This is a genomic window from Streptomyces sp. NPDC001415 (genome assembly GCF_053597395.1).
This window is the reverse complement of record NZ_JBSFIE010000024.1, coordinates 56,567-112,064: the sequence shown is the minus strand read 5'-3', so window position 1 is coordinate 112,064 and position 55,498 is coordinate 56,567. Positions and strand designations below refer to the sequence as shown.

Annotated in this window: 53 protein-coding genes (2 of these 53 cut by a window edge); 24 read left to right on the top strand and 29 right to left on the bottom strand. The window is 69.6% G+C overall.

Features of this window, described 5'->3' with window-relative positions:
* From ACWC2B_RS27300 to ACWC2B_RS27270, 7 genes are all read left to right on the top strand, one after another.
* Nucleotides 1–615, top strand: the end of a protein-coding gene (locus ACWC2B_RS27300) for a sensor histidine kinase (RefSeq protein ID WP_450721039.1). Its footprint begins 666 nt before the window's first position; the window shows 615 of its 1,281 coding nt (coding positions 667–1,281); its start codon lies beyond the left edge, outside the window; it ends in the stop codon at nt 613–615.
* Between the two features lie 11 nt (nt 616–626).
* Complete coding sequence (locus ACWC2B_RS27295) at nt 627–1,433, top strand: response regulator transcription factor (RefSeq protein ID WP_450721037.1); 807 nt, start codon at nt 627–629, stop codon at nt 1,431–1,433.
* Nucleotides 1,434–1,504: 71 nt separating this feature from the next.
* Nucleotides 1,505–1,819 (top strand): hypothetical protein, encoded by a 315-nt coding sequence (locus ACWC2B_RS27290; RefSeq protein WP_450721035.1) that lies wholly within the window; start codon nt 1,505–1,507, stop codon nt 1,817–1,819.
* Between the two features lie 8 nt (nt 1,820–1,827).
* Nucleotides 1,828–2,451 carry a pilus assembly protein TadG-related protein gene (locus tag ACWC2B_RS27285; RefSeq protein WP_450721033.1) on the top strand — a complete coding sequence of 208 codons (624 nt, stop codon included), beginning with the start codon at nt 1,828–1,830 and terminating at the stop codon, nt 2,449–2,451.
* Nucleotides 2,452–2,481: 30 nt separating this feature from the next.
* Nucleotides 2,482–3,081 carry a hypothetical protein gene (locus ACWC2B_RS27280; RefSeq protein WP_450721031.1) on the top strand — a complete coding sequence of 200 codons (600 nt, stop codon included), beginning with the start codon at nt 2,482–2,484 and terminating at the stop codon, nt 3,079–3,081.
* Between the two features lie 15 nt (nt 3,082–3,096).
* Nucleotides 3,097–3,717, top strand: a complete 621-nt coding sequence (locus ACWC2B_RS27275) for an OmpA family protein (RefSeq protein WP_450721029.1) — start codon at nt 3,097–3,099, stop codon at nt 3,715–3,717.
* A gap of 101 nt (nt 3,718–3,818) precedes the next feature.
* Complete coding sequence (locus ACWC2B_RS27270; protein WP_450721027.1) at nt 3,819–4,052, top strand: hypothetical protein; 234 nt, start codon at nt 3,819–3,821, stop codon at nt 4,050–4,052.
* A gap of 51 nt (nt 4,053–4,103) precedes the next feature.
* Here ACWC2B_RS27270 and ACWC2B_RS27265 read toward each other — a convergent pair whose 3' ends face one another.
* A complete protein-coding gene (locus tag ACWC2B_RS27265) occupies nt 4,104–4,295 on the bottom strand; it encodes a hypothetical protein (protein ID WP_438291989.1) in 192 nt (63 codons plus the stop codon).
* An 11-nt stretch (nt 4,296–4,306) separates the two neighbouring features.
* Nucleotides 4,307–5,158, bottom strand: a complete 852-nt coding sequence (locus ACWC2B_RS27260; protein WP_450721024.1) for a helix-turn-helix domain-containing protein — start codon at nt 5,156–5,158, stop codon at nt 4,307–4,309.
* Between the two features lie 235 nt (nt 5,159–5,393).
* Here ACWC2B_RS27260 and ACWC2B_RS27255 point away from each other — a divergent pair, with 235 nt between their 5' ends.
* A complete protein-coding gene (locus tag ACWC2B_RS27255) occupies nt 5,394–5,873 on the top strand; it encodes an ATP-binding protein (protein WP_450721022.1) in 480 nt (159 codons plus the stop codon).
* A gap of 174 nt (nt 5,874–6,047) precedes the next feature.
* Here the strand turns inward: ACWC2B_RS27255 and ACWC2B_RS27250 are convergent, their stop codons facing one another.
* The 7 genes from ACWC2B_RS27250 to ACWC2B_RS27220 form a co-directional block, all read right to left on the bottom strand.
* Nucleotides 6,048–7,478, bottom strand: coding sequence for a DUF6177 family protein (locus ACWC2B_RS27250; protein ID WP_450721020.1), 1,431 nt, complete (start codon nt 7,476–7,478; stop codon nt 6,048–6,050).
* Between the two features lie 43 nt (nt 7,479–7,521).
* Nucleotides 7,522–8,163: a hypothetical protein gene (locus ACWC2B_RS27245; protein WP_450721018.1), complete on the bottom strand. Its 642-nt coding sequence runs from the start codon at nt 8,161–8,163 to the stop codon at nt 7,522–7,524.
* 37 nt (nt 8,164–8,200) lie between these two features.
* Nucleotides 8,201–9,220, bottom strand: a complete 1,020-nt coding sequence (locus ACWC2B_RS27240) for a hypothetical protein (protein ID WP_450721016.1) — start codon at nt 9,218–9,220, stop codon at nt 8,201–8,203.
* Nucleotides 9,217–11,505 (bottom strand): hypothetical protein, encoded by a 2,289-nt coding sequence (locus ACWC2B_RS27235; protein WP_450721014.1) that lies wholly within the window; start codon nt 11,503–11,505, stop codon nt 9,217–9,219. Before ACWC2B_RS27235 ends, ACWC2B_RS27240 begins: the two co-directional genes overlap by 4 nt.
* Nucleotides 11,502–11,909 carry a DUF6507 family protein gene (locus ACWC2B_RS27230; RefSeq protein ID WP_450721012.1) on the bottom strand — a complete coding sequence of 136 codons (408 nt, stop codon included), beginning with the start codon at nt 11,907–11,909 and terminating at the stop codon, nt 11,502–11,504. The genes ACWC2B_RS27235 and ACWC2B_RS27230 overlap by 4 nt, the downstream gene beginning before the upstream one ends.
* Before the next feature lie 278 nt (nt 11,910–12,187).
* A complete protein-coding gene (locus tag ACWC2B_RS27225) occupies nt 12,188–12,802 on the bottom strand; it encodes a Uma2 family endonuclease (protein WP_450721010.1) in 615 nt (204 codons plus the stop codon).
* Nucleotides 12,803–12,948: 146 nt separating this feature from the next.
* Nucleotides 12,949–13,140 carry a hypothetical protein gene (locus tag ACWC2B_RS27220; protein WP_450721054.1) on the bottom strand — a complete coding sequence of 64 codons (192 nt, stop codon included), beginning with the start codon at nt 13,138–13,140 and terminating at the stop codon, nt 12,949–12,951.
* Nucleotides 13,141–13,556: 416 nt separating this feature from the next.
* Here ACWC2B_RS27220 and ACWC2B_RS27215 point away from each other — a divergent pair, with 416 nt between their 5' ends.
* Nucleotides 13,557–14,423: a hypothetical protein gene (locus ACWC2B_RS27215; protein ID WP_450721008.1), complete on the top strand. Its 867-nt coding sequence runs from the start codon at nt 13,557–13,559 to the stop codon at nt 14,421–14,423.
* On the opposite strand, the gene ACWC2B_RS27210 is transcribed toward ACWC2B_RS27215, so the two are convergent.
* Entirely contained in the window at nt 14,413–14,787 is a 375-nt protein-coding gene (locus ACWC2B_RS27210) for a DUF192 domain-containing protein (protein ID WP_450721006.1), read from the bottom strand. The genes ACWC2B_RS27215 and ACWC2B_RS27210 overlap by 11 nt on opposite strands.
* Before the next feature lie 46 nt (nt 14,788–14,833).
* Here ACWC2B_RS27210 and ACWC2B_RS27205 point away from each other — a divergent pair, with 46 nt between their 5' ends.
* On the top strand, nt 14,834–15,637 hold the full coding sequence (locus ACWC2B_RS27205) for a class I SAM-dependent methyltransferase (protein ID WP_450721004.1): 804 nt from the start codon (nt 14,834–14,836) through the stop codon (nt 15,635–15,637).
* A gap of 11 nt (nt 15,638–15,648) precedes the next feature.
* A complete protein-coding gene (locus ACWC2B_RS27200; protein ID WP_450721002.1) occupies nt 15,649–17,196 on the top strand; it encodes a DUF2079 domain-containing protein in 1,548 nt (515 codons plus the stop codon).
* 366 nt (nt 17,197–17,562) lie between these two features.
* Here ACWC2B_RS27200 and mgrA read toward each other — a convergent pair whose 3' ends face one another.
* Nucleotides 17,563–18,600: an L-glyceraldehyde 3-phosphate reductase gene (mgrA, locus tag ACWC2B_RS27195; protein WP_450721000.1), complete on the bottom strand. Its 1,038-nt coding sequence runs from the start codon at nt 18,598–18,600 to the stop codon at nt 17,563–17,565.
* A gap of 136 nt (nt 18,601–18,736) precedes the next feature.
* Here mgrA and ACWC2B_RS27190 point away from each other — a divergent pair, with 136 nt between their 5' ends.
* From ACWC2B_RS27190 to ACWC2B_RS27175, 4 genes are all read left to right on the top strand, one after another.
* The gene (locus ACWC2B_RS27190) at nt 18,737–19,498 is read left to right on the top strand and encodes an isoprenyl transferase (RefSeq protein WP_114037243.1); all 762 of its coding nucleotides are present in this window, start codon (nt 18,737–18,739) and stop codon (nt 19,496–19,498) included.
* Between the two features lie 589 nt (nt 19,499–20,087).
* A complete protein-coding gene (locus ACWC2B_RS27185) occupies nt 20,088–21,410 on the top strand; it encodes a PhoH family protein (protein ID WP_450720998.1) in 1,323 nt (440 codons plus the stop codon).
* Nucleotides 21,411–21,795: 385 nt separating this feature from the next.
* Nucleotides 21,796–22,497 carry an aggregation-promoting factor C-terminal-like domain-containing protein gene (locus tag ACWC2B_RS27180; protein WP_450720996.1) on the top strand — a complete coding sequence of 234 codons (702 nt, stop codon included), beginning with the start codon at nt 21,796–21,798 and terminating at the stop codon, nt 22,495–22,497.
* 161 nt (nt 22,498–22,658) lie between these two features.
* Nucleotides 22,659–24,059, top strand: coding sequence for an AI-2E family transporter (locus tag ACWC2B_RS27175; protein ID WP_450720994.1), 1,401 nt, complete (start codon nt 22,659–22,661; stop codon nt 24,057–24,059).
* A gap of 71 nt (nt 24,060–24,130) precedes the next feature.
* Here the strand turns inward: ACWC2B_RS27175 and ACWC2B_RS27170 are convergent, their stop codons facing one another.
* Nucleotides 24,131–24,673 (bottom strand): alkyl hydroperoxide reductase, encoded by a 543-nt coding sequence (locus ACWC2B_RS27170; protein WP_386003735.1) that lies wholly within the window; start codon nt 24,671–24,673, stop codon nt 24,131–24,133.
* Between the two features lie 3 nt (nt 24,674–24,676).
* Nucleotides 24,677–25,231: a peroxiredoxin gene (locus ACWC2B_RS27165; protein WP_053726283.1), complete on the bottom strand. Its 555-nt coding sequence runs from the start codon at nt 25,229–25,231 to the stop codon at nt 24,677–24,679.
* Nucleotides 25,232–25,396: 165 nt separating this feature from the next.
* On the opposite strand from ACWC2B_RS27165, the gene ACWC2B_RS27160 reads away from it, so the two are divergent.
* A complete protein-coding gene (locus ACWC2B_RS27160) occupies nt 25,397–26,335 on the top strand; it encodes a hydrogen peroxide-inducible genes activator (RefSeq protein ID WP_450720991.1) in 939 nt (312 codons plus the stop codon).
* A 48-nt stretch (nt 26,336–26,383) separates the two neighbouring features.
* Here ACWC2B_RS27160 and ACWC2B_RS27155 read toward each other — a convergent pair whose 3' ends face one another.
* From ACWC2B_RS27155 to ACWC2B_RS27140, 4 genes are all read right to left on the bottom strand, one after another.
* The gene (locus ACWC2B_RS27155; protein WP_450720989.1) at nt 26,384–28,714 is read right to left on the bottom strand and encodes an ABC transporter permease; all 2,331 of its coding nucleotides are present in this window, start codon (nt 28,712–28,714) and stop codon (nt 26,384–26,386) included.
* On the bottom strand, nt 28,711–29,403 hold the full coding sequence (locus tag ACWC2B_RS27150) for an ABC transporter ATP-binding protein (RefSeq protein ID WP_450720987.1): 693 nt from the start codon (nt 29,401–29,403) through the stop codon (nt 28,711–28,713). Before ACWC2B_RS27150 ends, ACWC2B_RS27155 begins: the two co-directional genes overlap by 4 nt.
* Entirely contained in the window at nt 29,400–29,924 is a 525-nt protein-coding gene (locus ACWC2B_RS27145) for a PadR family transcriptional regulator (RefSeq protein ID WP_450720985.1), read from the bottom strand. The genes ACWC2B_RS27150 and ACWC2B_RS27145 overlap by 4 nt, the downstream gene beginning before the upstream one ends.
* A 67-nt stretch (nt 29,925–29,991) precedes the next feature.
* Nucleotides 29,992–32,373 carry an FtsX-like permease family protein gene (locus tag ACWC2B_RS27140; protein ID WP_450720983.1) on the bottom strand — a complete coding sequence of 794 codons (2,382 nt, stop codon included), beginning with the start codon at nt 32,371–32,373 and terminating at the stop codon, nt 29,992–29,994.
* A 270-nt stretch (nt 32,374–32,643) separates the two neighbouring features.
* Between ACWC2B_RS27140 and ACWC2B_RS27135 the strand changes: the two genes are divergently transcribed.
* Nucleotides 32,644–34,923 (top strand): transglycosylase domain-containing protein, encoded by a 2,280-nt coding sequence (locus ACWC2B_RS27135; protein ID WP_450720981.1) that lies wholly within the window; start codon nt 32,644–32,646, stop codon nt 34,921–34,923.
* Nucleotides 34,924–34,981: 58 nt separating this feature from the next.
* Here the strand turns inward: ACWC2B_RS27135 and ACWC2B_RS27130 are convergent, their stop codons facing one another.
* The 4 genes from ACWC2B_RS27130 to ACWC2B_RS27115 form a co-directional block, all read right to left on the bottom strand.
* Nucleotides 34,982–36,436, bottom strand: a complete 1,455-nt coding sequence (locus ACWC2B_RS27130) for a catalase (RefSeq protein WP_450720979.1) — start codon at nt 36,434–36,436, stop codon at nt 34,982–34,984.
* Between the two features lie 106 nt (nt 36,437–36,542).
* Nucleotides 36,543–38,579, bottom strand: a complete 2,037-nt coding sequence (locus ACWC2B_RS27125) for a SpoIIE family protein phosphatase (RefSeq protein WP_450720977.1) — start codon at nt 38,577–38,579, stop codon at nt 36,543–36,545.
* Nucleotides 38,580–38,872: 293 nt separating this feature from the next.
* Entirely contained in the window at nt 38,873–39,556 is a 684-nt protein-coding gene (gene fomD / locus ACWC2B_RS27120) for a cytidylyl-2-hydroxypropylphosphonate hydrolase (protein WP_450720975.1), read from the bottom strand.
* A gap of 68 nt (nt 39,557–39,624) precedes the next feature.
* A complete protein-coding gene (locus ACWC2B_RS27115; protein ID WP_450720973.1) occupies nt 39,625–41,016 on the bottom strand; it encodes a class II fumarate hydratase in 1,392 nt (463 codons plus the stop codon).
* A 107-nt stretch (nt 41,017–41,123) separates the two neighbouring features.
* Between ACWC2B_RS27115 and ACWC2B_RS27110 the strand changes: the two genes are divergently transcribed.
* Nucleotides 41,124–42,647, top strand: coding sequence for a ricin-type beta-trefoil lectin domain protein (locus tag ACWC2B_RS27110; protein WP_450720971.1), 1,524 nt, complete (start codon nt 41,124–41,126; stop codon nt 42,645–42,647).
* A 21-nt stretch (nt 42,648–42,668) separates the two neighbouring features.
* Here ACWC2B_RS27110 and ACWC2B_RS27105 read toward each other — a convergent pair whose 3' ends face one another.
* Nucleotides 42,669–42,980 (bottom strand): hypothetical protein, encoded by a 312-nt coding sequence (locus ACWC2B_RS27105; protein ID WP_450720969.1) that lies wholly within the window; start codon nt 42,978–42,980, stop codon nt 42,669–42,671.
* Between the two features lie 137 nt (nt 42,981–43,117).
* Entirely contained in the window at nt 43,118–44,812 is a 1,695-nt protein-coding gene (locus tag ACWC2B_RS27100; RefSeq protein WP_450720967.1) for a fumarate hydratase, read from the bottom strand.
* A gap of 166 nt (nt 44,813–44,978) precedes the next feature.
* On the opposite strand from ACWC2B_RS27100, the gene ACWC2B_RS27095 reads away from it, so the two are divergent.
* Complete coding sequence (locus ACWC2B_RS27095) at nt 44,979–45,677, top strand: DUF1707 SHOCT-like domain-containing protein (protein ID WP_450720965.1); 699 nt, start codon at nt 44,979–44,981, stop codon at nt 45,675–45,677.
* 151 nt (nt 45,678–45,828) lie between these two features.
* Nucleotides 45,829–46,182: a WhiB family transcriptional regulator gene (locus tag ACWC2B_RS27090; RefSeq protein ID WP_450720963.1), complete on the top strand. Its 354-nt coding sequence runs from the start codon at nt 45,829–45,831 to the stop codon at nt 46,180–46,182.
* Between the two features lie 108 nt (nt 46,183–46,290).
* On the opposite strand, the gene glpX is transcribed toward ACWC2B_RS27090, so the two are convergent.
* Entirely contained in the window at nt 46,291–47,322 is a 1,032-nt protein-coding gene (gene glpX, locus ACWC2B_RS27085) for a class II fructose-bisphosphatase (protein WP_450720961.1), read from the bottom strand.
* Between the two features lie 167 nt (nt 47,323–47,489).
* Here glpX and ACWC2B_RS27080 point away from each other — a divergent pair, with 167 nt between their 5' ends.
* Nucleotides 47,490–48,014 carry a DUF4245 domain-containing protein gene (locus tag ACWC2B_RS27080; RefSeq protein WP_450720959.1) on the top strand — a complete coding sequence of 175 codons (525 nt, stop codon included), beginning with the start codon at nt 47,490–47,492 and terminating at the stop codon, nt 48,012–48,014.
* 100 nt (nt 48,015–48,114) lie between these two features.
* On the opposite strand, the gene ACWC2B_RS27075 is transcribed toward ACWC2B_RS27080, so the two are convergent.
* The 4 genes from ACWC2B_RS27075 to ACWC2B_RS27060 form a co-directional block, all read right to left on the bottom strand.
* Nucleotides 48,115–48,705, bottom strand: a complete 591-nt coding sequence (locus tag ACWC2B_RS27075; protein WP_450720958.1) for a malonic semialdehyde reductase — start codon at nt 48,703–48,705, stop codon at nt 48,115–48,117.
* A 373-nt stretch (nt 48,706–49,078) separates the two neighbouring features.
* The gene (locus ACWC2B_RS27070) at nt 49,079–49,306 is read right to left on the bottom strand and encodes an exodeoxyribonuclease VII small subunit (protein ID WP_450720956.1); all 228 of its coding nucleotides are present in this window, start codon (nt 49,304–49,306) and stop codon (nt 49,079–49,081) included.
* Between the two features lie 10 nt (nt 49,307–49,316).
* Nucleotides 49,317–50,531 carry an exodeoxyribonuclease VII large subunit gene (gene xseA, locus ACWC2B_RS27065; RefSeq protein WP_450720954.1) on the bottom strand — a complete coding sequence of 405 codons (1,215 nt, stop codon included), beginning with the start codon at nt 50,529–50,531 and terminating at the stop codon, nt 49,317–49,319.
* A 9-nt stretch (nt 50,532–50,540) separates the two neighbouring features.
* Complete coding sequence (locus ACWC2B_RS27060; protein WP_450720952.1) at nt 50,541–51,944, bottom strand: APC family permease; 1,404 nt, start codon at nt 51,942–51,944, stop codon at nt 50,541–50,543.
* Between the two features lie 84 nt (nt 51,945–52,028).
* Between ACWC2B_RS27060 and ACWC2B_RS27055 the strand changes: the two genes are divergently transcribed.
* Together ACWC2B_RS27055 and ppgK are read left to right on the top strand one after the other, a co-directional pair.
* On the top strand, nt 52,029–53,018 hold the full coding sequence (locus ACWC2B_RS27055; RefSeq protein ID WP_344378043.1) for a 4-hydroxy-3-methylbut-2-enyl diphosphate reductase: 990 nt from the start codon (nt 52,029–52,031) through the stop codon (nt 53,016–53,018).
* A 130-nt stretch (nt 53,019–53,148) separates the two neighbouring features.
* Nucleotides 53,149–53,955 carry a polyphosphate--glucose phosphotransferase gene (gene ppgK, locus ACWC2B_RS27050; protein WP_450721051.1) on the top strand — a complete coding sequence of 269 codons (807 nt, stop codon included), beginning with the start codon at nt 53,149–53,151 and terminating at the stop codon, nt 53,953–53,955.
* Nucleotides 53,956–54,083: 128 nt separating this feature from the next.
* On the opposite strand, the gene ACWC2B_RS27045 is transcribed toward ppgK, so the two are convergent.
* The gene (locus tag ACWC2B_RS27045) at nt 54,084–54,674 is read right to left on the bottom strand and encodes a DUF6542 domain-containing protein (protein WP_450720950.1); all 591 of its coding nucleotides are present in this window, start codon (nt 54,672–54,674) and stop codon (nt 54,084–54,086) included.
* Nucleotides 54,675–54,882: 208 nt separating this feature from the next.
* On the opposite strand from ACWC2B_RS27045, the gene ychF reads away from it, so the two are divergent.
* Nucleotides 54,883–55,498: the 5' portion of a redox-regulated ATPase YchF gene (gene ychF, locus ACWC2B_RS27040; RefSeq protein WP_450720948.1), read on the top strand. 473 nt of this gene lie beyond the right edge of the window; 616 of the gene's 1,089 nt are visible here — the first part of the coding sequence; it begins with the start codon at nt 54,883–54,885; the stop codon falls past the right edge of the window.

The following is a 55,498-nucleotide window of genomic DNA, read 5'->3' as shown; positions in this document are numbered from 1 at the left end:
GCCCTGGCGGCCGACGGCCTCGCCGCGTCGGCGGACCGCGTGGGCCCCGTCACGGTCCGCGACCAGGCCGAACTGGTCGCAAGAGCCGCGCGCAGAGCGGCAGCGGAATCCCGGGAGCTCCTGGCGGACCTGAGGCGGACGCCGGGGGAGCGGACGTCGGGGGAGGTGGACGTGCTGCGTGAACTGTCCTTGTCCGTACGGGACTTCACGAGGCGAACGGGCACGGGAGCGCAGTGGAGGGTGCTGGGCGAAGACCCGGCATCGACCTTCCCGGCGGGGGTGGCCCGCCAACTGGTCACGATCGCGAACGAGGCGATGGACAACGCGCACCGGCACGCCGGCCCGGCCCGTATCGAGGTGGAGGCGGGCGTCGAGGGCGCGCTGTTCCGCCTCAGCATCCACGACAACGGCCGGGGCCTGCCCCCCGGCACCACCCTCGACGACCTGAAACGCACGGGCCACTTCGGCCTGGTGGGCATGGTGGAACGGGCGGCGGCGATCGGGGCGCGGATCAGGGTGGGCAGGGGAACGGCACGGTCGGGCACGGAGGTACGCGTGGAACTCCCGCTGCACGTAGGCGGGTTGTCCGGAAAAGAGACGTCGGGAACTCCTTGAGAGGGGGCGCCATGCCGAACGGAATCACCTACGGGGGCGGAGTGCATGACGTAAGTGACGTGCATGACGTGCGCGCCCCGGCATGTCCACGGCAGCCATTGCGGCCGCTGACGGTCGTCATCGCGGACGACAATCCGGTGGTACGGGCGGGCCTGACCGCGCTGCTGCACGGCCGCCACGACATCGAGGTGGCGGCGGAGGCCGCCGACGGCCGAGAGGCGTACGAAGCGGCGGTGCGCCACCGCCCGGACGTGATCCTGCTGGACGTCCGCATGCCGGGCGTGGACGGCATAGCGGTGTTGCCGTATCTGGTGGGCTTGGCCCCGGTGATGATGCTGACGTACAGCCGCGAGAGCGAGATCGTGCGGGAGGCGCTGAGGCTCGGAGCGGGTGGCTACCTGGTCCACGGCGAGTTCACGGCGGACGAACTGACTTCGGCGGTGCGGGGGATGAGGGAGGGCAGGGCCGCCTTCACCGCCACGGCGGCGAACGCACTCCTCGCCCACGTACGCGCACAACCGGACCCTCAGCCTGCCATTTCCACGCCACCTCTTTCGCAACTGCAACCGGTTGTGGCACAGTCTTCAACTGCACAGCGAGCAGTGTCCATGCGCAACAGGGAAGATTTCAGGCTGAGTTCGCGGGAGGCCGAGGTGATGGAGTTGATCGCGGCGGGCATGAGCAACCAGCAAATCGCGGCCACGTGCTTCATCAGCGAGAAGACGGTCAAGAACCACATCAACCGCATCTTCGCCAAGCTGCACGCCACAACCCGCAGCGAGGCGATCGCCCGCTGGCTGGGGGTGTCCGGTGGGTAAGCCCCGCACTTGGGCCCGGATTTGGGCCCCAGGACCCTCGGCGGCCTCCGGAACCCCGCCTTACGTTCCCGATGACGTACGACGTGACGCCGCAACCGGAGGAGAGCCGCGAGATGCCGCAGGACACGCTGCTGAAGACCGCCGTCGCTGCGCAGGTGCGGGTGAGCGGCTGGAGGGACACGGCGATCACCCGGATCCGACGCCGGTACGCGGGGGCGGGCTCCGGGCGGGGCCGGTACGGGGACCGGGGGCAGACTTCGTTCGAGTATCTGGGGATCATTTTGGTGGTGGTGGCGATCATCGGCGGGATTATGGCGACCGGGATCGGGAGCGAGATCACCACCAAGATCAAGGAGCAGATCAACAAGATCAAGGCCGGCGGCTGACTTCACGGTTGCGCGGAGACCGAGGGCAGGCTTTCCCCATCTATGTGGTGATGGTGGCGGGCCTGCTCTTTCTTGCGTTCGCGTTCTTTGCGGTCGGCCAGGCGTCAGCGACGCGCAATGGGGCCCAGGGTGCGGCCGATTCGGCGGCTCTCGCAGCGGCACAGCGAGTGCGCGAGGAATTGGGCCCGAAGGTGCTTACGGCGCTCACGACACCCGGCGGTCTCGACGACATCTTCAACGGCATTGTCATCGCTGATGCGCACAACGAGGCCGCGACCTTCGCGTCGAAGAACCACGCCGATCTGACGGGGTTCGACTCGCGCGCCGGTGGTGTCGGCCGGTTCAAGTTCACCGCGGATGTCAAAACGCAGTACACGGTGGGGACATCGGTGATCCCAGGCACCGAGGACGAGCACGGAACCGCGAGTGCCACGGCGATGATCGAGCTGCGGTGCACGCTTCCGTCCGGCGGCGACGGCGGCAGCAGCCCGTCGCCGACACCGACCTCGACTTCTGCTCCTACGCCGACTCCTACGCCGCCTCCCGTCACGATCACGTGCGACGGCAAGGACATGCCCGTCGAGCCGTTGCCCGATTTGGAGAAGATCTTCAGCGTGAAACTGGTCGACTGACAGCAAGCGACGAGCAGAGGAATGGCACCGATGAGTGTTCGGCATACGTTGAGGCCCCGGAACGGGGCTGTGGCGGCGGCGATGGTGGTCGCCATGGCGTTCGCCGTCGCCGGATGCGGCGACGGGGGCAAGGACGGCAAGACGAACGCGGGCAGCTCATCGCAGTCGAAGTCCTCGTCTTCCGGCAAGGGCCAGCAGACGGACACGTCGGCTGCTTCACCGGACCCCACGGTCAAACTCGCGGAGGCCACGGGTGAGGGCGGCGTGGTCCTCACCATCAACAGCGTGAAGCGCGACTCGGGTGGATTCCTCACCGTCGCGGGACAGGTGAAGAACACCGGCGCCGACGACTTCGTCGCCACTTCGCCGTGGGCGGGCACGGAGCGGGATGTGCTCGCGAGCGGTGACTCGGTTGCCGGTGCGACGCTGGTCGACAAGGGGGGGAAGAAGCGGTACTACGTTCTGCGCGATACAGGTGGGAAATGCCTCTGCACGATGGGGATTTCCAGCATCAAGGCGGGCCAGACCGTGCCGGTCTTCGCCCAGTTCCCCGCCCCCCCGAACGGCACGAAAGACGTCGAATTCCAACTACCAACGTTCCCCACCATGACCGTCCCCGTCTCCGGCTGAGGTGGTGATCACGCCATGACCAGAACCCGGCACGCGGCCGTAGCGATCGCCGCCGCGCTAGTCCTGACCGCCGGCGCCACCACCGCGTACGCCGACGGCACCCCGAGCAGCCCCCCACTGCCCGGCACCGAGGCGACGTCCGACCCGTCGATGAAGGTCGACGGGACCTCGCCGAACCTGAAGCTCCCCGAGGGCGGCACGCTCGCGGCGCCGAAGGTGCTCGACATCAAGTCGATCGTCGAGGACCAGGGCGGCGAGGAGCGGCGCTCGGACACCAACACCTCCGTGACCTTCGCCCTCCAGGCCGAGGTCCTGTTCGCGATGGACAGCGCGGCCCTGTCGTCCGAAGCCAACGACCGTATCCAGGGCATCGCCGCCGAGGTCAAGAAGCAGAAGGCGACCAGCGTCAGGGTCTTCGGCTTCACGGACAACCTCGGCACGCACGAGCACGGAGTGGTCCTCTCCAAGCAGCGCGCGGACGCCGTCCAGAAGGCCCTCTCCCTGTCGCTCGGCCCCGACGTGACCTTCGAGATCCGGGGTTACGCCGAGGACTACCCGATCTCGGACAACTCGACGGAGGACGGCCGCAAGAAGAATCGTCGGGTGGAGGTCAGTTTCACTCGTAGTAGCGGCTAGGGAAAATGGGCCGGGCCCAGTGCATGGTTATCCTGGCCGCTGCGCGGGGTGTGTGCGGGACGGTGACGCCACTCCGAATTGTTCTTGGGAGAGGTGATGGCGTGGCCAAGCCGGTACGCGCGGCTATCGGAAATGTGTGGATCAAGTGCCTGTTCTGTCAGGGCGATGAGTTTCGAGAACGTGAGGTGAAACTCAACAGCTCAGGCATGGAGTTCATGAACTTCGGCTGGGCGAACGAGTCGGCGAACGGGCTGATCTGCTGGAATTGCGGCTATGTGCACTTGTTCGTGAATAAAGGTCTCAAACTGTACAAACCGAAGAAGACCGAGGGGTGACGAAGCTCCCCTCGCAGGTGGTTGGCGACCGGGGCCTTTCCCGCGTCCCGCTCAGAGCAGATGGTCCGCCTTGCCGGCCTTGATGTCGCGGATGAGGTTGCGCAGGGCGTCGCGGGTGTCGGTGAGGTAGCGGTCCTCCTGTCCGGCGATGGCGATGTACGCGTTGCCGTCATCGTCGACGCCGAGGCGGAAGCAGTTGTTGCCCTCGCCGCAGTACGGCTCTTCCCACTCGATGCGGTTCATGTCGTCCCCTCCTAAAGCTGGCTCGCCACGCGCTGGATGAAGTCGACGGATTCCGTCGCGGGCAGCGCTGCCGCCTCCATCCAGTCCAAGTGGGCCCGGTACTTGGTCAACTGCGCCTCGGCGTGCATGAATTCCGGCCCGTGTGCCGAATCCAGTTGGACGGTGTCGAGCTGAGGGACCACGCCCTCGGCGTACAGCAGGGCGTGCCCGGCGCCGGGGAAGGCGCCGCGTTCCACTGGGATGACCCGCAGCTCGACGTGGTCGTGCTCGGACGCGGCGCAGAGATGGTGGAGCTGTTCGCGGGTCACCTTGCGGCCCCCGAACTGCATGCGCAGCGCCGCCTCGTGGATGTATCCGACGTAGTCGAGCGGAGGATCCTTCTCGAAGACCCGCTGACGCTCGATGCGATGGGTGACTCGCAGCTCCACTTCGAGGCGGGGCAGGGGCGGGATCACCGCGCCGAACACGGCCCGTGCGTACTCCTCGGTGTGCAGGAGGCCTGGGAGGTGGACGGTCTGTGCCGTACGGAGGCGTACGGCGTGCCACTCCAGCTCGGCGATGTCGAGGAGACCCGAGGGCAGCGTGCCGCGATATCGCTCCCACCAGCCGCGCTCCCGTTGTGCCGCGATTTTGGCCAGCGCCTCTGCGTAGCCGACGTCTGCGCACTCGTAGTTGCTCGCGAGCATGCGTACACGTTCGGGGGTGATGGGCCGGATTCCCGACTCCATGTTGGAAACCTTGGTCCGGTCGAGACCGAGCAGCCCGGCCGCGTACTCGGTGGTGGCGCCGGCCGCGGTCCGCATCTTGCGCAACTCGGCGCCGAGTCGCTTCTGGCGTTCGGTAGGGGCGGGGCGCGTCGGCATGCGGGTCAGTCTGCCGTCGTCCGCGTGTGTCGGTCCACTGGTGGGGGCAATTGCCACTGAAGTGGTGGCACGTGTGCCGAAGTTGGCCCTACAGTTGGTAACGAACCAACTACGCAAGCGAGTTGGAAGTGCATCGCGCGAGCCTGCCCGCGTGCTCCTCCCCTGGGAGGGGTGGGCCCGTGCCAGGGAGACAAGCCACTGCTCGCTGCCCCCCACCAGCACACGGGAGCCAGAGATGCTCACCACCCGCACCACTGCGGCCTGCCCGGCCGCCCACCCGGCACCGATCGTCTGCCCACCACCCCCGGAGGGGCTGTCACTCAGCCTCACCCTGCCCGGTGAACCGCACTGCGCGGGCATCGCGCGCAGCGCGGTCCGCTCGGCCCTGCACGCTCACGCGCTCGATCCGTTCGCGCCCGAAGTGGTGCTCGCGGCGTCCGAACTGGTCGCCGTGGCCGCGTACTTGAACCCCTCCCAGGACCTCTACCTCTCCCTCCGGCATCGCGACAGCGCACTGCGCCTGATCGTGTACGACGCCCATGCCCGGCACGCCCATCCCCGGCTCGCCACTGCCTGTGACGCCCGACGCCGGGGCGGGCTACGGCTGCTCGCCGCGGTTGTACGGGATTGCGGCGGCGATTGGGGATTCGGCGAATCCCGCGAACCGGGCGGCGGCACCCGGAGTTGGGCGGTGCTTCCGTGCCTCGTGAACTGAGGCTGATCGGAGCAGGGCGCAACCGGTCCGGCGCTGAGGCGGCCGATCCGGGGGCTGCACTCGGCTGATGCCGGGCGCGGCGAGTGCTGTGGCCGGCTCGGATAAGGGCGCCCGTGAAGCTCACGCTGCTCGCGCCTTCCCGGCATGCAGGATGCGCCGCCGCGGCGCTCCCGCTCAGGCCGACCTGCGGCCAGTGCCCAAGTAGGCCGTGACCTGGTGCAATCGCTGCCAGGCTGAGGTATTGGTGCCGTCGCCGAAGGTGAAGTGCAGGGCTGGGCGGGCGGTTGGGCCGAGTTGCGCGGGGGCCAGTTCGGCGAGAGCGCGGCGGGTACGCACGAGGCCGAGCTCCGCCACCGCGTCGGGGCCGAGGGTGAACGAGAGTGGGATGGACGGCGGCTCATGGTGCGCCGGAGCTGTGAGGTCGGCCCGGGCCGGACGCAGTTCGGTGACCATCGTGGCGAGGTCGTGCCGGTCCGCGAGGGTCTCCGCCAGCTTCGGCAGCGCCTCCAGGGGCGGGCGTTGGCCAGCGGCGTGGCCGACTGCCAGGGTGATGTGTTCCTCGATGCCGGCGTGGGTGTGAGCGATGCGGGTGGTGGCGATGGCCGGGCATTCGGGAGCGCCGACCGCGACGAGCCAGGTGGGGCTGGAACTCCGGGCCCTGTCGCGGGCTAGATCCGTCAACTGGCCTCGTGACCAGGGCAAGTTGACGGGCTCGGCCGTGGACCAGCCAGCGGGTGCGGCGCCGGTGAGCATCTGCCAGGCGCACTCCAGGGCCCCGCCGAGGACGAGGTGGTCGGTGGCGGGGTGGATGGTGCGCAGCGACAGCACCAGCTGCCGTTCGCTCTCGCCGCCCACTCGGGGGCGCTTGAAGGGCAAGGCGATGCGCGGTCGTCCATCGAGTTCGGCGACGGGGGTGAAGTGCCGGTCGCTCCAGATGAGTTCGGATCCGGTGAGGCCGTCGTAGTAGCCACGTTCGGGGTCCTGCACGACCCAGCGGCCGGGCATGTGGTCTAGGAGGGTACGCAGAGGGAAGGTGAGTCGGGTGCTCGGCGGGGTGATGAGGTGGAGTTCGCGGCCGGTGCCGGTGGTGAAGCGGATGACGTCGGCCAGCCACGGGGTGGCGGCGGCGATGGGGCGGTCGTGGATGACGATGGCAGCCTTGTCGGTAAGTACGTCGATGCCCGTCGGCCCGAGTACTGCTTCGGCTGCTTGACCGGTGTCGGGAACGGCGACGACGTCGGTGTGGGCGGCCTCGCGAGGCCAAGTGGTGCCGCCGAGCACCGCGACCAGCCGCCCTGCCACCGAGCCTGCCAGCCGCCGAGCCTCCGTGACCGCGCTCGTACCACGCACCTCGGTCCACCACACCGGAGCGGTGGCATCCAGGCCAGCCATCTGACCGAGCAACCGGGCGGCCTCGCCGGGGACTTGGATGAATCGGGGCGCTTCGATGGAGACGATGGGCTGTCCGCGGGCACGGCACAGTTGCGCGACCGCGCCGTTGGCCGCCCCGTTCACCCTCAGGTCCGGACCGCCCGCGTGCAGCGCGGCGAGCAGCGTCTTGGTGTCCGGCATGGCCGGGGTGAGGGCGATGACGTCGTGGGTCATGTACTGCTTTCTGAAGTACGGGGCAGAGAGCCAGATGCCTTGATCAGAGGCGATCTGTCAGATCGATACCGAGGCCGTCCTCCTGCGCCTCGGAGGTGAAGATGCCGAACTCGACGGCGTGGCCGAAGTAAGTGGGCTCCCCTACCTCAGGTGAAACGCCGAGGAGAACGGTGATTTCGCGCAGCGCATCCGCGAGGCGCGGTGCGTTCTGCGAAAACACCTCTGGCTGCGGGCGCCCTGAGAAATCGAGCGGGCTCCAGATGTCGTGATGCACTGCGAGGTTCACCGCCACACCGAAGAGATTCGGCGAAACCGATAGCTCGATGAGCCACTCCCTACGGCCCTTCCCCGGAGCGTCGAACCACGTTCCTGCCCCACCGATATGGAGATCACCGACTTCTGCATCGGGAAATGCGACGGGTCTGCTTCCAAGCACCTTCCCAGGAAGGTCTGGATCATCTAGAGGTCGGTGTGTGAAGAGCATGCTCCGTACGCCTGAAGGCCCCGCATCGAGCACGTACCAGGCGTACTCCAGCTTCACTGGATCCATTAGGTCGAACCGCTTGAGAACATTGGTGACGCCCGCCGCAACAGTGAGGGCGGATTCCAAGCCGGACGGAACAGTCTCTCCGAGGTCCCAGTACCAAGAACCGCACTCCTTCGGCGCGCGGGGCAATGTAGACATAGCGTTTCCTGACTTGGAAGGGCCAGACACGCGAGCCTCAGTACCGGCCCGACAGCTCTTCCAGCGCGTCCAGAGACGCGAGCTCCCGGGCAGCCCCGGTGATGAGGCCGATCTCCGGCCGCGGCGGTCGCCGGGCCAGCCAGTCCATTGCGGCGAGCGGGGCCAGGCCTTGGCTGTGGGCTTCCCTCAGGGCCAACAGCCATCCGGCCCCCGCTTGGAAGGCGATGTCACCGACGGCGACTCGCGGCGCGAAACCGGCCGCATCATCCGCGACGGAAGCCCAGAGGTATCCCACCACGTCTCCGGCGTGCTCGACGGTGAGGTAGCGCACCGGGTGATCCGTGGTGCACTCGTACTCGTCCTCGGACTTCGGGAGCATAGAGCGCAACCGCCGGTACTGGTCCGGGACTTCAAACGTCCCCCAGGCATCGTCGTAGGCAGGCCCTTCGATCCTGACGTCCTCGAATCCGTCCTGGGTCGGCTTCGCGAAGTAGTTCTCGTCGCCGGGGTCGGGCGCGCTGCCCAGCAGAGCCGAGATGCTCTCCAGGGCCCCAGCAAGACGGGGCGCGTTCAGAGCGTGTACCTCGGGCTGTTCCCGGTCCCGGGTGTCGATGGTCAACCACGCGTCGGAATAGGTCTCGAGTGTCACCATCAGAGAGCGTCGTGCCCAGAGGGTCACCTGGATGGTGAACAGCTTCTCTGCTCGGTACTTGCCGTCCCGCTCCAGCCAGTATCCGGGGCACTCGACTCTGATGGTGACGACGCAGTCCTCCTCGACCGACTCCGCCTGGTCCATGGCCCTCGCGAATGCGGTTCCGGGGGCCAGTGGCTCCGGCTCCAGGTTCATACCGGCGGCGTCGATCAGTACGTCCCGCACGTCGCCCGCGGATCGAACGGAGACACCCACCTTGCCGACCGGGGTCGCCAAATCCCGCTCGGCCAGAATGTTCCAGATTTCGAGGGCGACTTCCGCAGCCCGGGCGGCAGGCCGGACCCCGCCGGAGGCTGGCGCGACCTCCCAAGTCCAATCGCCCACAGGCATTGACGAGTTGATCACAGTATGTCCTTGGGGTCGAGTTTGCTTCCGGGCGGGACGACGAGGTTTCCGTCCTTGAGGCGTATGACGAACGTGATTTTTAGGTTCTCCGGGTGGTCTACGTCACGACGGACAGCCATGAGTTCATCATAGGAACCGTTGGCCATCCATTCGGCGCGCGTTCCCCGGCCGCCGTCCACAAGCAGCACACGGTAGTCCGCTTCGGCGATCGCCAACTGGTTCAGGTACTTCGGCCGGGTGATCTCACCAACCTGGTCAGCAGGGTCGTTGAGGTGCTTCATCTGATAGGCGTAAACCTTGCCGGACTCGTCCGCGATACGGACGTCCACATCGGCACCGGGCGGGTGCTTGAGCTCGAAGTCTATGGAATGCGCGGGCACACCGCTTTTCGCCAAGTCGTCGGCGAAGATGAGTTGATCAGCGCCCGGCTGGAACATCTGCTTCCTGCCTGCCCCGAGCGATTTCACTACCGTGGCGAATTCGTCGCTCTGATTGAACTGGCCCGAAGCGATGATGTCGGCGACCCTCTGTCCATCAGCTTCCGTGGTGAGCCGGTCGATCACCTTCTCAAGAAGCTTGGGATTCGGCCGCACTTTTCCGGGGATGCCCTTGACGGCATCCCGCAGCCGTTGCTCCGTCTCTCCTCCACGGACCATCGGCTGCCCTTCGCCCCCGGGCGAAGCCGCACCATGTCCACCAGAGGTGTCGCCGCCCCCGGTCCCGCCATCGCCGGGACCGTGCGGTGTGTGCGGGCCATCGTCGGCCGCGCCCCCGCTGCCACCATGGTCCGGACCGTGATGACTCGCGGAACCTTCCCCATGCTCGGTATACCCAGTCGGGTGGTCGCTCTCTCGCCCGCCGTGGCCGTTCGCCGCGGGACCGGTGTCCTTGCCACTCCCCCCATGCGTTTCGTGGCTACCCCGTGGCGGCAGCCCCTCGCCCGCACGGCCAGCTACCCCATGCGCATGGCCTCCCGCACCCACCCCCGCGAGTTCCCGCTCACCACGCCCCGCCCCCGTCGCGAGGTCTCCCTCGTGCCCGCGCGGTGCCGGTGCCAGGTTGGGCGTGCCGTCCGCGTTGATCGGGATGAGCTTGCCGTCCTTGCCCACTCGGTATCGGTGGTCCAGGTCCAAGATGCCGTCGGGGAACTTCGACTTCGGTATCTGGAAGTGGTCGGTCACGTTGGCCAGCACCTGGGAGACCTTGGGCAGGTCGGACAGGGCCTTGACCGCCTTGAGGCTGCCGGAGATCGGGTCGAGCACGTCGCCGATCTTCGACAGAGTGCCTGCCGCCTTTGCGATGGAACCGCCCTTGCCCAGCTTCGATACGCCCGCGAGCGGACCGGACCCCAGGGTGATCAGGTTGAAGAACACCACCGCGTGCGCGCGGGCAGGATCCTTCTTCCACATGTCGTAGGCGACGAACTGCTTGCCGAACTCCTTCGCATACGCCTCGCTGTCACGCTGCCATTTGGAGACGTGCTCGCCCTCACCGATCAGATCCATGCCGTACGCGTAACCGCCGACGAACGTACGGCGCAGCCCGTCCCAGGCCTGGTCGCGAGCGGATTGGCCGTGATACCCGAGCAGCGTGCCGATGCCGTCGATCCCGCCCCAGATGCTGTCCTTGGCCAGACCGTCCCAGGCCCAGCTCTTGGTGCCATGCGCCCACCAGTCCAGGCTCCAGCGCTCGTACGTCCGCTCGTCCGGGTTGCCCCAGGGCAGGGTCCCGATGTCCTTGAGCATGGCGGCGCTCTCGCCGTACATGCCCTTCGCGTGCGTGCCGTCGTCCACGATCCACGTGGGCCGGCATATCGCGGGGGCGATCGCCTCGATCTTGTTCGCGGCACGGCGCTCCGCATCCTGGAACGCCACCCGCGCCTCGTTCACGCCGTCCCACAGGGCCTTGTCGCGGTCGACCTTCTTCTGGTCTTTCGTCCAGCCGTCATCCCCCTGGACCTCGTGGACGAAAGCGAACGCGTCCAGCTTCAGCTGCTTGAGCCGGTCCGCGTGCGGCTTGGCCTCGGCGGCGAAGATGTCCAGCGCGTCGGCGAGGGACTCGATGTGCGTGGCGAACGTGTCGGCGGTGTCCATCACCGGCCGCGTCGAGGAGAACAGCTGCTCGGCTTCCGGGGCCTTGTAGTAGCCGGCCGTCGCCTGGAAACGCGAGTGCACGTCCTGCCCGTTGTTACGGATGCCTGTCGCATACGTGCGCAACTGCGAGACCGCCGTCGCCAGCTTGTCGAAGTCGCCGGTGTACTGCGGGATCCCACCCGGCTCGATCATCCCGCCTGCTTCCCGCCCTTGCCGCCGGGCTCCTTGCCCACCGCGGCCAGTTCTTCCGGAGTGGGTGCCTTGGCCGCCTCGCGCTGCGCCTGGGCCGCCATCTCCACATCGCCGCCGATGTACTCGGTCGTGGCCTTGACCGTGCCGTCCATCGTCTTCTTCGTACGGGCCGCCATGAACCGGATGCTGCTCTGCGTGTCGGAGGCAAAATCTGCCATCGCGACTCCCACCGGCCCCGGCGGCGCCTCACCGCAGTACGGACCGCTGATCGTGCCCACGAAGCGCCCGGCGTCCACCATGCTGTCGCCGTAGCCCTTGATGTCCTTGCTCAGGTCATCCGCCGCAAGCCCAACGAGCGACAGTATGGACGCCACCCCGCTCGGCGTTATGTCCCACCCCGTCATCAACCAGCCCCCGCAACCCTGTAGCCCCGTAGTCGGTATGCATCCTCACACGCACCACTGACACACACCGGTGTCCATGACTATCAAGGGGGTCGTTGCACATGCAATGCGATTCAGGCCGATCCTTGGCTTGTCCAGGAGCGGGGGCGCCACTCGCGCTGGTTCGCCTGGCCGATGTGGGCGACCCCAAGTCGGCGCCCTGGAAAGCAACTTGAAAGCGCGGATGCTGTCGCGGCTGCGATCTGTAACCCAACCTGTGGTGCAGCGCTGGTCAAGTCTCAGGAAGGCTCAGTCTTATCCGGGGTGGCCGCCAGCTCGGCCGTGTCCAGATCGAAGTCGAAGGGTGCCGGGATGTGCAGCGGGCGGCCGACCGGAACGGTTGTCCGTGAGCGGTACCCGTTGGGGGAGGGATCCCAGAAGCAGGTGATCTCGGCGGCCTGCATGTCGAGCACCAGGTAGACCGGAACCAGCTGACCGTAAACGGCGACCTTTTCCTCCCAGTCCGCGTCCCGGGTGGACAGTGACGTGAACTCGGCTACCAGCGAGAGTGCGCCTCCGTCGGCATGCCGTCCCTCGGCTTCGAAAGCAGCCTCGTCCGCGACGTGCAGATCCGGTCCGTAGCCGCGCGCCGCAGAGGGGAAGGTGAAGAGGAACGGGGCGACGTCTACGTCGTGCCCTTCGGGGGCGTGGGGCTCAAGCTGCTGGCGGAGCCGCTTCATGGGCATCTTGTAGCGGAGCTTGGACCACGGCGACACGACGATCTTCCCCCGGATGAGCTCGGCCTTGTAGCCGTCTGGCGTGTTCAGTTCCTCGACAGCCCGCAGCAACTCTTCGAAGGCGATGGTCTGGGCTGAATTCGCGTCTGTGTCTATGGCTGTCGGGCGGTCGATCATGATGCTCACCGCGGTCCTCCATACGACTACGGGGTGTGGTCCAGCCTCAACCGTAGCGCTGAGCGGCGGCACTGACTCCCGGATGGATCACCTTCACCCTGCCTGATGTAACACAGAGTGACGAGCTGCGCGTGTGAGCGTCCGGCTCACAGCAGGCGGTCCGCCTTGCCCGCCTTGATGTTGCGGATGAAGCTCCGTAGCGCCTCGCGGCTGTCGGTGAGGTGCCGGACCTCCTGGCCGACGACCGCGATGTACGCGTTGCCGTCACCGTCGACGCCGAGGCGGAAGCAGTCGGCTCCCTCGCCGCACAGGGGCTCGTCCCAGTGGATCTCCGGCATGTCCACCCCCGCCTCGCGGTAGCCCGTGACGCCCGGCGGCGGGGCGGGCTTCGCGGGCGCGGTACAACCCATCCTCGTCGAGGCCAACGACAACCAGCCGCTGAACTCGACCGATGTCTACAGCGGCCTCTTCGCGCCGGGCGCCACGGCAACGGCACGGGTGCCGGCGGTCCCCCCGCACCCGGTGGCCCCGAGCCGCGGCGGGGCGCACACGACCAGGCGCTGAGTCCATCAACTCCCGTACGGGTCCAAGGTGTTGGGGCTTCGGCCCGTACGGCATCGCCCCGCCCGACACCGGGTACCCGCCCCGGTGAGGGCGGGCCCGGCTACCGCGCGGCGGCATGGCGGCATGACCGGCGGAATCCCCGCGTCCGCGACCCGGGCAATCCACAGGAGTCGTTGTTACCGTGCTGGGTATGAAGCCAACGCTGGTACGGCGCCGTGCGGCGACGGCTGGGGTGTGTCTCTTCGCCCTCGCGGCCGCGGCGGCATGCGGGCCCACCGGTACGAGTGGCAAGGGTGCGGAGGGCTCGGTCCGGGAGACGTCGGCCGCGTCCGGCGCGAGCGCGAGCACCCAGGCCAACAGAGGCGCCCCGACCAACAGCGCCACCCCCGCCAACAGCGATGCCCCGGGCGCGTCTGGCGCCGGCGGCACCCCCGCTGTTCCCAGCCCGAGCGGCAGCGCCCCGCAGGTCAAGGCCGCCGACGTGCTCACCAGTGATCAGCTCGCCGCGGCCGCGCTCGCGACCGGGGACGTCGAGGGCTTCGCGGCCGAGTCCCTGGAGGGCGGCACCCCGACCGGCAGTTCCCGTACGGCCAAGGCCGAGTGCATGCCCTTCGTGTCCGTCATCAACGGCACCCCCGAGCCCGCCCCCTCCGCGACCGTCTACCGGCGCCTCGTCGAAACCGCCGAGGACGGGCAGGCCGACCAGACTGTTGTCACCGAGGTGCTCGGTTCGCATCCGACCGGAGCCTCCGACGTGCTCGCTCGGCTGCGTACCGCCATCGATGCCTGTTCCGACGGCTTCCAGACCAAGGGCGGCGACCTGGAGCCCTCCGTTTTCACCGAGGTCAAGGAGCTGCCCGCGCCCGAGGCGGGGGACGAGGCCGTCGCGTACGAGTTGATCGGGGTCGCGCAGGGTGACCCCGTGCCCATGGTTTTTCAGGTGGTGCGGAGTGGGACCACTGTTGTCACCTATTACGCGGTTGATGTCAGCGGGGGCGACACGCCGCAGATTCCCGACCGGCTCGCCGTTGCGCAGGCGGCCAAGCTCAAGTCCTGAGATCCTGCCCGGTCGCGATGACCACCCGCGCGCCCGGCCGCAGGCCCCACGCCGCCATCGCGCCGGCCTCCGCCTCCAGTACGTACCGGGCGCGCGGCCGGATCGCGCCGAGGCGGCCCGGCTTCATCGTGCGTACCGCGATCACACGCAGATGGCGGTCCAGATGGGCCACGTCGATCGCGAAGCGCATCCGGAAGGTGTGCACGCTGCTCGCCGGGGTGAGGAGCAGCGCGCCCTCGATGCCGTCCCGGCCGAGCAGGCCCCGCGTACGGGCCCGGTAGGACGCCGCGATCTCCAGCGGAACCCCCGCCCCGGCGCCGTCGAGCACGCTCAACTCGCCCGTTCCGTCCCTCCATCGGCCCATGGATAAACGGTAGTGGCTCACGGGGCCGCCGCGTAGGGTCCGCAACATGGGCCGAAACATCAGGAACCACAACAACCGCCCCTTCGAGGAACTGATCGACGAGGCCGCGTCCGTCTCCGTCGACGGCTGGGACTTCTCCTGGCTGGACGGCCGAGCCACCGAGGAGCGGCCGTCCTGGGGGTACGCCCGCTCGATGGCCGGGCGGATGGCCAAGGCGACCGCCGCCCTCGACATCCAGACCGGCGGCGGTGAGGTCCTCGCCGCCGTGCCCCAGCTGCCGCCGCTCGTCGTCGCGACGGAGGGCTGGCCCCCGAACGTCGCCCGCGCCACCGGCCTGCTCCACCCGCGCGGAGTGGCGGTCGTCGCCGACGAGGACAAGCCCCCGCTGCCGTTCGCCGACGGCGCCTTCGACCTGGTGGTCAGCCGGCACCCCGTCACCACCTGGTGGTCCGAGATCTCCCGCGTGCTGTCGCCCGGCGGCACGTACTTCTCCCAACAGGTGGGCCCGGCCAGCGTGTTCGAGCTCGTCGAGTACTTCCTGGGGCCGCAGCCGCCGGAGGTGCGCGGCGGCCGCGATCCCGGCAAGGCGCGCAAGGAAGCGGAGAACGCGGGCCTTGAGGTCGTCGATCTGCGCCTGGAGAAGCTGCGTACCGAATTCAACGACATCGGCGCCGTCGTCTACTTCCTGCGCAAGGTGATCTGGATGGTGCCCGGCTTCACCGTCGAGGAGTACCGCGACCAGCTGAAGGCCCTCGACGAGCAGATCCGCACCGAAGGCCCCTTCGTCGCGCACACGACACGCTTCCTGATCGAGGCCCGGAAACCGCTGAGGCCCGGCCGCTCTGCCTAGCATCCGGATGCATGGGGACAATTGCTGACCAAAGGGTAGGGCGGAGTGCGCAGCCGCCGATCACGCCCGCACCCACCGACTCCCGCATCCCTCGCGTACGCCTCGGCCGGCCCGCCCTCCTGTGGTGGGGGTGGGCCGCCGCGCTCTTCCTCCTGTACGCGACCGTCTCGGGCCGCCGCCAGGCGCTGGTCCGCACCACCGGGTACGACCTCGGCATCTTCGAGCAGGCCGTCCGCGCGTACGCCCACCTCCACGCGCCCGTCGCCCCCCTGCGCGGCGACGGCTTCAACCTCCTGGGCGACCACTTCCACCCGGTGCTCGCCGTCCTCGCGCCCCTGTACCGCCTCTTCCCCTCCCCGTACACCCTGCTCGTCGCGCAGGCCGCGCTGCTCGCGCTCGCCGTGGTGCCGCTCGCCCGGCAGGCCGCGCGGGTGCTCGGCCGCCGCGCCGCCCACGTCATCGCCTTCGGGTACGGCCTGAGCTGGGGCATCGCATCGGCGGTCGGCTTCGACTTCCACGAGGTGTGCTTCGCGGTCCCGCTCGTCTCCTACGCCCTCGAAGCGCTGGCCCGCCGACGGTGGCGGCGCGCGCTCGCCTGGGCGGTGCCGCTGCTCCTCGTCAAGGAGGACCTGGGGCTCACCCTGGCCGCGATCGGGGCGTACGTCGCCTGGCGGGGCCCGCGCCGGCTCGGCATCGCGGCCGCCGCGACCGGCCTGGTGGGCAGCGCGCTCGAATTCAAGGTCCTGATGCCGTTCTTCAACCCGGCCGGCACCTACGCGCACGCCGCGAACCTCGCGCCCGCCCACCACTCGCTGCTCACCACGCTCGCCCTCGCGCCGCTCGACGCCGTACGCCCGGAAGTGAAGGCGACCACCCTCGTCCTCGTCTTCGCGCCGGCCGCGCTCATCGCCCTGCGATCGCCGCTGGCCCTGATCGCGCTGCCCACGCTGGGCTGGCGGATGCTGTCCACCAACGTCTTCCACTGGGGGACCGCCTTCCACTACACGGCCGTCCTGATGCCGGTCGTCTTCGCGGCCCTGACCGACGTGCTCCGCCCGTACGCCGCCGACGGCAATCCGCTCGCCCGCCGCCACGTACGCGCGTCCCTCGTGACAACACTGGCGGTGACGCTCGTCCTCATCCCCTCCTTCCCCCTCGCCCAGATCGCCCACCGCTCCACCTGGCGCACCACCCCGCACATCGCGGCGGTACGCGACCTGCTGCGCCGCATCCCCGACGGCGCGACCGTCGCGGCCTCCAACCGCCTTGTCCCGCAACTGACTTCACGCACCACGGCCGTCCTCTTCCCGACCTACCCGGCGCACGGGAAGCTGTACGAGACGGACGGCCCCGTCCCGCGCCCCAACGCGCAATGGATCGCCTACGACCGGGTCCCGCCGGAGTCCTGGCCCTACCCGCCCGGTCCCTGGCCCTACCCGGCCCCCCGCCAGGAGCAGGAGTACGCCCTCGCGCTGGCGAAGTACGGATATGTACGGGTGGCCGAGGCGGACGGCGTCTCGCTGCTGCGCCGCGCCCAGACGCCGTCGCGTACGCACTGACACCGGACGGTCACCCCGCGCGGCCGGACTTGACCCAGTGGGGTGAAGCACACCGGGACCGAATTCTGGGCCGCGAAATCCGTCGTCGAGCGGCGTTCCGACCCGGCCGCGACCCTCTGACCTGCACGGTCAAGCCCGGATGCGGAGTCGGGGTCACCCCTGCGGGGGACCGCGATTGTGTACTGGGGCGATTTCGGAGCGTAGTTCCGGAGCGCCGTGGCACCCAGCATCACTTACGAAGGGTTATGGTGGAAACCCCCCCTCGGGCCGGTCCGTATCCCCCCCACGGACCGGCCCGTTTTTTCTTTCCCGGAGCCGGGTCAGGTTCGCACCGCGCGGGACCGGCCGTCCCCGCCCCCATCCGCCTCAGCCGCGGCGGGCCCAGATGTTGGTGCCCTCGGTGTCCACGGCGAAGGCGTCGATCTCCTTCAACTCCGCGTCGGTGAGCGCCGGTCCGGCAAGCGCCGCCACGTTCTCCTCAAGCTGCCGCACGCTGGACGCGCCGATCAGCGCCGACGTCATCCGCGGATCGCGCAGCACCCAGGTCAGCGCCAACTGTGCCAGCGACTGGCCGCGCCGGGACGCGATGTCGTTCAGCCCGTTGAGGCGGCGTACGACCTCCTCGCTCAGCAGGTTCGGGTCCAGGGACTTGCCCTGGGTGGCCCGCGAGCCCTCCGGGATGCCCTTCAGGTACTTGTTGGTGAGCAGACCCTGGGCGAGCGGCACGAAGGAGATGCAGCCCATGCCGGCCGACTCCAGGGTGTCGAGCAGCCCGTCCTCCTCCGTCCAGCGGTTGATCATCGAGTACGACGGCTGGTGGATCAGGGCCGGGACACCCATCTCCTTGAGCAGGCGCGCGGCCTCGGCGGTCTGCTCGCTGTTGTAGGAGGAGACACCCACGTACAGCGCCTTGCCCTGCCGCACGGCGGACGCCAGCGCGCCCATCGTCTCCTCCAGCGGGGTCTCCGGGTCGAAGCGGTGCGAGTAGAAGATGTCGACGTAGTCGAGGCCCATGCGGCTGAGCGAGGCGTCGAGCGAGGACAGCAGGTACTTGCGCGAACCCCACTCGCCGTACGGCCCGGGGTGCATCAGATAGCCGGCCTTGGTGGAGATGACCAGCTCGTCCCGGTACGGGGCGAAGTCCTGGCCGAAAATCTTGCCGAAGTTCAGCTCGGCCGAGCCGGCCGGAGGGCCGTAGTTGTTGGCCAGGTCGAAGTGGGTGACACCCAGGTCGAAGGCGCGGCGCAGGATCGCGCGCTGCGAATCCAGGGAGCGGTCGTCACCGAAGTTGTGCCACAGGCCGAGCGAGACGGCGGGGAGCTTGAGGCCGCTGCGGCCGGTCCGCCGGTACTCCATGGAGTCGTAGCGGTCCGGGGCTGCGAGGAAGCGGAGCGATTCAGTCACGTTTCCCTGCTTATCACGGACTTGTGACAGACCGAGTTGGGCCGCCGTCGCCCGTCCGCAGTACTGTGCTTTCCCTGGGGCGGCCGGTGTGCGGGGCGGCGGCGGGCCCCCGGAAGGCAACGAGAGGGTGGAATCGGTGAGTTTGCGCGACCTGGTGTACAGGCTCTATGCGCGCCGGGTGGAAGGCCGCCTCGACCACGACCAGGTGCCCAAGCACATCGGCGTCATCCTGGACGGCAACCGGCGCTGGGCCAAGGCCTCGGCCCGCAGCCCCGAGCAGGGCCACCAGGCCGGCGCCAGCAAGATCCAGGAGCTGCTCGGCTGGTGTGCCGAGACGGATGTCGAGGTCGTCACTCTCTGGCTGCTCTCCACCGACAACCTGGACCGCCCCGAGGACCAGTTGATCCCGCTGCTCGGCATCATCGAGGACGCGGTGCGGGACTTGGCGGCGGACGGGCGCTGGCGCGTGCACCACGTCGGCAACGCGGATCTGCTGCCCGGGCACACGCAGGCCGTGCTCAAGGAGGCCGAGCAGGCCACGCACGACATCGACGGGATACTCGTCAACGTCGCCGTGGGCTACGGCGGCCGCCAGGAGATCGCGGACGCGGTCCGCTCGCTCCTCCTGGAACACGCGGCGAAGGGCACGTCCTTCGAGGAACTCGCCGAGATCGTCGACGTCGAGCACATCTCGGAGCACCTGTACACGCGGGGCCAGCCCGACCCCGACCTCGTCATCCGCACCAGCGGCGAGCAGCGCCTGTCGGGCTTCATGCTCTGGCAGTCCGCGCACTCCGAGTACTACTTCTGCGAAGTGTTCTGGCCGGCCTTCCGCAAGGTCGACTTCCTGCGAGCGCTGCGGGACTACGCGGCGCGGCACCGGAGGTACGGCACCTGAGGGGTGGGTCCCGTTTAACCCCCCTCTTCTGTCCTCAAACGCCGGACGGGCTTGGTTCTGCTCCCGTCCGGCATTTCGCTGCCCGCCCCCTCCGCCTGCGGCGAGCGTCCTCAAACGCCGGACCGGCTACCTGTGCCGTCGATCGGCTGCGGGCCGTCGCTGGCCGGTCGCGCAGTTCCCCGCGCCCCCAACTACTCCGGGTACAGGCACCTCCAGCCTGTCCGGCGGGCGCGAACGGGGTCTGGGGCGGAGCCCCAGGAGATGCGCCTTTCACCATCACCCCCGGCGGGTTTCGGGAAGGGGCGGGGTGGGGGGGAGAACTCCCGGCATATGACGGGGCATGGCTTCGCGTGTTCGAGGGCATAACCCCCCCAGGTCGACGTCCGGTCCACGGACGCCGTATCTCAGTGAGCGGCCCCAGTGCCACTCGCCCGGGAGGCCCTTTGCACCAGGACGACCGCGCACCGCGCGCGGGCGACGTGGAGGGCCGGAGCTCGGCCCGCGCAGCGCGGTCGAAGCCCGGTCCCAGTTTCCGCGACGCCGTCGCACCCCGATCTCATGCGCCTCTTAAGAGGGGGTACGTCCTTCCGTGGTGACCAGCACAAAGCGCCGCATGCCCGACCGGCGCACCTACGTCCTCGACACCAGCGTCCTGCTGGCCGACCCCAAATCGATGACCCGGTTCGAGGAGCACGAAGTGGTGCTCCCCATCGTCGTGGTCACGGAGCTGGAGGCCAAGAGGCACCATCCCGAGCTCGGTTACTTCGCCCGGCAGGCGCTGCGCCTGCTCGACGACTTCCGGGTCCGGTACGGACGTCTCGACGCCCCCATCCCGTTGGGGGAGCTCGGCGGCACCCTCCGTGTCGAGCTGAACCATTCCGATCCCGGCGTACTGCCCGCCGGCTACAGGTTGGGGGACAACGACTCCCGGATCCTCGCCGTCGCCCGCAATCTCCAGGCGGAGGGATACGACGTCACCGTCGTGTCGAAGGACCTGCCGCTGCGGATCAAGGCGTCGTCGGTCGGTCTGCTCGCCGAGGAGTACCGCGCCGAGCTGGCCATCACCGACTCCGGCTGGACCGGAATGTCCGAACTGCCGCTGAGCGGCGAGCAGGTGGACCTGCTCTTCGAGGAGGAGACGCTCTACGTTCCCGAGGCCGCCGAGCTCCCCGTCCACACCGGGCTCGTGCTGCTCTCCGAGCGCGGCAAGGCGCTCGGGCGGGTCTCGCCGGACGGCAACGTCAAGCTGGTCCGGGGCGACAGGGAGGCGTTCGGTATCCACGGCCGCAGCGCCGAGCAGCGGATCGCGCTCGACCTGCTGCTCGACCCCGAGATCGGGATCATCTCGATGGGCGGCCGGGCCGGTACGGGCAAGTCGGCGCTCGCGCTGTGCGCGGGCCTCGAAGCCGTCCTGGAGCGCAGGCAGCACAAGAAGGTGATGGTCTTCCGGCCGCTGTACGCGGTGGGCGGGCAGGAACTCGGGTATCTGCCGGGGTCCGAGGCCGAGAAGATGGGTCCCTGGGCCCAGGCCGTCTTCGACACGCTGTCCGCGGTGACGAGCCGTGAGGTCATCGAGGAGGTCACCTCGCGCGGGATGCTCGAAGTCCTGCCGCTCACCCACATCCGCGGGCGCTCGCTGCACGACGCGTTCGTGATCGTGGACGAGGCGCAGTCACTGGAACGGAACGTCCTGCTGACCGTTCTGTCCCGTATCGGGGCCAATTCGAGGGTGGTGCTCACTCATGACGTGGCCCAGCGCGACAACTTGAGGGTCGGCCGGTACGACGGTGTCGTGGCGGTCGTCGAGAAGCTGAAGGGGCACCCGTTGTTCGCGCACGTCACCCTCACCCGGTCCGAGCGTTCGCAGATCGCCGCCCTGGTGACCGAAATGCTGGAGGACGTCCAGATCTGAGGCGGTACAAGCCAGTTGGCGCCGTCCGGCAAGCGCAGCAGCCTAGCCGGGCGGCGCCTTCTTGTGGGCGGGATCGATAAAAACTACTGGGGTGAACGAGGTGTGAGGTTTCACACGCAACGGGGAATTGCCTCGCGGCATCGGCTTCCGGCAGAGTCTTGCATCCGTCAGGCCCCGCATACGGCACCCCTGTATCCCGGGTACCCCGGTACCCACGCAACTCAATAGCTGAGCCGTATGCCGCCCGCGCATCACGCGGCACTTCCCGCAAGGGAGTTGCCCATCGGGTCAGTTCCTCCCGTGGCCCAGTAGTTGGGAGGAGAGAGCCAGGGGCACGATTGCGTCCGCGAGGTCACCCGTGCGGACGCTGCTGGAAGGAAACCGTGTGAGCCGGATCTCGGTCCGGGGGTTCGCGGTGGCGTCTGCCACTGCGGTCACCACCGTTGGCGCTGTAGTCGGCGTTGCCGCGGGAAGCCCCGCTGCCGCTTCGAACGACAACTTCGAGGCCACCGCATCCGACGCGACGCTTCTCGCCGACATCCCCGCCGGCCAGCAGGCCCAGGTACAGACCGCGTCCCTGACGCAGCAGGCGGACGCCCAGTCCGCGCAGGCCAGTGCCTCGGCGAAGAAGTCCGCCGAGGAGGCCGCGCGCGTCAAGGCCGCCGAGGATGCCAAGGCCAAGAAGGACGCCGCCGACAAGGACAAGGCCGACAAGGACGCCAAGGCCCGCGACCTGGAGACCCAGGCCGCCAGCCGCTCGGCCGCCCGGACGGACTTCGCGGTCAAGAGCTCCTACTCGATCTCCGAAGTGCAGGCGATCGCCCGTCAGATCGTGCCGTCGGGCCAGTTCCAGTGCTTCAGCAACATCGTGAACAACGAGTCGAGCTGGAACTTCCAGGCCACCAACTCCGGTTCCGGCGCCTACGGCCTCGTCCAGGCGCTGCCCGGCAACAAGATGGCCTCCGCCGGCGACGACTGGCAGACCAACCCGGCCACCCAGATCAAGTGGGGCCTCGGCTACATGAACGAACGCTACGGCAGCCCGTGCGGCGCCTGGTCGTTCTGGCAGGCCCACAGCTGGTACTAGGCCCTCGGCCGGGTCCAGGAAACCGGCCGGAGCCGCTCAACCTTTCGGGGCCCCGCACCGTCCTTCGGTGCGGGGCTTCGCCCGTGTACGGTCAGGTCCGGACGGCTCGGGGGGAAGCGGTGGGGAGACTCAGCGGCGGGGGAAAGGGAAACGGCGGGATCATGTCGAGAGTGCCCAGTTTGCTCGGACGGCTAGGCGCCGGACTGACCCGGATGGGAGAGCGCCTGGACGAGCGCCGGGCCGCGGCGGACGCCGAAGCCGCGGCGGGTCCGATGATGGTCGATCCCGCGATGGCCCCTCCCTTGGCCGAGCCCCCCGCAACGCCCGAGCCCGCCGCGGCCGAGGCCAAGTCCCCGGTGCCGGTGGCGCCTTCGGGCGAGCACGCCCCCGAACACGTACCGCCGCCGCCCTCGTACGCGCCCGCCGTCGCCGCCCGGCCCGATCCGGTGCTCGCCGTGCCGTGGAGCATGCGGGTCGCGGCCGAGGTCGGCTGGCGGCTGCTCGTCCTGGCCGGGACCCTCTACGTACTGACGCAGGTCATCAGCGCGATCCGGCTCGTGGTGCTCGCGTTCGTCGCGGCCCTCCTGATCACCGCGCTGCTCCAGCCCACCGTCGCCCGCCTGAAGCGGATGGGGCTGCCGCGCGGGGTGGCGACCGCCGTCACCGCGATCTCCGGGTTCGTCATCATGGGGCTCGTCGGCTGGTTCGTGGTCTGGCAGGTCATGGACAACCTCGACGACCTGTCCAACAAGGTGCGCGACGGCATCGAGGAGCTCAAGCGCTGGGCGCTGAACAGCCCGTTCCACGTCACCGAGGACCAGATCAACCAGATCGCCAAGAACCTCAGCGACACCATCGGGTCCAACACCAACGAGATCACCTCGGCCGGGCTCCAGGGCGTGACCGTCCTCGTCGAGGTGCTCACCGGCATCCTGCTCGCGATGTTCTCGACGCTGTTCCTGCTGTACGACGGCCCGAAGATCTGGCAGTGGGTTCTCAAGCTCGTGCCGGCCGCGGCCCGTCCGGGCGTCGCGGGGGCGGGCCCGCAGGCCTGGCGCACACTCACCGCGTATGTGCGCGGCACGGTGATAGTGGCTCTGATCGACGCGATCTGCATCGGCGTCGGCATCTACTTCCTCGGGGTGCCCATGGCGGTGCCGCTGGCCGTGTTCATCTTCCTGTTCGCCTTCATCCCACTGGTCGGCGCGGTCATCTCGGGCGCGCTCGCCGTCGTGGTCGCGCTCGTCACCGACGGGGTGTTCAACGCCCTGATGGTCCTCGTCGTCGTCCTCGCGGTGCAGCAGATCGAGGGGCACGTCCTGCAGCCCTTCATCCTGGGCCGCGCGGTGCGGGTGCACCCGCTCGCGGTGGTGCTCTCGGTGGCCGCCGGCGGCCTGGTGGCCGGCATCGGCGGCGCCGTCGTCGCCGTCCCGCTGGTCGCGGTGACCAACACGGTGGTCGGATATCTGCGGGCGTACGCCCGTGAGAACGCGCTGCGCAGCGCCGTCGCGGTCGCGGAGACTCCGGCCCCCGAGGTGGTGGCCGCCGCCGACCGGGAGTAGCGGCCCCGTATGAACGCGAAGGGCCCCGCCGGTGCGATACCGGCGGGGCCCTTCTGACGTACGTGCGCGAACTACTCGGCCGAAGCGGCCAGCGCGGCCTCGGAGTCCAGCGTGACGCCCACGGCCGTGATCACCGCGGCGATCTTGAAGGCCTCCTGGATCGTCTCGCGGTCGACACCGGCCTTGCGCAGGACCTGCTCGTGCGAGTCGAGGCACTGGCCGCAGCCGTTCACCGCGGAGACGGCGAGCGACCACAGCTCGAAGTCGACCTTCTCCACGCCCGGGTTGCCGATGACGTTCATCCGCAGACCGGCCCGCAGCGTGCCGTACTCCGGGTCGGAGAGCAGGTGGCGGGTGCGGTAGAAGACGTTGTTCATCGCCATGACGGCGGCGGCCGACTTGGCTGCCGTGTACGCCTCGGGCGACAGGTTCGCCTTCGCCTCGGGCTCCAGCTCCCGCAGCACGATCGGGCTGCGCGAGGCTATGGCGGTGGCGAGCACCGTGCCCCACAGCTGCTGGGCCGGCAGGTCCGAGTTCCCGATGACCGAACCGAGGTTCAGCTTCAGGTCCTTGGCGTAGTCCGGTACGGCGGACTTCAGCGCGTCCAGGGACATGGGTTACTCACCGGCCAGCAGCGCGACCGGGTCCAGGGTGTTCTCGCCCTTGGTCCAGTTGCACGGGCACAGCTCGTCGGTCTGCAGGGCGTCGAGGACCCGCAGGACCTCCTTGGGGTTACGGCCCACGGAACCGGCGGTCACCATCGTGAACTGGATCTCGTTGTTCGGGTCGACGATGAAGACGGCGCGCTGCGCGAAGCCGTCCTCGCCCTCGATGCCGAGGTCACGCATGAGCTCGTGCTTCGAGTCGGCCAGCATCGGGAACGGCAGGTCGGTCAGGTCCGGGTGGTCCTTGCGCCAGGCGTGGTGCACGAACTCGGAGTCACCGGAGAAGCCGAGGACCTGGGCGTCACGGTCGGCGAACTCGTCGTTCAGCTTGCCGAACGCGGCGATCTCGGTCGGGCAGACGAAGGTGAAGTCCTTGGGCCACGCAAAAACTACGCGCCACTTGCCCTCGTAGGTCTTGTGGTCGATCTGCTGGAACTCCTTGCCGCTCTCCAGCGACACGCAGGCAGTCAGGTCGTACGTGGGGAACTGGTCACCAACAGTGAGCACGCGCTCTCCTTGCAAACGAGGAAGTCCGAATCGAGCGGATTCGGGAAACTTCCTACGGGGTTGGACGGATTACCGATCCTGGCACAGAGTGCATTGATCAGTGAAATAGCTAGACTGGGTCAGCGTGATCGGAGGTGCCTATCAGTGGCCACAAGTAATAGGGGCATGGGCAACAGGGGCAAGCAGCCCAGCCTGGCGCAGTTGCGGGCGTTCGCGGCCGTCGCGGAACATCTGCACTTCCGCGACGCCGCCGCCGCGATCGGCATGAGCCAGCCCGCCCTTTCCGGGGCGGTCTCGGCGCTTGAGGAGGCGCTCGGCGTGCAGCTCCTGGAGCGTACGACCCGCAAGGTGCTGCTCTCACCTGCGGGGGAGCGCCTCGCGGTGCGGGCCAAGGCGGTGCTCGACGCGGTCGGCGAGCTGATGGAGGAGGCCGAGGCGGTACGGGCGCCGTTCACCGGGGTGCTCCGGCTCGGCGTCATCCCGACCGTCGCGCCCTATCTGCTGCCCGCCGTGCTGCGGCTCGTCCACGAGCGCTACCCGGAGCTCGACCTCCAGGTCCACGAGGAGCAGACCTCCTCGCTGCTCGAAGGGCTCGCGGCCGGACGGCTCGACCTGCTGCTGCTCGCGGTGCCGCTCGGGATGCCCGGGGTCAGTGAACTCCCGCTGTTCGACGAGGACTTCGTGCTCGTCACCCCGCAGGACCACTGGCTGGGCGGCCGCAGCGGCATCCCCCGCGAAGCCCTGCGGGAGCTGCATCTGCTGCTCCTCGACGAGGGGCACTGCCTGCGTGACCAGGCCCTCGACATCTGCCGCGAGGCCGGGCGCACCGAGGGGGCGCCGGTCACCACGACCGCCGCCGGCCTTTCCACCCTGGTGCAGTTGGTCGCGGGCGGGCTCGGGGTGACCCTGCTGCCGCGTACCGCCGTGGAGATCGAGACGGGGCGCAACGACCGCCTCGTCACCGGGTACTTCGCGGAGCCGGCCCCCTCGCGCACGATCGCCCTGGCGATGCGGACGGGCGCCGCTCGCCAGGGCGAGTTCGAGGAGTTCGCGGCCGCCCTGCGCGGGGCGTTGCGCGACCTTCCGGTACGGGTGTCGAAGTGAGGTGATGGGCCTGAACTCCCCCTGAGGTAGGGGGAGTTCAGGTGCCCACTACTCCGTGCGCAGCCCCTCCGGGCGCATCAGTCGCCACAGCGGCGGCAGGGACAAGGCTGTGACGAGCAGGACCACGCCCGCGCCGATGCCCACCATCGACACCGCCGGGACCCAGTCGACGGTCACCGAGCGGCCCACCATCCGCAGCAGCACCGAGCCGAGGCCGAGGCCCACCACCGCCGCGAGCGCGAGGCCGAGCGCGACCGGCACCGCGGTCTGCCACAGGACCGACCAGCTCAGCGTGGTGCGCCGGGTGCCGAACGCGACCAGGGCGGACAGCAGCTTCTTGCGCTCGCGCAGCTGCTCCAGCATCGAGACGAGCAGGCTCGCGCCGATCAGCATCAGCACCGCGGCGGCCCCGATGTAGAGGCCCTTGCGGACCCCGGCGAACCGGGTGGCCGTCCGGTAGCCGTTCAGCGAGCGCGCCGTGGTGAGCGGGTCGGCCTTGGCGGCCGTGTTCAGGACCCGCTCCTTGGCGAGGGCGTCGCCCGGGGCCGTCGAGACGTACATCGTGGAGTGCATGGGGACCTTCGCCGCGTGGGCGAGCGCGCCCGGGGTGACCAGGAGGCCGTTGCGGCGCATGCCCAGCGGGTCGGGCCGGGCCGGGGCGCTCTTCGTGCCCGCCGGTACGGTCCAGGCGACCTCCGCGCCCTTGGACTCGGAGCCGCCGTTCGTCGGGTCGAGGTAGAGCGTGGCGCCCGGCTTCGGGGTGTTCTCCCAGGTGTTGTCGCCGCCGGTCGCGATGAAGGCGTCGCCGTCCTTGCAGGTGGGCACGGTGGCGACCTCGCTCAGATCCGTGCAGGTGCCGACCGTGACGGGGGCGTAGTTCTGCGGATTCTCGGCCTTGTCACCTGCTTCCACCGAGCCGAGGACCACGGTGTGGGTCACGCCCTCGGTGCTCTTGAGGCTCTGGATCTCGCGGGACTGCCGGCCGGGGTCGGCGTCGTTGAGCGGGACGACCATCTGGGCGCGGCTCGTGTCCTCGCCGCTCGCCTTGACGTAGTCGCCCTCGACGGCGCCGAAGAGCATCTGCAGGGCGATCGCGCCGGCCACCGCGACCGCGATGCCGTTCACCATCCGGGCCGCCGAGCCGGACGTCAACTGGAGCCTGCGGACGGCCAGTTGCCAGCCCACCGAGCCGCCGCCGAGCCTACGCACGACCGCCTCCACCAGCCAGGGCAGGAGCGCGGTGACGCCGATGAGCAGCAGGACGGTGCCGCTGATCACCTGGACCTGGTTGAAGGTCCCGCTGTCGCGGCCGCGGCCCATGAGCGGGACGAGCAGGCCGAGTCCGGCGAGCGGCGGCAGGACCCGCCACCACATGCGCCGCTTGCGCGGCACCGAGGTGCGCACGACGCCGAGCGGTTCGACGACCACCGAGCGCATCGCGAACAGGGTCACCGCGACCGCGGACGCGGGCACCGCGATCGCCACGCCCACCGCGAGCAGCGGGCTCGGGTCGATGTCGGAGGGGAAGACGTTGAGCCCGGCGACCGAGACGTCACCCACGTACTGGCGGCCGATCACGAAGAACAGCGTGCCGACCACGACGCCGATCACGGCTCCGGCCAGCGCCTCGCCGGCCGCGATCCACCGGGTCATCCGGCGGTCGGCGCCCGCCAGGCGCAGCGCCGCGAGCCTCCGGTCGCGCCGGTCGCCGCCGAACCGTACGGCGGCCGCGATGAACACGCCGACCGGCATGAGGAGCACCACGAAGATGATCACGATGAGCAGCGCGAGGACCGGGTCGATCTTCTCCTGCTGCTTGTCGACGAATCCGTCGACGCGCACCACCTCGCCGCGATCGCTCACCGCGGCCTTGCGCTGCGCGAGGATGTCGCTGCCCGCGTAGTAGGCGAGTTCGTGCGGGCCCATCAGGCCCTGGTCCGCGATGGTCGCGCTGATTTTGTACGGGATGCGCTCGCGAAGGAGCTTGCCCTCGGGCGAGGAGAGCAGGTCGCGCAGGGCGGGCGAGGCCACCATGGTGCCGGGCGCCGGGAGCGCCTGGACGCCCGGAGGCAGCGGCGCCTTGGCGCCCTCCGGTTGGACCAGCCGGCCCCGCACGTCCGAGCCCTGGTACTGCGTGTCCACGCGCCCGAGCAGCAGGGTGTCCGCCGCGGGCCCGCTGTTGACCGAAGCCCCGTAGTCGTTGCGGGCGTTGTCGCGCGCGTTGCGGGCGTTCAGCGCGCCCGGCAGCGCCGTGGTACCCAGCAGCAGGGCCACGCCGAGGCCCACGCCGACCGCGGTGAGCAGCGTGCGCGTCCAGCCCTCGCGGCCTCCCGACAGGGCGAACCGGGCGCCGAGGGCGAGGTCGCGGAGCAGGCTCATACGGAGTGCTCCAGCATCATGTCGCGGGACTTTCCGTCGCGTACGACGATCTCCCGGTCGGAGTAGGCGGCGACCCGGGCCTCGTGGGTGACCAGGACGACGGCCGCGTTGGTGGAGCGGGCCGCCTCGGTGAGCAGCTGCATGACTCGCTCGCCGTTGAGCGAGTCGAGCGCGCCGGTCGGCTCGTCGGCGAACACGACGCGGGGCTGGGTCACGAGCGAGCGGGCCACGGCCACCCGCTGGCCCTGACCGCCGGAGACCTCACCGGGGCGCTTGTGCCCGAGGTCGGCGACCTCCAGGCGCTCCATCCACTCCAGGGACCTGCGCTCGGCCTCCTTGCGCTTGACGCCGGTCAGCCGCAGCGGCAGGGCCACGTTCTCGACACAGGTCAACTCCGGTACCAGCTGGCCGAATTGGAAGACGAAGCCGAACTCGGTACGGCGCAGCGCGCTGCGCTCGGCGTCCGACATCGAGGACAGTTCGCGGCCGTCGTAGAGGATCTTGCCGGAGTCCGGGGTGACGATCCCGGCGAGGCAGTGGAGCAGCGTCGACTTGCCGGAGCCGGAGGGGCCCATCACCGCGACGACCTCGCCGGGGTGGATGGAGAATTCGGCACCGTCAAGGGCAGGGGTCGGACCGTAGGCCTTGTGCAGGTCCTGGGCGACGAGAAGGGAGCCGGCGGGCGTCATTTGCGTACCTCCGTGGCGAGCTGGACGAGGCGGGCGGCGGTCAGTTCGAGCCAGCGCAGATCGGCTTCCAGATGGAACAGGGCGTGGTCGCAGATCAGCTGGTCGGAGAGGTCACCGCGGCGCTTGCGCTCGGTGAGCACCCGCATCAGGCGCAGGTGTTCGGCGCGCTGGGTGTCCAGGACGTCGGCCGCGTCGCGGCCGGTCAGCAGGGCGAGGACGACCTTGGTGTAGAGGGTCGACTGGAGGTAGGGCTCGGGCTTCTCCGGCTGCCTGATCCACGACTCGACGTCGGTGACGCCGGCCTCGGTGATGGCGTACCGCTTCCGCTCGGGCCCGCCGCCCGCCTCCACGCCGTCGACCTCGACGAGGCCGTTCTTCAGGAGCCGGGACATCGTCGAGTAGACCTGCCCGTAATGCAGCGGACGGTCGTGCCCGAACTTCTCGTCGAAGGCGCGCTTCAGGTCGTACCCATGGCGTGGACCTGACTCAAGGAGCCCGAGAAGGGTGTGGCCGATGGACATGGGGCGTTCCTTTCTTCTCAACTGCCGCAAGCGACAAGGGGGTTAAGGCGCGGGCTGTTACGGAAAGTCATTCGGTGCGCAGGCCGTCGGAGCGCATCTGGCGCCACAGGGCCGGCAGGCTCAGCAGGGTCACCGCGAGGATCACGGCGGCGCCCGCCCCGGCCAGCGGCAGGAAGAGCCACCAGTCGGTGATGGCCTTGCCGATGATCCGCAGCATCAGGGCGCCGAGCGCGAGGCCGCCCGCCACCGCGAGGCCGATCCCCAGGGCGACCGGCACCGCGGTCTGCCACAGGACGGACCAGGCCAGCGTCGCGCGCCGGGTGCCGAAGGCCACCAGAGCGGCCAACAGGCGTCTGCGCTCGCGCAGTTGCTCCAGCTGCGAGACCAGCATGCTGGCCGCGATCAAGCCGAGCGTGGCCAGCGACGCGGCTCGCAGCCCGGTCTGGATGCCGGCGTACTGCTGGTCGCGCTCGATGGTGCGCACGGTGTTGACGCGCAGCTGCGGGGAGAGGTTGGCCGCGGTGTTGCGGATGTGCTCGGCGGCGTCCGGCACCCGCTGGTCGACGGTGAGCATGGCGGACGTGTCGGCCGTCGAGCCGAGCAGCGAGATGTCGATCGCCCCCGGGGTGGCAAAGATGCCGTGCTGCTCCTTGCCCGTCGGGTCGGGACGCGCGGTGACGGTACGGGCGGACGCGGGCAGCGTCCACAGCGCCTCGGGGACGCCGGGCGAGTCGGACGCGGTGTTGACCGGCTTGCCCGGGCGGGCCGTGCGGTCCACCCAGGCGGCCTGCTCGGCGTCGTCGGAGGGGTGCACCACGAAGGTGTCGCCGTCCTTGCAGGAGTCGATGCGGGCCAGCTCGGCCAGGGTCGCGCAGTCGCCCACGGTGAGCTGCGTGGTGGGCCGGATGTCGCCGGACGCGATCGGCCCCGGCAGGGTCACGTAGCTGCTGACGGAGCCGATCACCTGGTGCACACCGGGGGTTTCGCGGAAGGATTCGATCATGCGCTGGGCGAGCTTCGCGTCCGGGAAGTCGGCGCTGACGGTGTACTGGGCGCGGCTCGCGTCGGCACCCGTCACCCTGTTGAAGTCGTCGTGGATGCCGACGGCGTACATCTGGAGCGCGACCGACCCGGCGACCGCCACCGTGATGCCGCTGACCGCGCGTGCTGCCGTGCCGCTGTTGAACTGGAGCCTGCGGACAGCCAGTTGCCAGGACGGTGAACCGCCGTGCAGCCGGCCCACCACCGCCTCGACCAGCCAGGGCAGCAGTGTGATGAGCCCCGCGAGGACCAGGGTGGCGCCCATGGCGATGAAGGCGGGCGTGAGGTTGTCCAACAGCGTGATGGCGACGCCCGTCGGCACCAGCGGAAGCGGCGCCCCCCGCACCCCCGGGTTCTGCGACAGGAAGAGCAGTACCAAGCCGACGCCGGGCAACGCGAGGCGCCACCACAGCCTGCGGCGCCGGGTGCGGCCGCCGCGTACGACGCCGAGGGGTTCGATGACCACCGAGCGCAGCGCGGCCAGCGTCACCGCCACCGCCAGTGCGGGCACGGCGACGGCGACGAGCAGCGCGAGCCAGGGTACGGGCCTCAGGTCCCCGGGGAAGAAGCCGAAGCTCCACAGCTTGAGGGGGCCGAGGACTTCGGCGCCGCCGAGGAAGAGCAGCGTGCCGACGGCGAGCCCGAGTACGGCTCCGGCCAGCGCCTCGCCGCCGGCGATCCAGCGCGTGGTGCGGGCGTCGGCGCCGACCAGGCGCAGCGCCGCGAGCCGCCGGTCGCGCTGCTCGCTGCCGAACCGTACGGCGGTGGCGATGAAGATGGCGACCGGCATGAGCAGGACGACGCAGATCAGGATGACGAGGACGACCAGCATCGGGTCGAGCGGCCGCTCGTCGCCGATGTTGCCGAACCCGGCCGCCGAGGAGGCGCCACTGTCGGCGGAGAGGGTGGCGCTGCCCGCGTAGTAGTAGAGCTCCGAGGGCTCGACCAGGCCCGCGTCGCCGATGGTCTGGGTGATCTCGTACGGGAGGCGCTCGCGGAGGAGTTCACCCCGGGGGGAGTCGAGCAGCTCGCGCAGCGCGGGGGAGACGGCCATGGTGCCGGGGGCGGGTATGGAGGTCAGGCCGGGCGGCAGCACCGGGTCGGCGTTGGCCGGGCGCAGCACCTTCCCGCCGATCGTGTCGTCGCGGTACTCGGTGTCGGCGGAGGCGTAGAGGAGCGAGGCCTTCAGGCTCCCGGTGTTCTTGCCCGAGTCCGCCGAGAACGGCTGCCGGTCGTGGACGCGGTCCGCCCGCTCGTCCACGAGATGCGGCACCGATGCCGCGCCGAGCAGCAGGGCGACGCCGAGGCCGACACCGACCGCGGTGAGCAGGGTGCGCACCCAGCCCTCACGGCCGCCGCTGAGGGCGAACCGGATGCCGAGGCCGAGATCGTGGAGGCGTCGCTTCATGGGAGAGCACTATACGCACCAGGTATACCTGCTGTGTATACCCGCGGTGCATAGCAGCCTGTGACCGTGTTATTACCGGGCAAATCGGGTCAGTATTGGGGACTCTCGCAACCCTTGGCACGATTCAATCGTCGGTTCCCATGGGGCAGGTGCTCATTCTCACGTACGGAAAAGGCGTGATCGAATCCGCTTTGTCCATAGGTGCGGTGTTAGTTTTCTGAGCTGATCTGGCGAGTCTGGTGAGTCATATGAAGGCGAGCGACTGAGGTTATGGGCCGAGCGGAAGAGCGGCGCGCCCGGCAGGGCGGGGTACGCCGGAGCAAGCAGAAGGTGAAGAAAAAGGGCATACGCCGGTTCTTCACCTGGAAGAAGATGCTCGGCACCTTCTTCGGCCTCTGCCTCCTCGCGATGGGCGCGTTCTACGTCATCTACCTGATGGTGCCGATCCCCAGCGACAACGTCGAAGCCAAGTTGGAGAGCAACGTCTACAAGCTCTCCAACGGCCAGGTGCTCGCCCGCACCGGAGATGTCAACCGCGAGACCGTCGGCCTCGACAAGGTGCCCGTGCCGATCCAGCACAGCTTCGTCGCGCTTGAGAACAAGACCTTCTACGACGACAAGGGCGTCGACTTCAAGGGCACCACCCGCGGCATCCTCAAGACCCTGATGGGCAAGGGCGCCCAGGGCGGCTCGACGATCACCCAGCAGTACGTCAAGAACAACTACCTGACGCAGGAGCAGACGGTCACCCGCAAGCTGAAGGAGATCGTGATCTCCCTCAAGGTGGACCAGCGCTACTCCAAGGACGAGATCCTCGCGGGGTACATGAACACCAGCTACTACGGCCGGGGCGCCTACGGCATCCAGGCCGCGGCGCAGGCTTACTACGGCAAGGACGTCTCCAAGCTGACGCTGGAGGAGGGCACCTACCTCGCGGCGCTGCTCCAGGCCCCCAGTCAGTACGACTGGCAGACGGCGGGACCAGTCGGCAGGAACCTGGTGCAGGGGCGCTGGAACAAGGCCCTCGACAACATGGTCGACATGAAGTGGCTGACTCCGCAGGACCGGGCGAAGCTGAAGTTCACGCCTCCCAATGAGGCCAAGGTCGCCCCCGGCATGGTGGGGCAGACCGGCTACCTGGTCGATGCCGCCAAGAAGGAGTTGATCAACAACGGGGTGAGCGACGCCGTCCTGGCCCGCGGCGGCTGGACCATCACGCTCAACATCGACCCCGCCAAGCAGAAGCTCCTGGAAGATGCGGTCAAGGCGCAGCTGACCAGCAAGCTCGACTCCAGCAAGCGCAAGGTCGACGCGGACCTCCAGGCCGGCGCGGCCTCGGTGGACCCGAAGACCGGCTCGGTGGTCGCCCTCTACGGCGGCCAGGACTTCATGAAGCACCAGCTCAGCAACGCCACCAACACCACGTACCAGCCCGCCTCGACCTTCAAGCCGGTGATCCTCGCGGCCGCCTTCAACCAGGGCGCCGAGACGCAGGACGGCAAGCCGATCAAGGCGAACACCGTCTACAACGGTGACAGCAGGCGGCCCGTCAAGGGCAGCAGCATCCCCTTCGACCCGCCGAACGAGGATGACCAGAGCTACGGCCCCATCAGCGTCCAGGTCGCGATGAACAAGTCGGTCAACTCCGTCTTCGCGCAGATGGGCGTCGACGCCCACCTCGACAAGGTGCGCGACACCGCCGTGGCCATGGGCATGGACTCCATCAAGGGCAAGGCCCCCGTGCCCGCCATGACGCTCGGCTCCTACGGAGCCAGTCCCCTCCAGATGGCCGCCGTGTACGCCACGCTCGACAACCACGGCAAGGAAGTCACGCCGTCGATCGTGAAGTCGGCCGAGCACAAGGACCACAAGTACGAGAAGCCGGACCCGATCGGCAGCCAGGTCATCAGCAAGGAGGCGGCCGACTCGGTCACCTCGGTGCTGACCGGCGTGGTCGACGACGGTACGGCCCAGAAGTCGGTGGCCGAGGCCGACAACCGCGACGGCAAGCAGGTCGCGGGCAAGACCGGCACCTCCGACGACAACAAGTCGGCCTGGTTCACCGGCTACACCCCGGACCTGGTCACCTCGGTCGGGCTGTGGGGCGAGGCAGCCGAGCCGCGCGTCGTCAAGGTCGACGGCAAGAGCGTGAACGTCCCCAAGGGCGGCCAGGTCACGATGACCAACGGCGCCGGCGAGGACGGCCGCATCAACGGTGGCTCCATCCCGGCCCGCATCTGGGCCGCGTACACCTTCGACGCGGTCAAGGGCGGCGCCACCAAGTTCGACCTGGACACCGACCAGGGCGCGGCCTTCGAGCCCGCCTACACGCCGCCGAAGTCCCCGTCGAACACGCCGCCGTCCAAGCCCGCGTCGAACACGCCGTCCAAGCCCCCGTCCAGGACACCGTCGAACACGCCGTCCAACACCCCGTCGACGCCGAGCAACACCCCGTCCAACACGACCTCGCACAAGCCGAAGCCGCCGACGCCGCCGACGCCGACGAATACGGGCGGGGCGAGCCCGCCGGTGGACCCGCTCAACCCCTGACCACGGCCGACGGCCCCCACCCCGGGAAACCGGGAGTGGGGGCCGTGCCGTTTCGCGGTCAGCCGTTCACCTTCGCGGCGATCCGGTCGCCGATGTCCTTGTCGATGTTGTGCCAGTACTGGAGGGCCCGGGCCAGGACCGGGGCACTCACGTCCTGCTTGAGGTGCCCGCTCACGTTGGACACCAGACGCTCGCGTGCCGCGTCGTCGAGGACCTCGCGGACCATCGTGCCGGGCTGGCCCCAGTCGTCGTCCTCGCGGTGCAGCCTGGTCGCCTCGCGCACCATCTCGCCCGCCACCTGCCAGCCCGCCGGGTCGCCGAACTGCCCGGCCGCGGCGGGACCGCCGTAGGAGTTGGGCGCGTACGGCCTGGCCGCGCGCGACGGCTCGTACCGCATGGGTCCGTCCTTGGCGTACGAATTGACCGGCGAGCGCGGCCTGTTGGGCGGCAGCTGCGCGTAGTTCGGGCCGATCCGGTAGCGATGCGTGTCGGGGTACGAGAACAGCCGGCCGAGCAGCATCTTGTCCGGCGAGGGGCCGATGCCGGGCACCATGTTGGACGGCTCGAAGGCGGCCTGCTCGATGTGGACGAAGAAATCCTCGGGGTTCTTGTCGAGCGTCATCCGGCCGACCTCGATCAGCGGGTAGTCGCCGTGCGGCCACACCTTGGTCAGGTCGAACGGGTTGAACCGGTAGTCCGCCGCGTCCTCGAACCCCATCACCTGCACGTACATCGTCCAGCTCGGCGCGTTCCCCGAGTCGATCGACTCGTACAGGTCGCGGCGGTGCAGGTCGGCGTCCTTGCCCGCGAGCTCGTCCGCCTCCTCCTGGGTCCAGAACTCGATGCCCTGGTCGGTCTTCAGGTGGTACTTGACCCAGAACTTCTCGCCGCCGCCGTTGATCCACATGTAGGTGTGCGAGGAGTACCCGTTCATGTGGCGGTAGGTCTTGGGGATGCCCCGGTCGCCCATCAGCCAGGTGACCTGGTGGGCCGACTCGGGCGAGAGCGTCCAGAAGTCCCACTGCATGTCGTTGCTGCGCAGACCGGTCACGGGGTGGCGCTTCTGCGAGCGGATGAAGTCCTGGAACTTGATGGTGTCCCGTACGAAGAAGACCGGGGTGTTGTTGCCCACCAAGTCGTAATTGCCCTGCTCCGTATAGAACTTGAGGGCGAAGCCGCGCGGGTCGCGCCAGGTGTCGGGCGATCCCTGCTCGCCGGCCACCGTCGAGAAACGGGCCAGCATCTCGGTCCGCCTGCCCGGCTGGAACAGCCCCGCCTTGGTGAACTGGCTTACGTCATTGGTCACTTGGAAGGTTCCGTACGCGCCGGAGCCCTTGGCGTGCACCACCCGCTCCGGGACCCGCTCCCTGTTGAACTGCGCCATCTTCTCGATGAGGTAGTGGTCGTGCAGCAGGATCGGGCCGTCGGGCCCGACGGTGAGCGAGTGCTCGTCGCTCTCCACCGGGATGCCGACGTTGTTCGTCGTGTACGGGACCTGGGATGTGTCGCTCACGAGCGTCCTCCCGTCGAAAAGGGATCTATGAGGTCGCTTCGTCCACGACGCCAGTCAACTCCGCCGACTGGGTGTCGGCAACCTTTGGACCGGGTCCAGAACTGGTTCAGGTACGGGTGGGCAGCTCGAACCAGACCACCTTGCCGCCGGAGAGGCGGGTCGCGCCCCAGCGTCTGGCCAGGCGGTTCACCAGGAACAAGCCGCGCCCGCCCTCGTCGGTCTCGCGCGCCCGGCGCTGCCGGGGCAGCTGCGGGGAGTCGTCGCCGACCTCGCAGCGCAGTACGTCGGTCCTGAGCAGACGCAGCGTGACCGGCCGCTCCGCGTAGCGCACGGCGTTCGTGACGACCTCGCTCACCAGGAGCTCCACCGAGTCCGTCAGCTCCTCCAGGCCCCAGCGCTCCAGGGCCCGGCGGGCGAGGCGGCGGGCCCGGCCGGGGGCGGTCTCCTCCGGGTCCAGGAACCAGTACGCGACATCGCTCGGCGCGATGCCGTCGAAGCGGGCGGCGAGCAGCGCGATGTCGTCGTCGCGGTCGCCGGGGCCGAGCATGTCGAGCACGTCGTCGCAGAGCGCTTCGAGCGGCGGCGAGTGGTCGGGGCCGGTCAACTGGGCGGTGGCGGCGAGCCGTTCACGCAGCTGCTCGATGCCGGTCCACACGTCACGCAGGCGCGACTCGACCAGGCCGTCCGTGTAGAGGAGCAGCGTGGCGCCCGCGGGCGCGTCCAGCTCGACCGCCTCGAAGTCGACGCCGCCGACGCCGATCGGGGCGCCCGGCGGCACCCTGAGGACCTCGGCGCGGCCGCCGAGGTGGAGCAGGACCGGTGGCGGATGACCGGCGTTGGCGATGGTGATGCGGTGGGCGACCGGGTCGTACACCGCGTACAGGCAGGTCGCCATGCGGTCGGTGCCCAGCCGCTGGGCCTGCTCGTCGAGGTGGTGCAGGACCTCGGCGGGCGGCAGGTCCAGGCCCGCCAGGGTCTGCGCGGTGGTGCGCAGCTGGCCCATGATCGCGGCGGAGGTCATGGAGTGGCCCATGACGTCGCCGACGACCAGGGCGACCCGGCTGCCGGGCAGCGGGATCGCGTCGTACCAGTCACCGCCGACCCGGGCGGTCTCCGCCGCCGGCAGATAGCGCGAGGCGAGCCGCACGCCGGTGGGCTGGGGGAGGCTGTCGGGCAGCATGGTGCGCTGGAGCTCGTCGGCGATGTACGCCTCGCGGCCGTACAGGACGGCCTTGTCGATGCCGAGGGCGGTGTGCGTCGCCAACTGGGCGGCGACCAACAGGTCGTTGGCCTCGAAGGCGGGCCGTTCGGGGCCGCGCACGAAGACGGCGGCGCCGATCACCCGCCGCCGGCCACGGAGCGGCGCGAGTATCGCCCGTCGGCCGCCGGGCACCGCACGGTCGGGGCCGAGCAGCTCGGCGAGGGCCGCGCGGGCGGCCGGGGACTCCGCGAAGACGGGCCGCACCCCGCGCAGGACCTCGTTCAGCTCGCCGCCGGTGCGCACCTCGCACAGCTCGGACGCGGGGGTCAGGTCGGGGCCCGGGCCGAGCACCGTGAGGCCCTCGGCCTCCGCGCTCTCGCTGAGCGCCTCATCGACTAAACGCAGCCGGTCGGCGCGGCGCAGCCGCAGCACGAACGGCGTCGCCGGACGTTCGTCGCCGACCGGCAGCGGGTCGCGCAGGTGGACCAGGATGGCGTCCGAGAACGTCGGCACGGTGGCCCGGCACAGGCCGAGGACGATCTCGTCGAGGTCTATGCCGCGGGCGATCCGCCGGGTCGCGGCGCCCACGAAGCGCAGCCGGTCGCCCTCGCGGCGGGCCACCGCGGCGGCTCCGTCACCGGGACCCGAAGCCCCCGATCCGCCCTCGCCGGGCACCCCGGGCACGCCGATGGAAGGCACGGCGGAGGCGGCCGCGGCATCCCGTCCGGCGCGTTCGGGCTGGCCGGGCACGGAGGCGGTCACGCCGCCGCTCCGGTCGGCGGCGCGGGCGCCCAGCGGGGTGCGCCGGGCCGGACCGGCCGGGTCCGGGGCATCGGCATGGGGCCTCCCCTGCTCCTCAAGAGCGTGGGGAAGGTGCTGCTCGGTGGGCCGGGCGAGTTCCTTGCGCCGGCTCTCGTGCGAGGTGGGCTGGGGCTCCGTCACGCGTCGGGTTCCGTCCGTCCGGGATGAGACATCCACCCTGCCGCCCGCGGCGGCAGTGGCAGCGACAGGGTAAGGATGCGCGATGCGGTCGCTCCACGCGGTATACCCTCCCCCACGTTCTCAAGGCACGGGGGCGGACCCGACCGGGCGGCGGCGACACCGGGCATGCTCCACCCCCCTGTGGTGACATACGGTCAATTCTTGCACCGGGACTGCCGATTACTGCTGGTGGCCCCTGTGTGGCCCTGCGGAGGACGATCCTACGTTTGAACCCCGGGGGCGCATCAAGGGTCTCACGACGTCATATGCGCCGGGGTGCGATCCCAGTCCGCCGGGAGCGCGGGAACGGGCCACAGCGGATCGGGCCGCCACGACTCCCAGCCGTCCGAGAACGGCCGGCCCCACGCCTTGATCACCTCGACCGCGGCGTGCCCGGCCTCCCGGACCCGCCCGGCCTGCTCGCCGTCCATCAGGCCCACCCGCTGGGCCTGGGCGAACTCGTCCTCGTCCAGCCAGCGCCAACTGCGGTCGGGGGACACGGAGATGTCGAGGAAGTGGTCCGTGGAGTCGATGCCCCGCGACCATCGGGCGCGCGGCTCCTCCAGGTTCACGTACCAGTTCTTGAAGCGCCAGCCCCGTTCCCAGAAAAGCCATACCGACCAGGGCTCACCGGGGCGCGCCAGCTTGAGTACGCCGGTGCCGAACCAGTGCGAGCGCTCCGTGGTGCGCGGGGCGGTGTAGCGGGTGGCCAGGGGTTCCTTGTGCAGGGGCCGGCCGTCGGCGAGCACCGGGCGCACGCATTCGGTGCCGGGCGCCATCCACACCGCGAGCACGTCGTCGGTGTCCTGGACGACCGTGACCGGACGGCATATGTGGAACGGCCCGCCCTCTTTCGGGCCGGGCGCGTGATCGCGATAGCGCCAGAGGATCTGGTCCCCTGGCGCCCAGTGTGGGGTGCCGCCTCCTGTACCTGCCATGCGCAGATATTACGGAGTGCGGTCAAGACCACGCTGCGATACGGATCACCCGGCTCAGAGCCCGTGTCTCAGGGGCGGGTCATCCGCAGCACGTCGAGGGCCTCGTCGAGCTGCTCGACGGTGAGGTCGCCGTGCTCCACGTACCCCGATTCGAGGACCACTTCACGAATGGTCTTCCGTTCGGCCAGGGACTTCTTGGCGACCTTGGCGGCCTCCTCGTACCCGATGTACTTGTTGAGCGGGGTGACGACGGACGGCGAGGACTCGGCGTACTCGCGGGCCCGCTCCACGTTCGCGGTGATGCCGTCGACGGTGCGGTCCGCGAGCAGCCGGGAGGCGTTCGTGAGCAGCCGGATCGACTCCAGGAGGTTCTTGGCGATCACCGGCAGCATCACGTTGAGCTCGAAGTTGCCGGCCGCGCCCGCCGTCGCGACGGTCGCGTCGTTGCCGACGACCTGGGCCGCGACCATGAGGACGGCCTCCGGAATGACCGGATTGACCTTTCCGGGCATGATCGACGAGCCCGGCTGGAGATCGGGAAGACTGATCTCGGCCAATCCCGTACGCGGCCCCGAGGCCATCCAGCGCAGGTCGTTGGAGATCTTCGTGAGCGAGACGGCGATGGTGCGCAGCTGCCCGCTCGTCTCCACCAGGCCGTCGCGCGCACCCTGCGCCTCGAAGTGGTCCCGGGCCTCGGTGAGAGGCAGCCCGGTGGCCCGCGCGACCTCGGCGATGACGGCCGCGGAGAACCCGTGCGGGGTGTTGATCCCGGTGCCGACCGCCGTGCCGCCCAAGGGGAGTTCGGCCAGGCGCGGCAGCGAGGAGCGCAGCCGCTCGACGCCGTACCGCACCTGCGCCGCGTAGCCGCCGAACTCCTGGCCCAGCGTCACCGGGGTGGCGTCCATCAGGTGCGTACGGCCCGACTTGACCACGTCGGCGAACTCGGCCGACTTGCGCTCAAGGGCGGTCGCCAGATGGTCGAGCGCGGGGATCAGATCGGCGGTGACGGCGGCCGTCGCGGCGATGTGGATGGAGGAGGGGAACACGTCGTTGGAGGACTGCGAGGCGTTGACGTGGTCGTTGGGGTGGACGTCGCGGCCGAGCTTCTCGGTGGCGAGCGTCGCCACGACCTCGTTCATGTTCATGTTCGACGAGGTACCGGATCCGGTCTGGAAGACATCGACCGGAAAGTGCTCGTCCCAGCGCCCTTCGGCGACCTCCCCGGCCGCCTCCTCGACGGCTCCCGCGATGTCCTTGTCGAGCACGCCGAGCTCGGCGTTGACCTTGGCCGCGGCCGCCTTGATACGGGCCAGCGCCTCGATGTGGGCGCGTTCCAGGCGCTGCCCGGAGACGGGGAAGTTCTCCACCGCCCGCTGCGTCTGCGCCCGCCACTTGGCCTGCGCCGGGACCCGCACCTCGCCCATCGAGTCGTGCTCGACGCGGTACTCGCTGTCGTTCATGTCAGTGAACCTCCTTAGAAAGTTGAGCACTTGTCTCGTTCCACCTATTCCCAAGACGCCCTACTGGCCAGTAAATACCGGTGGTAACTAATAACCGGGGAGGCGCAATGACGCGCACCAGGCACAGACTTCGCTGTACGTTCGCGGCCGCCGTGGCCGCAGCGGCGGCGTTCGGGGGCATGGCGGCCGGCGCGAGCACCGCGCAGGCCGCATCCACGCCGTCCGTCCAGTCCACTCCGCTCTCGCCCGAGCTGGAGAAGATCCGGGCGGCCGAGGCCACCCAGCTGTACGGCAGCCCGGCCGAGCGGCCGATGGCCGACCGCAAGACCGGCTTGATCTCGCTGGGCGACAGCGAGATCTCCGGCGAGGGCGTCGGCACCTACGAGGCCGGCACCAACGGTCCCGACAACTGGTGCCACCGCTCGCCCGACTCCGCGATCCACCGCACCGGCATCCCGGCCGACGAGACGTACAACGTGGCCTGCTCGGGCGCGTACACCGGGAACATCAGGATCGGCGGGAGCAAGCAGTACGCCGATGAGCTCGTGCAGAGCGACAGCCTCGCCATCAAGGCGCGCAACACCCGCATCAAGATGGTGCTCCTGGTCGCCGGGGCCAACGACGACCTCCAGTTCGGCCCGGTCATGACCGACTGCGTCGAGCGCTATCTGCTGCTCCAGGGCCCGTGCCAGTCCAAGTACGAGTCCGGCTGGCAGGCCAGGGTGGACGCCCTGGTGCCGAAGGTCGAGCAGACCGTGAGCGACCTCAAGTCCGTGATGCGCGACGCCGGTTACACCGACGGCTCGTACAAGCTCGTCGTGATGGGCTACCCGAGCCCGATCGGCCCCGACTTCCACGACAACCCGAGCTTCCCGGGCAAGCTCGCCTGCGGGGGCCTCGGCTACGACTCCGACACCGTCTGGGGCCGCAACACCGCGGTGCCCGCGTTCGAGGTCGGCATGCGCAAGGTGGCCGAGGACACCGGTGTGACCTACCTCGACAACTCGCGGCTCTTCAACGGCCACGAGGTCTGCATGGAGGACACCTGGGCCCGGGGTCTCTACATCGACCTCTCCAAGCCCGGCCTTCCGGACTCGAACTCGGTCCGCCAGTCCTTCCACCCCAACTACCGGGGCCACGGCGCCTTCGCCTCCTGTCTCACCCAGCTCTACAACTCCGGTGTCAGCCAAGGCAGTTGTGCGGACCCCGCGTCCACCGGGGCCCCGACGCTCTACCCGCTCGCCTGGGACGACGCGTACAAGTCGCTGAAGAACGAGGCGACCGGGGCATGCGTCGACGTCACCGCGGCGAACAGCGCCAACGGTACGACGGTGGGCGGCTGGGACTGCCACGGCGGACGCAACCAGGGCTGGTGGTACGACAGTGACCGGAGGTCCGTCCACACCCAGCTCACCCAGGACCGCTGTCTGGACGTGCCGGGGGCGAACTACACCGCCGGCGCCAAGCTGATCATCTGGAACTGCTCGGGCGCCGCCAACCAGGAGTGGGTGCGCACCGCCGGCACCCTGCGCCCGGCCGCCGCGACCAACCTGTGCGCCACGCTCGGCGCCGCCAAGGAGCCGCTCACGCTGCGTCCCTGCGACGCCACCGCGAGCCAGCGCTTCGCCTGACCGATCGAGCACCCGGCCCCGTCACGGACAGCCGTCCGCGGCGGGGCCGAGGTGTGCCACCTCGATGGCGGAGGGGGACAGGGCCGCCGACACCCGGACCCGGGCGCCGAAGGCGAGCGGGGTGCGGGCCCGGGCCGCGTACTTCAGCGTCCGGCCGCGCACACAGAACAGCACCTCGCCGTAGCCACCGCGCGGGATCGGCGTGACCACCCGGCCCGCCTCGCCGACCAGCGCGTGAGCCGTCGGCGTGGTTCTCGTCAGGCGCCGGCACCACGCGTCGCGGAGCCTCGTCAGTAAGCCGCCGGGTCCGAGCAGAAACCCCAACTGTGCCACCCCTCCTGGTGGTTGAACCGCCCCGGCCGATTGCGGCGACCGGGGCGATTGCGGACACATGTCAGGATAGGTGGCCAATTCTCCGGGCCCTTAGGGCCTTTGGACCCTATTCGGGGCCAGGGCCGGGCCGGGGTCGGCTAGGCTTGACCGGCGCCTCGTACCGGGATGTTCAGGAACGTCGGCGGCTCGGCCGGGGCCTGGAAGAAGTCGTTGCCCTTGTCGTCGACGACGACGAACGCCGGGAAGTCCTCGACCTCGATCTTCCACACCGCTTCCATGCCGAGCTCCTCGTACTCGACGACCTCGACCTTCTTGATGCAGTCCTGGGCCAGGCGGGCGGCCGGGCCGCCGATCGAGCCCAGGTAGAACCCGCCGTGCGTGCCGCACGCGTCGGTGACCTGCTTGCTGCGGTTGCCCTTGGCCAGCATCACCTTGGAGCCGCCCGCCGCCTGGAACTGCTCGACGTAGGAGTCCATCCGGCCGGCCGTGGTCGGGCCGAACGAGCCGGACGCGTAACCCTCGGGGGTCTTGGCCGGGCCCGCGTAGTACACGGGGTGGTCCTTGAGGTACTGCGGCATCTCCTCGCCCGCGTCGAGCCGCTCCTTGATCTTGGCGTGCGCGATGTCGCGGGCCACGACCAGCGGGCCGGTGAGCGAGAGGCGGGTCTTCACCGGGTACTTGGTGAGCTCGGCCAGGATCGCGTCCATCGGCTGGTTGAGGTCGATGCGTACGACGTCGTCATCGCCCGAGTCGAGGCCCGCGGTGGAACCGCTATTGAGCTCAGCGTCCGTCGTCTCCGGCAGGAAGCGGGCCGGGTCGGTCTCCAGCTGCTCCAGGAAGACGCCCTCGGCGGTGATCTTCGCGACGGCCTGGCGGTCGGCCGAGCAGGACACGGCGATCGCGACGGGCAGCGAGGCGCCGTGCCGGGGCAGACGCACCACGCGCACGTCGTGGCAGAAGTACTTGCCGCCGAACTGCGCGCCGATGCCGATCTTCTGGGTCAGCTCGAAGACCTTCTTCTCCAGCTCCTCGTCCCGGAAGCCGTGCCCCAACTCCGAGCCCTCGGAGGGGAGTTCGTCCAGGTAGTGCGCGGAGGCGTACTTCGCGGTCTTCAGCGCGAACTCGGCGCTGGTGCCGCCCACCACGATCGCCAGGTGGTACGGCGGGCACGCGGCGGTGCCGAGCGAGCGGATCTTCTCCTCCAGGAACTTCATCATGGAGGACTCGTTGAGGACGGCCTTCGTCTCCTGGTAGAGGAACGACTTGTTGGCCGAGCCGCCGCCCTTGGCCATGAAGAGGAACTTGTACGCGCCGCCGTCGGTCGCGTACAGCTCGATCTGCGCGGGCAGGTTCGAGCCGGTGTTCTTCTCCTCCCACATGGTGAGCGGGGCCATCTGCGAGTACCGCAGGTTGAGGTTCAGGTACGCGTCGTAGATGCCGCGGGAGAGGGCCGCCTCGTCGCCGCCCTCGGTCAGCACGTTCTGGCCGCGCTTGCCCATGACGATCGCGGTGCCGGTGTCCTGGCACATCGGGAGCACGCCCGCCGCCGCGATGTTCGCGTTCTTGAGGAGGTCGAGCGCGACGAACTTGTCGTTGCCGGACGCCTCGGGGTCGTCGACGATCTTCCGCAGCTGGGCCAGGTGCGCGGGGCGGAGGTAGTGCTGGATGTCGTGGATGGCCTCGGCGGCCAGCTTGCGCAGCGCCTCCGGCTCGACCTTGAGGAACGTACGGCCGTCGGCCTCGAAGGTGGAGACACCCTCGGCGGTCACCAGGCGGTAGGGCGTGGTGTCCTCTCCCAGGGGGAGCAGATCGGAGTACGCAAACTCTGGCATTTCGGCCATTCCTCACTCGGCAGACAGCTGCTGTACCTCCATTGACACAGCACCCACCAGCGTATGCCGCCGTCACCGGCGCGATCCTGTGAGGTAAGGCTCAGTTGCCGAACCCGCCCCATCCCGCGACTAGTCGCGATCTATCGCGTTTGGGTACGCTGTCTCCGTGGACCTCGAAAAGCACGCTCAGCCGGACCCCGCGGAGTCCGCGAAGGCCGATCTCGTCAAGCATGCCGAGCCCCCGGCGCTGCGGGCCTCCGACGCGGACCGGGACCGGATCGCCGACATCCTGCGCGACGCGCTCGCCGAGGGCCGGCTCGATGCCGCCGAGCACTCCGAGCGCATCGACGCCGTCTACCGGGCCAAGACCGTGGGCGAACTGGAGCCCCTGGTCCAGGACTTGCCCGCGACCGGAGCCCGCCCCCGCCCGGTGGCCGCCCCCGGTCCGCGCCCGCCGGAGGAGACGGGTGTGCCGGTCGCCGCCGAGAACCTCGTCGCGGTCTTCTCCGCCTCCACCCGCAAGGGCCGCTGGCGGGTCGGGAAGCGCACCAACGCCTTCTCGCTGTTCGGCAGCGTGGAGATCGACCTCACCGAGGCGCTCTTCGAACAGCGCCTGACCGTCATCAACGCGACCGCGATTTTCGGCAATGTGGAGGTGCGGGTGCCGGAGAATCTGAGCCTGCGCGGCAGCGGCACCGGAATCTTCGGCAACTTCGAGGTGCACACCCTGGAAGCCGACGATCCTGAGGCACCGGTGGTCGTCGTCAATGGATATTCCGTCTTCGGCAATATCGAGGCCAAGCCGAAGCGGGGCAAGCGCATCGCCGACCTCCACGACCGGCTGCGCAAAAGGCTCGAATCCTGACGGCCGGATCGGCGCGCGGCGGCGCCGGGTTCAGGCCAACGGGAGCCCGAGCGAAGTTCCGCACTACGGAACTCAGTGCATAGGCACGCGTACAGCGGGTAGGGACTGTCGCATCGTCGCTCGCTCGCGAAGCCGTCGTCAGGAGTAGACCGTGCTGCATCCGCCGCATCATTCCCTGCAGGTCACCGCCGTTCCGCCGCAGCGTGGTCCAGCGCGGGAGGATCAGGCGGGTCCGTGGCACGCGGAGGCGGTCTGCCGCCGGGACGAGGCAGGCCTGTTCTTCGCCCCGTCCAAGGAGCCGACGGCCGCCCGGCTCTCCCGCGAGGAGGCCGCCAAACGCGTCTGCGCCCGCTGTCCGGTGATGGTGGAGTGCCGCGAGCACGCGCTGCTCATGCCCGAGCCGTACGGGGTGTGGGGCGGCCTGACCGCAGCCGAACGCCGCGTGGTCATCGCCCGCCGCCGCCGGCGCGAGGTGGAACTCAAGAAGGCCGCGTCCGCCGCATAGCTCCGCACACGGCTCTGCGTACGTGAAGGGGCGCCCCCGCCGCACTACGGGGACGCCCCTTCACATACGTACGAACTGCCTTGATCCGGCGGCCACCTGGCCCGGCGGCTACTTGGCCCGGTCGAAGTCGACCGCGCTGTACGCGCGCAGCTTGGACAGGCGGTGCGTCGAGTCGATCTGGCGGATCGTGCCGGACTTCGAGCGCATCACCAGGGACTGGGTGGTCGCGGTCTCGGCGCGGTAGCGGACCCCGCGCAGCAGCTCGCCGTCGGTGATGCCGGTGGCGACGAAGAACACGTTGTCGCCGCTGACCAGGTCGTTCGTCGAGAGCGTACGGTCCAGGTCGTGACCGGCGTCGAGCGCGCGCTGACGCTCGGCCTCGTCCTTGGGCCACAGCTTGCCCTGGATGACACCGCCCAGGCACTTGATCGCGCAGGCCGAGATGATGCCTTCCGGGGTGCCGCCGATGCCCATGAGCAGGTCGACGCCGGTGCCCTCGCGCACGGCCATGATCGAACCGGCGACGTCGCCGTCCGAGATGAACTTGATGCGCGCACCGGTCTCCCGGATCTCCTTGACGATGCCCTCGTGGCGGGGGCGGTCGAGGATGACCACGGTGACGTCCTCGGGCGAGGACTTCTTGGCCTTGGCGACCCGGCGGATGTTCACCGAGACCGGGGCGTTGATGTCCACGAAGTCGGCGGCCTCGGGGCCGGTGACCAGCTTGTCCATGTAGAACACGGCGGACGGGTCGAACATGGTGCCGCGGTCGGCGGCGGCGAGCACGGCGATCGCGTTCGGCATGCCCTTGGCGTTCAGGGTGGTGCCGTCGATCGGGTCGACCGCGATGTCGACCTCAGGACCGGTGCCGTCGCCGATGCGCTCCCCGTTGTAGAGCATGGGGGCTTCGTCCTTCTCGCCCTCGCCGATGACGACGACGCCGTTCATCGAGACGGTGGAGACGAGGGTCCGCATGGCGTTGACCGCGGCGCCGTCCGCGCCGATCTTGTCCCCGCGGCCGACCCAGCGGCCGGCGGCCATGGCGGCGGCCTCGGTGACCCGCACCAGCTCCAGGGCCAGGTTGCGGTCGGGAGCCTCGGGGGAGACTTCGAGTTCGGACGGCAGATGATGCTCGGTCATCGGAGCGCACCTTTCTGTACGGCGACGGCCGCAGGATAAAAGAGGGTGCTAGGACTCTATCGGCACATCGACAAATTGAGCAGAGGGGCCCACGTATGAGCGGCGACATGACCTGAGACCATGGGGTCGTGGCAGGAACGCGCAGCAGCAAGCAGACAGTCCGGAACATGCTGCAGTCGCTGGCGGTGATCGGCATCGCGGCGGCTGTGATCTATGTGTTCATCCCGCACGACGAATCGGCCGCCCCTCCGCTCAAGACCGTCGACTACAAGGTCGAGCTCACCACGGTGCGGCGGGCCGCACCGTATCCGGTGGCGGCCCCGGTCGGCCTGCCCGACCAGGACAAGTGGCGGGCGACCTCGGTGTCGTACGACGGCGCAAAGAACAACGCCTGGCACCTGGGCTTCCTGGACCCCGAGAACCAGTACGTCGCGATCGAGCAGTCGACCGCGCCGTCGGACAAGTTCGTCGCCGAGGTCAGCCGGAAGGCGACCAAGACCGACAAGTCGCAGAAGATCGCGGGCGAGACCTGGACGTTCTGGGACGGCCCCAAGTACGACGCCCTCGTCCGCCAGGACCAGGGCTCCACGACGGTGGTGATGGGCACGGCCCCGTACGAGCAGCTGGTGACGATGGCGGGCGCGCTGGAGTCGAAGAGGACGGCGCCGCCGACGGCCACGCCGACGGGCTGAGACTTTCTGACGTGCCGCGTGCGACGGATGTGCCGCATACGACGAGGGCCGCCGCACCATTCCGGTGCGGCGGCCCTCGTCGTATGACCTATGTGCCGGCTCAGACGGTGGTGACGACGTCCTCGTAAGCCAGGCGCGGGCTGCGCGGGAACCACGCGTTCTCGCCCGGCTTGCCGATGTTGACGACCATCAGCGGGGTGTGGTCGTCGTCCAGGAACTCCTTCTGCACGCCGGCGAAGTCCACGCCGGTCATCGGGCCGGCGGCCAGGCCCGCGGCGCGGACGCCGATGATGAAGTACGCGGCCTGCAGCGCGGAGTTGAGCAGCGCGGCATCCTCGCGGGCCGAGCGCTCCGAGAAGAAGGCGTCCTTGGCGGCCGGGAAGTGCGGGAAGAGGGCCGGGAGCTCCTCGTGGAACTCGTTGTCCGAGGAGAGGATCGCGACCAGCGGGGCGGCGGCGGTCTTCGGCTGGTTGCCCTCGGCCATGTGCTGCACGAGGCGCTCGCGGGCCTCGGGGGAGCGGACCAGGGTGATGCGCAGCGGCGACTGGTTGAAGGCGGTCGGGCCGTACTTGATCAGGTCGTAGATCGCCTGGACCTGCTCGTCGGTCACCGGCTCGTCGGTGAACGTGTTGGCGGTACGGGCCTCGCGGAAGAGGAGGTCCTGGGCGGCGGGGTCAAGGGCGAGGGACATCTGGAAACACCTTCCGGGCTGCTGATCGAGCGATGTCTCCGACGGTACGGCAGGATTAGGTTAACTTTCAACTAAATCCGGGTTTGGTGATCAGCCTCACAGAGGGCTTCCCTCGGCCTGCGGACCGTGGCCGGCTGGTCGCGCAGTTCTCCGCGCCCCTGGCGGGGTGGAGCTGGCCCAGGCGGGCATCTTCAGCCCGTCCGGCGATTGAGGACGAGCGCCCTCAAGGCGCGAACGGGGTCTGGGGCAGAGCCCCAGGTAACGACCACCGGGCCGCAGCCGATCCACCCACCCCCGGCGGGTTTCGGGAAGGGGTGGGGTGGGGCCTCCCGGGGTCTGGGGCGGAGCCCCAGGGTCCCCAGCGCCGGAGTGCTCAGCTTTCGCCGGGTTCAGCCAGTGCCGCGTCGAGGCGGGCCCGGGCACCCTCCAGCCACCGGCGGCACACCTTCGCCAGCTCCTCCCCCCGCTCCCAGAGCGCAAGCGACTCCTCCAGGGTCGTACCCCCCGCTTCGAGCCGCCGTACGACGTCGATCAGCTCGTCCCGCGCCTGCTCGTACCCCAGTGCCGCGTCGCCCGACGCGGCCTCGTCCGTCTTGGCCATGTGATCCACCCTAAGTCCGCGGTACGACAGTGACGTGCAGCTCGCCCTCGGCGACCCGGGCGCGCAGGTCCTCCCCGGCCGTGACCTCGTCGGGGGAGCGGACCACCTCGCCACCGGCCCGCTGGAGCACGGCGTACCCCCGCTCCAGGGTGGCCTTCGGTGACAGCGCGACCACCCGGGCGTGGGTGTGCGAGAGCTCGGAGTCGGCCCGGTCCAGGTGGTGGCCGAGCACCCGGCGTGAGCGGTGGAGCAGCGCGTCCACCTCGTCGGCCCGGTCGTCCACCATCCGGTGCGGCCGCTCCATCCAGGGGCGCGCGAGCATGCCCGAAAGGCCCCGCTCCTCCCGGTCGACCAGGCCCACGACATGGCGGCGCGCCCGGTCCCGCAGCATCCGGACCCGGTCGAGCTCCTCGCCGACGTCCGGCACGACCTTCTTCGCCGCGTCGGTCGGGGTGGACGCGCGCAGGTCCGCGACCAGGTCGAGCAGCGGCGCGTCCGGCTCGTGCCCGATCGCCGAGACGACGGGCGTACGGCACTGGCCGACCGCCCGCACCAGCTGCTCGTCCGAGAACGGAAGGAGGTCCTCCACGCTGCCGCCGCCCCGCGCCACGATGATCACGTCGACGTCGGGCAGCTCGTCGAGCTCCTTCACCGCCTGCACGACCTGCGGCACCGCGTGCACCCCCTGCACCGCCACGTTGCGCACCTCGAACCGCACCGCGGGCCAGCGCCGCCGCGCGTTCTCCAGGACGTCCCGCTCGGCCGCCGATGCCCGACCCACCACGAGCCCCACGAGCTGCGGCAGGAACGGGAGTTGGCGCTTACGGTCCAGGGCGAACAGCCCCTCCGCCGCCAGCGTCCGCTTCAACTGCTCCAATCTGGCGAGCAGTTCACCGATTCCGACGGGCCTTATCTCCACCGCCCGCAGCGAGAGCTGACCGCGCGGCGCGTACCACTCGGGCTTCGCGTGGACGACGACGCGCGCGCCCTCGGACACGACGTCGGCCACCGCGTCGAACACCTGGCGGTAGCAGGTGACGCCCACCGAGATGTCGTGCGAGGGGTCGCGCAGGGTCAGGAACACCACGCCCGCGCCCGGCCGCCGCGAGAGCTGGGTGATCTGCCCCTCCACCCAGACCGCGCCGAGCCGGTTGATCCACCCCCCGATGAGGCGTGACACCTCGCCGACAGGGAGGGGTGCGTCCGCACTCGTATTCAGAGCCATGTACGAAGGCTAGCCCGCCCCACTGACAGTCCCGCCCCGCTCCGGGTCGGCGCCGCCCCGGCGGCCCCACTGCAGGGCGAGCACCACCAGGCCCACCGCGAGCCAGCCGAGGCCGACCAGTTGGGCCGTGGTCGTCGCCTCCCAGATCACCGCGACGATGACGGCCGCGCCGAGCACCGGAATCACCACGTGGCTCAGCCAGTTGGGGGCGCCCTCCATGCGGCGTACCGCGTACCAGCCGACCACGGAGGCGTGCAGCAGGAAGAACGCGGTGAGCGCGCCCATGTCGACCACCGACACGAGCTGGTCCATGCCGTCGTCGCGCCGGGCCGCCCACACCGCGGCCACCAGCGTGACCACCGCGGCGAGCAGCAGCGCCGCGCGAGGCACCCCCGAGTCGGTCCGCGACAGGAAGCGCGGCAGCCGCCGGTTGCGGGCCATCGCGAAGACGAGCCGGCCCGCCGCGGCCTGCCCGGCCAGCGCCGCGAAGGCAGCCCCGATCGCCTTGCTGACCGCGACCAAGGTGTGCAGCCAGCCGCCGACCGAAGCCTCGACGGTGTCGTAGAACGCCGAACCCTGCTTGGCCGGCTCCGCCGCCAGTTGCGCCGACGACATCGGTTCGAGCAGGGCCGCCAGATAGGACTGCACGACGAAGAGGACCCCGGCCAGGACCAGGCAGAACAGCACCGCCCGCGCCACCTTCGCCGAGCCTCCCGTGACCTCCTCGGCGAACGTGGCGATCGCGTCGAAGCCCAGGTAGGAAAGCACCGCGACGGACACCGCGCCGAGCACCGCCCCCAGGGAGAAGCCGACATCTCCGCCGAGCGGCGACAGCCAGCCCCGCTGCGCCCCGTCCCGTACGAGCGCGACCGCCGCCGACACCACGAAGACGAGCAGCACCGCGATCTCCATCGCGAGCACCGCGAAGCCCACCCGGGCCGCGGCCCGTACGCCCCACAGGTTCAGGAGGGTGGTGATCACGACCGCGATCGCCGTCCACACCCAGCGCGAAACCGACGGGACCAGGGAGTTCATCGCGATGCCGGAGAACAGGTAGGCGACGGCAGGGATGAGCAGGTAGTCGAGCATCGCCATCCACCCGGCGATGAACCCGGGCCCCTCGCCGAGCGCCTTGCGCGCGTACGCGAACACCGATCCGGCCAGCGGCACGACCCGCACCATCTGGGCGTAGCTGAACGCGGTGAAGCCCATGGCGACCGTCGCCACCAGATAAACCAGCGCGACCGCACCGTGCGACTTGGCGTCCAGGGTGCCGAAGATGCCGACCGGGGCCATGGGCGCGATGAAGAGCAGACCGTAGACGACCAGGTCCCGGAACCCGAGACTCCGCCGCAGTCGCCCGGCCCCCTCGGCCACCTCACCCGGTTCGGTGTCGTTGCGTACGCCGCTCATGCGGCCAGTCTCACCGGCTCCGCGATCTTTGGCCCGCCGGGCACGCCGGGTACGCCGGTCGGGCTGTCCGTGCCAGCCCCTACCATGGACGGCATGACTGCTACCGCTTCCCGCCGGGTCCTGCTCGCCGCTCCCCGCGGCTACTGCGCGGGCGTGGACCGTGCCGTGATCGCCGTGGAGAAGGCCCTGGAGCAGTACGGGGCGCCCATCTACGTCCGGCACGAGATCGTCCACAACAAGTACGTCGTGCAGACCCTGGAGAAGAAGGGCGCGATCTTCGTCGAGCAGACGGCGGAGGTGCCCGAGGGCTCCATCGTCATGTTCTCGGCCCACGGCGTCGCCCCGACCGTCCACGCGGAGGCCGCCGAGCGCAAGCTGGCCACCATCGACGCGACGTGCCCGCTGGTCACCAAGGTCCACAAGGAGGCCGTGCGGTACGCCAAGGAGGACTACGACATCCTCCTGATCGGCCACGAGGGCCACGAGGAAGTCATCGGTACGTCGGGCGAGGCCCCGGACCACATCACGCTGGTCGACGGCCCGGACGACGTGGCGAACGTCGAGGTCCGCGACGAGTCGAAGGTCGTCTGGCTCTCCCAGACCACCCTCTCCGTCGACGAGACGATGGAGACGGTCGGCGCCCTCAAGAACAAGTTCCCCAACCTGCTCTCGCCGCCCAGCGACGACATCTGCTACGCCACGCAGAACCGCCAGGTCGCGGTGAAGAAGCTCGCCGAGGACGCCGAGCTGGTCATCGTCGTCGGCTCCAAGAACTCCTCGAACTCGATCCGCATGGTCGAGGTCGCCCTGGACGCGGGCGCCCCCGCCGCCCACCTGGTGGACTTCGCGGACGAGATCGACGAGGCCTGGCTGGAGGGCGTCACCACGGTCGGCCTGACCTCCGGCGCCTCCGTCCCGGACGTCCTCGTCGACGGCGTACTGGAATGGCTGGCCCAGCGCGGCTACGGCGACGTCGAGACGGTGAAGACGGCCGACGAGTCGATCACCTTCTCGCTGCCCAAGGAGCTCCGCCGCGACCTGCGCGCCGAGGCCGCGGAACTCTCGGGCGAGTAGCCCCGTCCGGCCGCACGGGCGCGGAACCCGTACCCCGTACGGCGAGCGACTTCGTCCGGACACTCGGCGGGTGGCTTCGTCCAGCACGTCAGGCCGCGCGTCCGCCCGTACCGTGGATCTCATGAACGCCATGAGGAACGTGTTCGGAGTGGACGTCGGCGGATCCGGCATCAAAGGTGCCCCGGTCGACCTGGAGCGCGGCGACCTGGCGCAGGAACGCCACAAGGTACTGACCCCGCAGCCCGCCACCCCCGATGCGGTGGCGGGCCGCGTCGCGGAGGTCGTCAGCCATTTCGGCTGGTCGGGACCGGTGGGCATCACATTTCCCGGGGTGATCACCGCGAACACCGTCCGCACCGCGGCGAACGTCGCCAAGAAGTGGGTGGGCGTGGACGCGGCCCGGCTCCTCGGCGACCGCCTGGGGGGCCTGCCCGTCACCGTCGTGAACGACGCGGACGCGGCGGGCGTCGCCGAGATGCGCTTCGGCGCGGGCAAGGGCCGCAAGGGCACCGTGATCCTGCTGACCTTCGGTACGGGCATCGGCAGCGCGGTCTTCAACGACGGCCACCTCGTCCCCAACACCGAACTCGGCCATCTGGAGCTGCACGGCCACGAGGCGGAGAAGCACGCCTCGACCAAGGTCAAGGAGGACGAGGACCTCAGCTGGTCGCACTGGGCGCGCCGGGTCCACAAGTACCTGGCCCATGTGGAGATGCTGTTCTCGCCCGAGTTGTTCATCATCGGCGGCGGCGTCAGCCGCAAGGCCGACAAGTTCCTCCCGCTGATCGAGGGCATCAAGGGCGCCAAGGGACTCAAGGGCGTCGACGGCACTGGCGGCTTTGACAGCATCGCGAGCATCAAGGCGGAGATCGTCCCGGCGCAGCTGCAGAACAACGCGGGGATCGTGGGGGCGGCGATGGTGGCGGCGGGGCGGTGAGCTCCGCGGGGGGTTCGGGCGGCGGGTTTTGCGCCGAGCGGGCCGGGCCGTCCTGACCGTACTGGCTGTCCCGGCTGTCCTGACCCTACGGGCTGTCCCGGCCGTCCTGGCTGGTCCTGGCTGGAGGATCAGCGCCTGCCCGCCGGGCCACCGGGCTTCTTCAGGTTCCGCCGGCGCCTCACCATCCGTGCCTTCCGTACGGTGGCGATCACCCCGGCCACCAGCGTTCCGGCGTACAGCCAGCCCGCGTGCAGGGCGAGCGCGGTGACAACGGCCATGGTCTGCCCGCCGAAGCCGCCGACACCGCCCGCGATCGGGATGATCCCCGCGGCGAACGCGATGGGCACGCAGATCGGGGCGGTCACCAGGTCGGCGGGCCGTACCCAGAGCGCGGTGACCGCGCTGACCGGCAGGAACAGCACTCCGTACACCACAGGTGAGCTGTCGAGGAGCAGCCGGTCCAGGGTGCCGAGCACGAACATCAGGGCCGCCGAGAAGAGCCCGCCGCCGAGTCCGGTGAGCCGGGGGGAGGGCAGTCTGCGCAGGGCGAGAACGATGGGCGGAACCCGCTGGGTGCTGTCGGCCGCCCGGTAGACGGCGGCGCTCTCACCGGTCACCGCCGCTCCCGCGGGCACGCTGATGGGCGCCCGGGAGGATCCCGGCGCCGAGGTCCGTGCTCGCTGTCCGTGCTGCGGGGTGCGCGTCCTGTATTGCTCCACCGCACCAACGTAGGTCGCGACAGGGGAGTAACCGCCCATTGGACACGCCCTTTGGCCGAGCTTGCGCATGCGTTCGACGGTTCGGGGCGGTCCGGGCCGCGGTGAACCCGTGGATCCGGGGCCGTCACGGCCGCCGACGCGCGCCCGTAAACTGGTGGGCGGTCCACTCTCAGGACCGTCCACCGCCCTCGTACCGGGAAGTCGCCACGTGTCGCTCACGATCGGAATCGTCGGTCTGCCGAATGTCGGCAAGTCGACCCTGTTCAACGCCCTGACCAAGAACGACGTACTGGCGGCCAACTACCCGTTCGCCACCATCGAGCCGAACGTCGGCGTCGTCGGCGTCCCGGACCCCCGCCTCGCCAAGCTGGCCGAGGTCTTCGGCTCCCAGCGCCTGCTCCCCGCCACGGTCGACTTCGTCGACATCGCCGGCATCGTGCGCGGCGCGAGCGAGGGCGAGGGCCTGGGCAACAAGTTCCTCGCGAACATCCGCGAGTCGGACGCGATCTGCCAGGTCATCCGCGCCTTCAAGGACGAGAACGTCGTCCACGTCGACGGCAAGGTGTCCCCGAAGGACGACATCGAGACGATCAACACCGAGCTGATCCTCGCCGACCTCCAGTCCGTCGAGAAGGCGGTCCCGCGCCTGACGAAGGAATCCCGCCTCCAGAAGGACAAGATCGCGGTCCTGGCGGCGGTCGAGAAGGCCCAGAAGATCCTGGAGGCAGGCGACACCCTGTTCTCGCACGGCATCACGAAGGGCACGGAGCAGGGCGACCTCCTCCACGAGCTGCACCTCCTCACCACCAAGCCCTTCCTCTACG

What these genes read in the sequence shown, in the direction of transcription:
- ACWC2B_RS27170 (WP_386003735.1), bottom strand. Translation starts at nt 24,673, where the DNA reads ATGTCCCTGGACGCGCTGAAGTCCGCCGTACCGGACTACGCCAAGGAC.
- ACWC2B_RS27115 (WP_450720973.1), bottom strand. Translation starts at nt 41,016, where the DNA reads ATGAACGACAGCGAGTACCGCGTCGAGCACGACTCGATGGGCGAGGTG.
- ACWC2B_RS27075 (WP_450720958.1), bottom strand. Translation starts at nt 48,705, where the DNA reads ATGTCCCTCGCCCTTGACCCCGCCGCCCAGGACCTCCTCTTCCGCGAG.
- ACWC2B_RS27205 (WP_450721004.1), top strand. Translation starts at nt 14,834, where the DNA reads ATGGGCCGAAACATCAGGAACCACAACAACCGCCCCTTCGAGGAACTG.
- ACWC2B_RS27175 (WP_450720994.1), top strand. Translation starts at nt 22,659, where the DNA reads ATGTCGAGAGTGCCCAGTTTGCTCGGACGGCTAGGCGCCGGACTGACC.
- ACWC2B_RS27295 (WP_450721037.1), top strand. Translation starts at nt 627, where the DNA reads ATGCCGAACGGAATCACCTACGGGGGCGGAGTGCATGACGTAAGTGAC.
- ACWC2B_RS27255 (WP_450721022.1), top strand. Translation starts at nt 5,394, where the DNA reads ATGCTCACCACCCGCACCACTGCGGCCTGCCCGGCCGCCCACCCGGCA.
- ACWC2B_RS27150 (WP_450720987.1), bottom strand. Translation starts at nt 29,403, where the DNA reads ATGACGCCCGCCGGCTCCCTTCTCGTCGCCCAGGACCTGCACAAGGCC.
- ACWC2B_RS27200 (WP_450721002.1), top strand. Translation starts at nt 15,649, where the DNA reads ATGGGGACAATTGCTGACCAAAGGGTAGGGCGGAGTGCGCAGCCGCCG.
- ACWC2B_RS27155 (WP_450720989.1), bottom strand. Translation starts at nt 28,714, where the DNA reads ATGAGCCTGCTCCGCGACCTCGCCCTCGGCGCCCGGTTCGCCCTGTCG.
- ACWC2B_RS27220 (WP_450721054.1), bottom strand. Translation starts at nt 13,140, where the DNA reads ATGCCGGAGATCCACTGGGACGAGCCCCTGTGCGGCGAGGGAGCCGAC.
- ACWC2B_RS27135 (WP_450720981.1), top strand. Translation starts at nt 32,644, where the DNA reads ATGGGCCGAGCGGAAGAGCGGCGCGCCCGGCAGGGCGGGGTACGCCGG.
- ACWC2B_RS27060 (WP_450720952.1), bottom strand. Translation starts at nt 51,944, where the DNA reads ATGAGCGGCGTACGCAACGACACCGAACCGGGTGAGGTGGCCGAGGGG.
- xseA (WP_450720954.1), bottom strand. Translation starts at nt 50,531, where the DNA reads ATGGCTCTGAATACGAGTGCGGACGCACCCCTCCCTGTCGGCGAGGTG.
- ACWC2B_RS27250 (WP_450721020.1), bottom strand. Translation starts at nt 7,478, where the DNA reads ATGACCCACGACGTCATCGCCCTCACCCCGGCCATGCCGGACACCAAG.
- ACWC2B_RS27140 (WP_450720983.1), bottom strand. Translation starts at nt 32,373, where the DNA reads ATGAAGCGACGCCTCCACGATCTCGGCCTCGGCATCCGGTTCGCCCTC.
- ACWC2B_RS27160 (WP_450720991.1), top strand. Translation starts at nt 25,397, where the DNA reads ATGGGCAACAGGGGCAAGCAGCCCAGCCTGGCGCAGTTGCGGGCGTTC.
- ppgK (WP_450721051.1), top strand. Translation starts at nt 53,149, where the DNA reads ATGAGGAACGTGTTCGGAGTGGACGTCGGCGGATCCGGCATCAAAGGT.
- ACWC2B_RS27290 (WP_450721035.1), top strand. Translation starts at nt 1,505, where the DNA reads ATGACGTACGACGTGACGCCGCAACCGGAGGAGAGCCGCGAGATGCCG.
- ACWC2B_RS27100 (WP_450720967.1), bottom strand. Translation starts at nt 44,812, where the DNA reads ATGCCAGAGTTTGCGTACTCCGATCTGCTCCCCCTGGGAGAGGACACC.
- ACWC2B_RS27230 (WP_450721012.1), bottom strand. Translation starts at nt 11,909, where the DNA reads ATGACGGGGTGGGACATAACGCCGAGCGGGGTGGCGTCCATACTGTCG.
- ACWC2B_RS27235 (WP_450721014.1), bottom strand. Translation starts at nt 11,505, where the DNA reads ATGATCGAGCCGGGTGGGATCCCGCAGTACACCGGCGACTTCGACAAG.
- ACWC2B_RS27225 (WP_450721010.1), bottom strand. Translation starts at nt 12,802, where the DNA reads ATGATCGACCGCCCGACAGCCATAGACACAGACGCGAATTCAGCCCAG.
- ACWC2B_RS27080 (WP_450720959.1), top strand. Translation starts at nt 47,490, where the DNA reads ATGCTGCAGTCGCTGGCGGTGATCGGCATCGCGGCGGCTGTGATCTAT.
- ACWC2B_RS27210 (WP_450721006.1), bottom strand. Translation starts at nt 14,787, where the DNA reads ATGGGCCGATGGAGGGACGGAACGGGCGAGTTGAGCGTGCTCGACGGC.
- ACWC2B_RS27070 (WP_450720956.1), bottom strand. Translation starts at nt 49,306, where the DNA reads ATGGCCAAGACGGACGAGGCCGCGTCGGGCGACGCGGCACTGGGGTAC.
- ACWC2B_RS27215 (WP_450721008.1), top strand. Translation starts at nt 13,557, where the DNA reads ATGAAGCCAACGCTGGTACGGCGCCGTGCGGCGACGGCTGGGGTGTGT.
- ACWC2B_RS27260 (WP_450721024.1), bottom strand. Translation starts at nt 5,158, where the DNA reads ATGCCGACGCGCCCCGCCCCTACCGAACGCCAGAAGCGACTCGGCGCC.
- ACWC2B_RS27280 (WP_450721031.1), top strand. Translation starts at nt 2,482, where the DNA reads ATGAGTGTTCGGCATACGTTGAGGCCCCGGAACGGGGCTGTGGCGGCG.
- fomD (WP_450720975.1), bottom strand. Translation starts at nt 39,556, where the DNA reads ATGGCAGGTACAGGAGGCGGCACCCCACACTGGGCGCCAGGGGACCAG.
- ACWC2B_RS27145 (WP_450720985.1), bottom strand. Translation starts at nt 29,924, where the DNA reads ATGTCCATCGGCCACACCCTTCTCGGGCTCCTTGAGTCAGGTCCACGC.
- ACWC2B_RS27245 (WP_450721018.1), bottom strand. Translation starts at nt 8,163, where the DNA reads ATGTCTACATTGCCCCGCGCGCCGAAGGAGTGCGGTTCTTGGTACTGG.
- glpX (WP_450720961.1), bottom strand. Translation starts at nt 47,322, where the DNA reads ATGACCGAGCATCATCTGCCGTCCGAACTCGAAGTCTCCCCCGAGGCT.
- ACWC2B_RS27275 (WP_450721029.1), top strand. Translation starts at nt 3,097, where the DNA reads ATGACCAGAACCCGGCACGCGGCCGTAGCGATCGCCGCCGCGCTAGTC.
- ACWC2B_RS27110 (WP_450720971.1), top strand. Translation starts at nt 41,124, where the DNA reads ATGACGCGCACCAGGCACAGACTTCGCTGTACGTTCGCGGCCGCCGTG.
- ACWC2B_RS27265 (WP_438291989.1), bottom strand. Translation starts at nt 4,295, where the DNA reads ATGAACCGCATCGAGTGGGAAGAGCCGTACTGCGGCGAGGGCAACAAC.
- ACWC2B_RS27055 (WP_344378043.1), top strand. Translation starts at nt 52,029, where the DNA reads ATGGACGGCATGACTGCTACCGCTTCCCGCCGGGTCCTGCTCGCCGCT.